Origin of the sequence: Formosa agariphila KMM 3901 (assembly GCF_000723205.1) — a bacterium.
GTDB lineage: Bacteria > Bacteroidota > Bacteroidia > Flavobacteriales > Flavobacteriaceae > Formosa > Formosa agariphila.
Genome location: NZ_HG315671.1, coordinates 1,360,393 through 1,418,063, shown reverse-complemented (window position 1 = coordinate 1,418,063; position 57,671 = coordinate 1,360,393). Strand labels below are relative to the sequence as shown.

The 57,671-nt window shown below is 33.1% G+C and carries 48 protein-coding genes and 1 tRNA gene (2 of these 49 only partly in view); 21 read left to right on the top strand and 28 right to left on the bottom strand.

The window, feature by feature from the left end:
* From BN863_RS05965 to BN863_RS05955, 3 genes are all read left to right on the top strand, one after another.
* A protein-coding gene (locus BN863_RS05965; protein ID WP_038528508.1) for a YoaK family protein crosses the window boundary here: on the top strand, positions 1-32 show its final stretch. 724 nt of this gene lie to the left of the window's left edge; the window shows 32 of its 756 coding nt (coding positions 725-756); its start codon lies off the left edge, out of view; its stop codon occupies positions 30-32.
* Positions 33-46: 14 nt separating this feature from the next.
* Positions 47-571: a GNAT family N-acetyltransferase gene (locus BN863_RS17945; protein ID WP_051774568.1), complete on the top strand. Its 525-nt coding sequence runs from the start codon at positions 47-49 to the stop codon at positions 569-571.
* Positions 572-711: 140 nt separating this feature from the next.
* Positions 712-2,175, top strand: a complete 1,464-nt coding sequence (locus BN863_RS05955; protein WP_038528506.1) for an FAD-dependent oxidoreductase — start codon at positions 712-714, stop codon at positions 2,173-2,175.
* Positions 2,176-2,186: 11 nt separating this feature from the next.
* On the opposite strand, the gene BN863_RS05950 is transcribed toward BN863_RS05955, so the two are convergent.
* Positions 2,187-2,462 carry a winged helix-turn-helix transcriptional regulator gene (locus BN863_RS05950; RefSeq protein WP_038528503.1) on the bottom strand — a complete coding sequence of 92 codons (276 nt, stop codon included), beginning with the start codon at positions 2,460-2,462 and terminating at the stop codon, positions 2,187-2,189.
* A gap of 156 nt (positions 2,463-2,618) precedes the next feature.
* Here BN863_RS05950 and BN863_RS05945 point away from each other — a divergent pair, with 156 nt between their 5' ends.
* Positions 2,619-3,131: a VOC family protein gene (locus BN863_RS05945; RefSeq protein WP_038528500.1), complete on the top strand. Its 513-nt coding sequence runs from the start codon at positions 2,619-2,621 to the stop codon at positions 3,129-3,131.
* 319 nt (positions 3,132-3,450) lie between these two features.
* On the top strand, positions 3,451-4,611 hold the full coding sequence (locus BN863_RS05940) for a DUF6051 family protein (RefSeq protein ID WP_051774566.1): 1,161 nt from the start codon (positions 3,451-3,453) through the stop codon (positions 4,609-4,611).
* Between the two features lie 55 nt (positions 4,612-4,666).
* Here the strand turns inward: BN863_RS05940 and BN863_RS05935 are convergent, their stop codons facing one another.
* The 4 genes from BN863_RS05935 to BN863_RS05920 all read right to left on the bottom strand — a co-directional run bounded on the left by BN863_RS05935 (position 4,667) and on the right by BN863_RS05920 (position 7,191).
* On the bottom strand, positions 4,667-5,269 hold the full coding sequence (locus tag BN863_RS05935) for a DUF6702 family protein (RefSeq protein ID WP_038528499.1): 603 nt from the start codon (positions 5,267-5,269) through the stop codon (positions 4,667-4,669).
* A gap of 7 nt (positions 5,270-5,276) precedes the next feature.
* Positions 5,277-5,627 carry a penta-EF hand family protein gene (locus BN863_RS05930; protein ID WP_038528497.1) on the bottom strand — a complete coding sequence of 117 codons (351 nt, stop codon included), beginning with the start codon at positions 5,625-5,627 and terminating at the stop codon, positions 5,277-5,279.
* Positions 5,628-5,759: 132 nt separating this feature from the next.
* Complete coding sequence (locus BN863_RS05925) at positions 5,760-6,767, bottom strand: YHYH protein (RefSeq protein ID WP_038528494.1); 1,008 nt, start codon at positions 6,765-6,767, stop codon at positions 5,760-5,762.
* Positions 6,768-6,909: 142 nt separating this feature from the next.
* Complete coding sequence (locus BN863_RS05920) at positions 6,910-7,191, bottom strand: EF-hand domain-containing protein (RefSeq protein ID WP_051774938.1); 282 nt, start codon at positions 7,189-7,191, stop codon at positions 6,910-6,912.
* Positions 7,192-7,467: 276 nt separating this feature from the next.
* Between BN863_RS05920 and BN863_RS05915 the strand changes: the two genes are divergently transcribed.
* From BN863_RS05915 to BN863_RS05905, 4 genes are all read left to right on the top strand, one after another.
* Positions 7,468-8,763 carry a PQQ-dependent sugar dehydrogenase gene (locus BN863_RS05915; RefSeq protein ID WP_038528492.1) on the top strand — a complete coding sequence of 432 codons (1,296 nt, stop codon included), beginning with the start codon at positions 7,468-7,470 and terminating at the stop codon, positions 8,761-8,763.
* A gap of 26 nt (positions 8,764-8,789) precedes the next feature.
* Positions 8,790-11,081 (top strand): TonB-dependent receptor family protein, encoded by a 2,292-nt coding sequence (locus tag BN863_RS05910; RefSeq protein ID WP_038528490.1) that lies wholly within the window; start codon positions 8,790-8,792, stop codon positions 11,079-11,081.
* Between the two features lie 317 nt (positions 11,082-11,398).
* On the top strand, positions 11,399-11,545 hold the full coding sequence (locus BN863_RS18445; RefSeq protein WP_158408969.1) for a hypothetical protein: 147 nt from the start codon (positions 11,399-11,401) through the stop codon (positions 11,543-11,545).
* A 354-nt stretch (positions 11,546-11,899) separates the two neighbouring features.
* The gene (locus BN863_RS05905; protein ID WP_038528489.1) at positions 11,900-12,904 is read left to right on the top strand and encodes a sugar kinase; all 1,005 of its coding nucleotides are present in this window, start codon (positions 11,900-11,902) and stop codon (positions 12,902-12,904) included.
* Positions 12,905-13,038: 134 nt separating this feature from the next.
* On the opposite strand, the gene BN863_RS05900 is transcribed toward BN863_RS05905, so the two are convergent.
* The 7 genes from BN863_RS05900 to BN863_RS05870 all read right to left on the bottom strand — a co-directional run bounded on the left by BN863_RS05900 (position 13,039) and on the right by BN863_RS05870 (position 22,815).
* Positions 13,039-14,886, bottom strand: a complete 1,848-nt coding sequence (locus BN863_RS05900; protein WP_038528487.1) for a tetratricopeptide repeat protein — start codon at positions 14,884-14,886, stop codon at positions 13,039-13,041.
* A gap of 182 nt (positions 14,887-15,068) precedes the next feature.
* Positions 15,069-16,103, bottom strand: a complete 1,035-nt coding sequence (locus BN863_RS05895; protein ID WP_038528484.1) for a bestrophin family protein — start codon at positions 16,101-16,103, stop codon at positions 15,069-15,071.
* An 83-nt stretch (positions 16,104-16,186) separates the two neighbouring features.
* Entirely contained in the window at positions 16,187-17,770 is a 1,584-nt protein-coding gene (locus tag BN863_RS05890; protein WP_084817479.1) for a DUF1254 domain-containing protein, read from the bottom strand.
* Between the two features lie 55 nt (positions 17,771-17,825).
* Positions 17,826-19,283: an arylsulfatase gene (locus BN863_RS05885; RefSeq protein WP_051774564.1), complete on the bottom strand. Its 1,458-nt coding sequence runs from the start codon at positions 19,281-19,283 to the stop codon at positions 17,826-17,828.
* 37 nt (positions 19,284-19,320) lie between these two features.
* Positions 19,321-20,391 (bottom strand): SphA family protein, encoded by a 1,071-nt coding sequence (locus BN863_RS05880; protein WP_051774562.1) that lies wholly within the window; start codon positions 20,389-20,391, stop codon positions 19,321-19,323.
* A gap of 231 nt (positions 20,392-20,622) precedes the next feature.
* Complete coding sequence (locus BN863_RS05875) at positions 20,623-20,862, bottom strand: hypothetical protein (protein ID WP_038528481.1); 240 nt, start codon at positions 20,860-20,862, stop codon at positions 20,623-20,625.
* A 333-nt stretch (positions 20,863-21,195) separates the two neighbouring features.
* A complete protein-coding gene (locus BN863_RS05870) occupies positions 21,196-22,815 on the bottom strand; it encodes a tetratricopeptide repeat protein (RefSeq protein WP_038528479.1) in 1,620 nt (539 codons plus the stop codon).
* Positions 22,816-23,027: 212 nt separating this feature from the next.
* On the opposite strand from BN863_RS05870, the gene BN863_RS05865 reads away from it, so the two are divergent.
* The gene (locus BN863_RS05865; RefSeq protein WP_038528476.1) at positions 23,028-25,406 is read left to right on the top strand and encodes an arylsulfatase; all 2,379 of its coding nucleotides are present in this window, start codon (positions 23,028-23,030) and stop codon (positions 25,404-25,406) included.
* A 260-nt stretch (positions 25,407-25,666) separates the two neighbouring features.
* On the opposite strand, the gene BN863_RS05860 is transcribed toward BN863_RS05865, so the two are convergent.
* The 3 genes from BN863_RS05860 to BN863_RS05850 all read right to left on the bottom strand — a co-directional run bounded on the left by BN863_RS05860 (position 25,667) and on the right by BN863_RS05850 (position 27,412).
* On the bottom strand, positions 25,667-26,242 hold the full coding sequence (locus tag BN863_RS05860; RefSeq protein ID WP_038528473.1) for a Crp/Fnr family transcriptional regulator: 576 nt from the start codon (positions 26,240-26,242) through the stop codon (positions 25,667-25,669).
* Positions 26,239-26,904: a 3,4-dihydroxy-2-butanone-4-phosphate synthase gene (gene ribB, locus BN863_RS05855; RefSeq protein ID WP_038528470.1), complete on the bottom strand. Its 666-nt coding sequence runs from the start codon at positions 26,902-26,904 to the stop codon at positions 26,239-26,241. The genes BN863_RS05860 and ribB overlap by 4 nt, the downstream gene beginning before the upstream one ends.
* 434 nt (positions 26,905-27,338) lie before the next feature.
* Positions 27,339-27,412 (bottom strand) — tRNA-Met (locus BN863_RS05850).
* A gap of 135 nt (positions 27,413-27,547) precedes the next feature.
* On the opposite strand from BN863_RS05850, the gene BN863_RS05845 reads away from it, so the two are divergent.
* Both BN863_RS05845 and BN863_RS05840 read left to right on the top strand, forming a co-directional pair.
* Positions 27,548-27,934: an START-like domain-containing protein gene (locus tag BN863_RS05845; protein WP_038528468.1), complete on the top strand. Its 387-nt coding sequence runs from the start codon at positions 27,548-27,550 to the stop codon at positions 27,932-27,934.
* Between the two features lie 56 nt (positions 27,935-27,990).
* Positions 27,991-28,833, top strand: coding sequence for an aminotransferase class IV (locus BN863_RS05840; RefSeq protein WP_038528465.1), 843 nt, complete (start codon positions 27,991-27,993; stop codon positions 28,831-28,833).
* On the opposite strand, the gene BN863_RS05835 is transcribed toward BN863_RS05840, so the two are convergent.
* The 5 genes from BN863_RS05835 to BN863_RS05815 all read right to left on the bottom strand — a co-directional run bounded on the left by BN863_RS05835 (position 28,830) and on the right by BN863_RS05815 (position 33,418).
* Positions 28,830-29,390 (bottom strand): YqgE/AlgH family protein, encoded by a 561-nt coding sequence (locus BN863_RS05835; protein ID WP_038528463.1) that lies wholly within the window; start codon positions 29,388-29,390, stop codon positions 28,830-28,832. The two genes, BN863_RS05840 and BN863_RS05835, sit on opposite strands and share 4 nt — an antisense overlap.
* Positions 29,391-29,513: 123 nt before the next feature.
* Positions 29,514-29,786 (bottom strand): HU family DNA-binding protein, encoded by a 273-nt coding sequence (locus tag BN863_RS05830; protein WP_038533243.1) that lies wholly within the window; start codon positions 29,784-29,786, stop codon positions 29,514-29,516.
* A 187-nt stretch (positions 29,787-29,973) separates the two neighbouring features.
* Complete coding sequence (fmt, locus tag BN863_RS05825) at positions 29,974-30,921, bottom strand: methionyl-tRNA formyltransferase (protein ID WP_038528460.1); 948 nt, start codon at positions 30,919-30,921, stop codon at positions 29,974-29,976.
* A gap of 40 nt (positions 30,922-30,961) precedes the next feature.
* On the bottom strand, positions 30,962-32,875 hold the full coding sequence (locus BN863_RS05820) for a RecQ family ATP-dependent DNA helicase (RefSeq protein WP_038528458.1): 1,914 nt from the start codon (positions 32,873-32,875) through the stop codon (positions 30,962-30,964).
* The gene (locus BN863_RS05815; protein WP_038528456.1) at positions 32,876-33,418 is read right to left on the bottom strand and encodes an AAA family ATPase; all 543 of its coding nucleotides are present in this window, start codon (positions 33,416-33,418) and stop codon (positions 32,876-32,878) included.
* Positions 33,419-33,508: 90 nt separating this feature from the next.
* Between BN863_RS05815 and BN863_RS05810 the strand changes: the two genes are divergently transcribed.
* The 3 genes from BN863_RS05810 to murA all read left to right on the top strand — a co-directional run bounded on the left by BN863_RS05810 (position 33,509) and on the right by murA (position 35,851).
* Positions 33,509-33,802, top strand: coding sequence for a DUF493 family protein (locus tag BN863_RS05810; RefSeq protein ID WP_038528454.1), 294 nt, complete (start codon positions 33,509-33,511; stop codon positions 33,800-33,802).
* Positions 33,803-33,866: 64 nt separating this feature from the next.
* Positions 33,867-34,529: a DUF4290 domain-containing protein gene (locus BN863_RS05805; RefSeq protein WP_038528452.1), complete on the top strand. Its 663-nt coding sequence runs from the start codon at positions 33,867-33,869 to the stop codon at positions 34,527-34,529.
* Positions 34,530-34,534: 5 nt separating this feature from the next.
* The gene (murA, locus tag BN863_RS05800; protein WP_038528450.1) at positions 34,535-35,851 is read left to right on the top strand and encodes a UDP-N-acetylglucosamine 1-carboxyvinyltransferase; all 1,317 of its coding nucleotides are present in this window, start codon (positions 34,535-34,537) and stop codon (positions 35,849-35,851) included.
* A gap of 79 nt (positions 35,852-35,930) precedes the next feature.
* Here murA and BN863_RS05795 read toward each other — a convergent pair whose 3' ends face one another.
* Entirely contained in the window at positions 35,931-36,446 is a 516-nt protein-coding gene (locus BN863_RS05795; RefSeq protein ID WP_038528448.1) for a hypothetical protein, read from the bottom strand.
* Between the two features lie 553 nt (positions 36,447-36,999).
* On the opposite strand from BN863_RS05795, the gene BN863_RS05790 reads away from it, so the two are divergent.
* From BN863_RS05790 to BN863_RS05775, 4 genes are all read left to right on the top strand, one after another.
* Positions 37,000-37,590 (top strand): YceI family protein, encoded by a 591-nt coding sequence (locus tag BN863_RS05790; protein WP_038528446.1) that lies wholly within the window; start codon positions 37,000-37,002, stop codon positions 37,588-37,590.
* 26 nt (positions 37,591-37,616) lie between these two features.
* Positions 37,617-38,897: a hypothetical protein gene (locus tag BN863_RS05785; RefSeq protein WP_038528444.1), complete on the top strand. Its 1,281-nt coding sequence runs from the start codon at positions 37,617-37,619 to the stop codon at positions 38,895-38,897.
* A gap of 331 nt (positions 38,898-39,228) precedes the next feature.
* Positions 39,229-39,816, top strand: a complete 588-nt coding sequence (locus BN863_RS05780) for a YceI family protein (protein WP_038528442.1) — start codon at positions 39,229-39,231, stop codon at positions 39,814-39,816.
* Between the two features lie 1,002 nt (positions 39,817-40,818).
* Entirely contained in the window at positions 40,819-49,080 is an 8,262-nt protein-coding gene (locus BN863_RS05775) for an Ig-like domain-containing protein (RefSeq protein WP_038528439.1), read from the top strand.
* Between the two features lie 83 nt (positions 49,081-49,163).
* Here the strand turns inward: BN863_RS05775 and hisS are convergent, their stop codons facing one another.
* Positions 49,164-50,534, bottom strand: coding sequence for a histidine--tRNA ligase (gene hisS / locus BN863_RS05770; protein ID WP_038528436.1), 1,371 nt, complete (start codon positions 50,532-50,534; stop codon positions 49,164-49,166).
* A gap of 129 nt (positions 50,535-50,663) precedes the next feature.
* On the opposite strand from hisS, the gene BN863_RS05765 reads away from it, so the two are divergent.
* Positions 50,664-51,902 carry an ABC transporter permease gene (locus BN863_RS05765; RefSeq protein ID WP_038528433.1) on the top strand — a complete coding sequence of 413 codons (1,239 nt, stop codon included), beginning with the start codon at positions 50,664-50,666 and terminating at the stop codon, positions 51,900-51,902.
* Between the two features lie 7 nt (positions 51,903-51,909).
* On the opposite strand, the gene BN863_RS05760 is transcribed toward BN863_RS05765, so the two are convergent.
* From BN863_RS05760 to rpsF, 4 genes are all read right to left on the bottom strand, one after another.
* Positions 51,910-52,383: a DUF6495 family protein gene (locus BN863_RS05760; protein WP_038528430.1), complete on the bottom strand. Its 474-nt coding sequence runs from the start codon at positions 52,381-52,383 to the stop codon at positions 51,910-51,912.
* 74 nt (positions 52,384-52,457) lie between these two features.
* Positions 52,458-52,910, bottom strand: a complete 453-nt coding sequence (gene rplI, locus BN863_RS05755) for a 50S ribosomal protein L9 (RefSeq protein ID WP_038528428.1) — start codon at positions 52,908-52,910, stop codon at positions 52,458-52,460.
* Between the two features lie 13 nt (positions 52,911-52,923).
* Positions 52,924-53,220 (bottom strand): 30S ribosomal protein S18, encoded by a 297-nt coding sequence (gene rpsR, locus BN863_RS05750; RefSeq protein ID WP_038528424.1) that lies wholly within the window; start codon positions 53,218-53,220, stop codon positions 52,924-52,926.
* Between the two features lie 2 nt (positions 53,221-53,222).
* The gene (gene rpsF / locus BN863_RS05745) at positions 53,223-53,561 is read right to left on the bottom strand and encodes a 30S ribosomal protein S6 (RefSeq protein WP_038528423.1); all 339 of its coding nucleotides are present in this window, start codon (positions 53,559-53,561) and stop codon (positions 53,223-53,225) included.
* A gap of 206 nt (positions 53,562-53,767) precedes the next feature.
* Here rpsF and BN863_RS05740 point away from each other — a divergent pair, with 206 nt between their 5' ends.
* Positions 53,768-54,463 (top strand): LytR/AlgR family response regulator transcription factor, encoded by a 696-nt coding sequence (locus BN863_RS05740; RefSeq protein ID WP_038528421.1) that lies wholly within the window; start codon positions 53,768-53,770, stop codon positions 54,461-54,463.
* Here the strand turns inward: BN863_RS05740 and priA are convergent.
* Both priA and BN863_RS05730 read right to left on the bottom strand, forming a co-directional pair.
* On the bottom strand, positions 54,460-56,913 hold the full coding sequence (priA, locus tag BN863_RS05735; protein ID WP_038528418.1) for a replication restart helicase PriA: 2,454 nt from the start codon (positions 56,911-56,913) through the stop codon (positions 54,460-54,462). The two genes, BN863_RS05740 and priA, sit on opposite strands and share 4 nt — an antisense overlap.
* Before the next feature lies 1 nt (position 56,914).
* Positions 56,915-57,671, bottom strand: partial view of a YihY/virulence factor BrkB family protein gene (locus tag BN863_RS05730; RefSeq protein WP_038528417.1) — the 3' portion only. 185 nt of this gene lie beyond the right edge of the window; 757 of the gene's 942 nt are visible here — the last part of the coding sequence; its start codon lies off the right edge, out of view — the gene reads right to left on this strand; the stop codon is at positions 56,915-56,917.

Below are 57,671 nucleotides of genomic sequence, written 5' to 3'. Positions count from 1 at the left end.
AAAGACAAATTACGTTACATAAAAACGTATAATTTAATCAGGACACATGATATTATTCGAAACCGAAAGATTAATTATTAAACGCTTAGAAGTTGTAGATAAAACATACTTTTCTGAACTTTTTACAGACCAAAATGTTCTAAGGTTAATTCCACAACAACCATTATCGGAACTTCAAATAACCGATATATTCAATAAAAACTTGAATTTAGAATTATCGCATTTAAACACACGCAAATGTATATGTGGAATTTACATTAAAGAAAACCCTGAATTAATTGGACTTTCATTATTTCTAATCAATGAAAATGATGACAAAGAATTAGGATATAGATTTAGAGAAGCATATTGGGGTAAAGGATTTGGAACTGAAACCACTAAAGGAATGTTGAAATATTATTTCGAAAATCTAAAAGTTAAAAAAGTGACCGCAGATGTAAACATAGACAATATTGCATCTGTAAAGGTTTTAGAAAAATTCATGAAACCAGTACACGAATTTTTTAATGAAAAAGACGATTGCACCGATAGAAGATATGAAGTAAAAATAAATGGCCTACAGATATCTTAATAAACCTGAATTACACTTTTTACGATCAACAGATATAATTAAAAAAACATAAAGTCGATATTGTCTCTTTACTACAATCTAATTAAAGGTTACATTTAATTATTAATACAGTTAATTGCCCAGGTATAGGAAATAAAAACATGCAAAACGAAAAATTGAATCTAGAAAAAACAAATTGGACAACATGTTTAGAATGCCAAGGTCAAGGAAAGAAAAATAGACGTATAAGAAAGCAAGAGCGATTACGCTATCAAAACGCATTGGCTGTCTTTAAAAAGGCTAACAGCCAAGGTAAACCGCCCTCACCTCCTAAATCTAGCCAATATTCTTGTACAACATGCAATGGTTCTGGATTAATTGCTACGGCCAACTCTCCTATTCCTGATACTGAAAACTATCCGCATGTTGCCATTATTGGCGCTGGTATTGGGGGTGTAGCTTTAGCCATTGCTTGCTTACATAGAAACATTCCGTTTACACTTTTTGAACGAGATGTTAGTTTCGATGCCCGTTCTCAAGGCTACGGACTCACTTTACAACAAGCTAGTAAAGCCATGTCTGGATTTGGTATAAAAACCTTAAAAGATGGTATTGTTTCTACACGCCATATTGTACATAACACAAACGGATCAGTAATTGGTGAATGGGGTTTTAGAAAATGGATGCATCCAGAAGCAAAACCTACAAAAAAACATACTAACATACATATAGCAAGACAGTCACTACGATTGGCTCTATTAGAACAATTAAACGGACATCAGCAGATACTGTGGAATCATCAATTCATTGATTATAAAAGAGATTATGATAAAAAATTGATTCTAAATTTTCTAGTTAACGGAGAATTAAAAACAAAAAAAGCAGACCTAATTGTTGGTGCAGATGGTATTAGAAGTGCTGTACGAAATCACATCTCAAATGCTTTACATAGTCCGCTACGTTACCTTAATTGTATTGTTATTTTAGGTATTTGTCCGTTAAAAAATCTTGAACACCTTGAAAACCCGCTACTCGACTCTGCGACGGTATTCCAAACTGCTAATGGAAATGAACGTATTTACATGATGCCCTTTTCTGCTAATGCGGTCATGTGGCAACTTAGTTTTCCAATGGCAGAAGATGAAGCAAAAGCTCTAAGTGCTCAAGGTCCTGAAGCACTTAAAACAGAAGCTTGTAAAAGAACACCGTGGCACACTCCTATTCCGCAGATTTTAAAAGCTACTGAATCACAGTTCATTTCTGGATATCCTGTTTATGATCGTGCTTTACTTCATCCCGAAGATTTAAAAGAACAAGCACAAATTACGTTATTAGGCGACGCTGCTCATCCTATGAGTCCGTTTAAAGGGCAAGGCGCCAATCAGGCATTGTTAGATGCATTATCATTGGCTCGTGAAATTTCAAAAGGTTGTAGACCTGGTTCTGAATGGAGAAAAACAGGAATACAAGAATGTGTATTGAATGCTTTTGAAACAGAAATGTTAGTGCGGAGTGCCAAAAAAGTAAAAGATTCTGCTGCAGCAGCAGAATTTTTACACTCAGACATTGTATTGCATGAAAGCAACAAACCTAGAGGTAGCATCAATAAAGAACAAAATAACTAAATGGCCATGTTCTAAAGCTGGCTATCTTGCATTCCCCAAGCATCTAAACCTCTTAAAACAGACTCTAACGACTTTCCACGTTCTGTTAATGTATATTCTACTTTAGGCGGCACTACAGGAAACACTTTTCTCTTAACCAATCCGTCTTTTTCGAGTTCACGAATAGTTTGTGTAAACATTTTATTCGAAATGCCAATAATTTGCTTTTGTAATACGCCAGAACGTAAACTCCCCTCTAATAAATGAAATAGTATTAAAGGTTTCCATTTTGTTCCTATTAAATTCATAGTATAGTTAAGCGGACAATTAATTTCTTTATTCAAAACTTAAATTTATTTTACTTAAAATCAGCAATTTACTCGTTTTGGTAACTATACCACATTATAGTAAGTACTTGTTTAATATGCAAATATAGAGTAATTTTACAATCTAAAACAAAAACTATGTCAGTAAATCAAGATTACCCAAAGTCATTTTCACATATTGGAATCACTGTTCCAGACATTAAAAAAGCTGTAAAATTCTATACAGAAGTTATGGGTTGGTATACGATTATGGAACCATCAACCATTAAAAAAGAAAAAGATACAGCTATTGGTATTATGTGTATAGATGTGTTTGGTGAAGATTGGGAAGAATTTGAAATTGCTCATTTATCAACTTCAGATGGTGTAGGTGTTGAGATTTTCTGTTTTCCTCATGGCGTTAAAGAAGCTCCAGAATTTAGTCCATTTAACACTGGATTATTTCATTTTAGCATTCAAGACCCAAATATTGAAGATTTAATAGATAAAATCGTGGCTTACGGTGGTAAACAACGTATGCCAATTCGAGAATATTATCCAGGTGAAAAACCGTTTAAAATGTGTTATGTTGAAGATCCTTTCGGAATTGTTTTTGAAATCTACACACACAGTTACGAGTTAACATATTCTTCTGGTGCCTATACCAAATAGAACTTTTAAAATTCATCTCATAGATAGAAAACGCAAGTCGTATTGGGCTTGCGTTTTTTTTATGCGTTTAAACGTGTAGAATGCTAATATTTGGATATAACCAAACAGCAAAAAAGTGAAACTTAACAGTCATAAATACTTAGATTTTACAAAGATTTACAACCTAAAAAAAGCTTCTTTTTAATTACGTTATCACCTCGAATTTCTTTAAATTTAGTTGGGCATAAAACGCCCTAATATCCGCTCTAAAAATCGACTTTTTATAATACGATTCTATCTGATAAAAATGTAACACTTAGTAGTTTTAAAGACCAATAGTATGAGTAACAAAACAGAAACGTTAGAATACCCTTTTGAATCTTTATCGTATAACATTCTACCTGGAGCATCAGACTATACTTGCCTAAAGCACAACATAAGCTTAACCAACACGTCACAATTTAGAACAGAAGTGGGTACGATACACGATAATGTTCATATTAAAGACATTTCTGTAGACGAAAATAGATTCTTTAATTATACCATTATAAAGCCAAAGAACAAAACTGTAGCTGAAAATGTTATATTTCTATTACATGGTTTTAACGAAAAAGATTGGACAAAATATTTGTCTTGGGCTCAAGCCATTTGCGAAGGTACCGGAAGTCATATTGTGTTATTTCCGCTAGCGTTTCATATGCAACGCGCTCCTAAATATTGGAGCAATAAACGACATATGTATAAATTGAGTGAAAACAGAAAAGAGAGATACCCAAACATTATAGATTCTACGTTGTCTAATGTTGCCATAAGTATGAGATTACACGCCATGCCTCAGCGTTTTATTTATTCTGGACTACAATCTTACTACGATATAATTCAGCTTATTGAAGAATTTAAGACAGGTAAAAACCCACATATTAGTAAAGATTTCTCTTTTAATATTTTTGCATATTCTATTGGCGGTTTTCTTGCACAAATTCTAAAATTAACGAACTACAACAATTACTTTTCAGATAGTAAAATGTGTTTGTTTTGTAGCGGAACCACTTTTAACAGATTCTCTTCGGTGTCTAAATTTATTTTAGATAGTGAAGCCAATGTAGCCTTGTATTCATTTTTAATTGAACATTTCGATAAATTTCTAAAGACAGATAACATCTTAAACCATTATATTTTAAACGATCATTTAGAAGGCGAAGTCTTTAATTGCATGCTAGATTATCAGAAAAAAAGAGTGTTTAGAGAAGACTTATTAAGAAAACACGAAGATCAAATTTACGCCATAACCTTAACTAAGGATAAAGTTATTCCCTCTTTTGAAATTATCAATACCTTAAAAGGCGCTTATAGAGATATTAATATTAAGGTGGATGAATTAGATTTTGACAGACCCTATACACATGTAAATCCATTTCCGGCTAATTTAAGCTCTGACCAGCAAGTTACAGACGATTTTAATCTGGTATTTAATAAAGTATGCGATTTTTTTAATGCTTAATTGTTTTAAGGTATAGATGAATAACTTTGCTTTACAGCGGAATTAAAACTCCTTATTATTTATATATTAAGAATCCGAATCCAGACACGACTAATACACCAAAAGCCATAACCCAAGTGTTGCTATACGATTTGCTTTCCTCCTGTTTAACTAATTCAAACTTTGAATCTGCTGTTCTTAATTTAACGGTGTGATTATTATCGTTATTTAAGATGAATTGTTCTCTATTAAAACCTTCTTTTAAAATATAAACGACGCCTTTATTTCTAGAGATATTACTAAAACTACCATTATACACACTTAATAATTGAATATCTTTTGGCATTTCTGAAAGTTGAAATGTTACACTCGTTTCATGACCTAACTTAATCATACCCTGAGTTAACACGGCAAGTTGATTGTCGTTAAGTGTAATAGCCACATGTGCTCTTACATAATCGACAACTAATTTCTGAAATTCTTTTGGAGTGCTATATGACGATTTTCCGTAATATTCTTCTATCTGATACTCGAATGCCGTTAACGACGCACTAACTTGTAACACCCATTTTTGATTTTCCTGTTCTACCAAAACAGTAGACGACAAATTGGTTTGATGTGCTTGTGCGCCCCAAGACATAAACAACAGACTGAAAATAAAAAAAGCTTTCGTTTTCATATTTTTATTATTTAGATTTTGGAGGTCTTTGCCCGCGTTCTGGTTTAGGTGCATGCTCTAATTCTGTTTTAGAAATAAAACCATCTTTATCGGTATCAAGTTTATAAAAATCAGTTTCTAAAGGGCCTTTCACTTCACTTTTAGAAAGTTTCCCGTCGCCATTACTATCCATTTCGGCTAATAATTTTTCGAAACTTGGCGGGCCTCCACCTTCTGGTTTTCGTCCTTCTCCACCTTGTGGCTTTCTTGAAAACGCACTGGTTTTGGTGGTCATTATCTCGTCTTGCTTTTTCTCTTTTTTTTGTTCGCATGCCATTATGCTGCAAACCAAAGCAACTAATACTATAATTTTTTTCATCTTTTAAATTTCATTTAAGCTTTTTCTAACCTTAATTAAATCTACATTACAGATTTGTAAACTGTAATGTTCAACCTTCGACCAAATACATTATTTATTTTAAAATGAGATTGCCTTCAAAATTCAGCTTAATTAATAAGCAACATAGGCCCCGCGTAATCCATTAATAAAGTTATTGTTACCAGCTTCATCTACATGATAATGATACCCACGTGTATTATCTACATGTCCGCGTAATTCATCTAAATCTGTTGGAACATTCCCCTCGACATCTTCTAATTCGTAAATACCATAACCATCCAGCGCATAACCAATTAAAGCCGCGTGTCCATCTTCTTGCTCTACTTTAGTACCGAAACCTGTAGCGGCATGATAATGATAACCTTGATGCACGTTTATATGTCCTCCGGCATCATCAAAAGGCGCCAATGTGTATGCACTTAATATATTACTAGTTGGTGCTGGTGCAGAAAATTCAATTCCGTTTAATGCTAATCCACGTGTAGAAGGGATATCTACCCCTGCTCCACCTGGTCCTGTAGCGAAAAGTGTTCCCGAGTTTTGATATTCTGGGGTAATCGGGATTAACCACGTTTGTGTAATATCAGAAATATAAGACGGAATACATTCTACGCAGAAATTTTTATATTCAGCACTTACATTCGGGTTTGCTGCATTAATACAGTCTTCTTTACTATCGGTAATAAAAACATCACCATTAGCATCGTACATAAGCCAATTAGAGTCGTTATAAAATGTAGCCATATTTTCTATAAACGCACCATCTACATCGTACACTTCGCCGTCTTCTAACCAAATTCCTCCTGCTTCGGCTCCATCGCTAATATTATGCGGACACCATGGTCCCATAGCATGGTCGGCAGGCATACTGTTGGTTACAATTTTATAACAATCTACACGTGATCCATTAGAAAGTATACACGGTTCTGTAGTTATAGTAACTCCGCCAGCTTCTGTATAAAAATAAGATGATTCTACATCTACCACAACACCATCGTAATCCGTTCCCGAATCATCGGTATTCGAACTGTTATCACTACTACAAGAATTACAGCTTAACAATGCTAAAGACATTACTGTTATACCTAAAATTGATACTTTAAAAAGGTTGAATTTCATTTTTAAAATCGATTTAATTATTGACTAATATTTTATTTTAACAACGAAGTAGTATACAAATTAATTCATTGATTAAAACAAAAGCTTCATACTGCCATATGAAGCTTTTACAACAACAAATTAACCGACTATAATAATCGTACTATTTTCTTTTACCTTTTGGTTTTGGAGCATTTTTAAACTCGTCCTCACTGATATATCCGTCTTCATCTGAATCTATCTTAGAAAAGTTGTTTTTTAAAGGTCCTTTCATTTCAGATTCTTCTAATTTTCCATCTTCGTTAGCATCTAAATCTTCTAATAATTTGGCATACGTTGGCGGCTCTTTCTGTTCGTTATTTCGTTCTTGTGCACTAACTGCAGTTACACTAGTTAAACAAAATAATAGCATTAATAATCCGATATTTGACTGTAATGATTTCATAATTTCTATATTTAAATGTCTAATTTTCATACAAAGTTGTATAAAATTCACATAGTAAAAATGAGTATTCAGCGAATAGTATAAACCTTTAAGTGAATACCGACTTTACTTCTATAAGCCCATTTCAATTTCAGTATTATTATTCATTGACAAGGATTTAGCCTTGATAATTGATTTACTTTTTTAAAAACAAATGTTAAAATTATTTTAAAAAACGGATTGAGTCAAAGCCTCTATACGGATTGCATTATTTTCAATGTTCAAAAAAAAATCGCTATGAAAAGAAATTACACAGTATTACTATGTATCCTATTAATATCTGTTGTAGGATGTAAAACAAAAGAAGAAAAAGAAATGAAAGTATCTGATGAGCAAAAAGAAATTATAGCTCAAAAACCAGCAGATACGGTACAAACAGCAATTGGTCCTCTTATTTTACCAAAACCTTATGCAACAGAATCTGTTAGAAAACAGAATAAACTAGTCGACTGGCCAGAAGGGCAAATGCCAACTGCTCCAGAAGGTTTTACAGTAACGAAATTGGCAGACGGATTTCAGAATCCACGATGGACTTATTTTGGACCTAACGGCGATATGTTTGTTTGCGAAGCCAATACTAAAAACAGTGCGGGAAAAATCACCTTATTACGAGATAAAAATAATGACGGAACGATTGAGTTAAGAGAAACTTTTCTTTCTGAACTTAAGCAACCTCTAGGAATGCTAATTATTGGAAATTATTTTTATGTTGCCAATACAGATGGTCTTTACAAATACCCATATAGTGCAGGACAAACTAAACTAAATCCTACTGAAGGTAAAAAAATAGTAAACCTTCCGGCTGGTGGTTACAATAATCACTGGACACGAAATATTATTACAAATAATACCGAAGACAAAATTTACATTTCTGTAGGTTCTGCTAGTAACGTTGGAGAATATGGAATGGATGAAGAAGTACGCCGAGCTAATATATTAGTGGTTGATTTAAATGGTGAAAATGAAAAAATTTATGCTAGCGGACTTAGAAATCCTGTAGGTATGGACTGGAATCCTGTTAACGGAGAGCTGTGGACTGCAGTAAACGAACGTGATAAAATTGGAGACAACTTGGTGCCAGATTATGTAACTAGCGTTAAAGAAGGTGGATTTTACGGTTGGCCTTACGCCTACTTTGGTTCTATTCCAGACCCACGACTTAAAGGTGAAGCTCCAGATTTAGTTGCAAAAACAATTGTACCAGATGTATCTGTAGGTCCACATACTGCATCGTTAGGTTTAACTTTTTACGATGGAGATAGTTTCCCGGAAAAATATAAAAACGGTGTATTTGTAGGTCAACACGGTTCATGGAATCGTTCGGTGCTTTCTGGATATCGTGTGGTTTTTATTCCTTTTGAAAATGGAAAACCTACAGCAGAACCAGAAGATTTCCTTACTGGATTTATAGCAGAAGACAGCGATACCGAAGTTTACGGTAGACCAGTTTGTGTTGCCGTTACTCCAACCGGGGATTTACTGGTAAACGACGATTCTGGTAACTGCATATGGAAAGTAAGCTACACTAAATAGGATATTAAGACCAAGTCTAAAACTACATGAAATTAACACCATTTATACTACTGGTGATTACGTTTGTAATCACCAGTACAAATCCGTTATATGCTCAAAATATTAGTGGTCAAATCCACGATAATGAAAATACACCAATTTCTAATGTAAGTGTTCTTCTAAACAATGAAGTAATTGCTAGTACAGATGTTACAGGTGTTTTTATAATACCTGATTCGTATCAGTTTCCTCTGAAATTAAAATTTAAACATGATGGCTATTACATTAAAACGGCTAAATTTTCTAAAACCAATAGCGTTTTTAAACTCATGCCGTTAGAAAAAACAGAACGTTTAGATGAAGTTATAATATCTTCAACTTATCAGAAAGAAAGTAAAGTTATAATTCCCACTACCAAAATAACTGCACAAAAATTTGATGAATATAGTCCTATCGATTTAACCTCTGCAATAAATGAAACTCCTGGTGTTTATATACAGAGTGGTGCATTAAATACTAACAGAATCGTAATTCGTGGGGTGGGTTCTAGAACACTATATGGTACAAATAAAATACGAGCCTATTTTAATGGTATTCCAATTACCAACGGAACGGGAACTACAGATATTGATGCTTATAATCCTGAAGACATAGAAAATCTAGAAATAGTTAAAGGTCCAAAAGCGACTCAATACGGTACAAATTTAGGAGGTACATTACTACTTAACTCAAAGCAAGCATTAGCTGGTGAAACTTATTTTAAAAGCAACCTGACAGTAGGAAGTTACGGATTATTAAAAAATAGTACTTCTGTGGCCACAGCAAATGATAAATTCACTTTGAATCTTAATTACGACCATTTAGAATCGGATGGTTATCGAGACAACAGCAATTATAACCGAAATACAGTCTTATTAACTTCTGGCTATAAGTTTAATGATAAAAATGAAATAGGTGTCTTAATAAATGTCACCGATTATTACGCTCAAATCCCGAGTTCTATAGGTAAAACGGCATTCGAAGAGGATTCCTCACAAGCTGCTTATACCTGGGGATCCGCTAAGGGATATGAAGATAATAAACAAGTATTAGCAGGTATACATTACACACATCGTTTTTCTGAAAAGTTCAGTAATACAACTGCCTTATTTTACAATTATTTGGACCATTATGAGCCTCGACCATTTAATATTCTCGATGAATATACCAATGGATATGGAGCAAGAACTCTTTTTGCGAAAGATTTTAATTTTATAAAAAATGAAGCTAACTTAAGTTTTGGAGCAGAACTTTATAAAGACCAATACAATTGGAAAACGATAGAGAATCTTTATGAAAGTAATAATGGAAATGGAAGCTTAGAAGGAGCTGTATTGAGTGATAATTTAGAAAAAAGAAACAATCTAAATGTGTTTGCAACGGTTACTTTACCAATTACAGCGAAACTAAAAGCTCAATTGGGAATAAACATCAATAAAACCAATTACGACTTTAACGACAATTTCAATTCGGGTGAATCTGATAAAAGTGCTGATCGCGATTTTGACCCAATATTTGCTCCCAATCTAAATCTAAACTATCAATTTAACCCAAATAGTAGTGCCTTTGTAAATGTTAGTCGTGGTTTTAATTATCCTTCTATTGAAGAAACACTAACACCAGAAGGTATTGTTAACCCAGAATTAGGTCCAGAAACAGGTTTTAATTATGAAATTGGTGGTGCGTTTTATTTGTTTAACAGTGCGTTACATATGCAAGTTTCTGCTTATCTATTAGATATAGAAAATTTACTTGTTGCAGACCGTGTTGGAGACGACCAATACATTGGACGAAATGCAGGAAAAACAGAGCACAAAGGGCTAGAATTAGCGTTGCAATACAGACATAACTTTACAACTTACATGTATATTTCTCCATATTTAAATGCTGAAATTTCAGCAAATAAATTTGTGAATTTTGTCGACGACACTAATGATTATTCAGGAAATGAACTTACTGGAGTCCCAGATAATAAGATAAATGCTGGTATTCATTTTGGATATAACAATTTTAAAATTAATGCTAATCTTCTCCATGTTGGTGATATGCCTATAAATGATGCTAACACATTATATTCTGAAGCTTACACCTTGTTAAATGCAAAAATATCATATAGTAAAAACATTACAAATCGTCTTTATATTGAAGCTAACGCTGGTATAAATAATATTACAGACAAAGACTATGCGTCTTCCATTCTTATAAATGCTGTTGGGTTTGGTAATTCGGAGCCGCGATATTATTATCCTGGTTTGCCTAGAAATTGGTATGGTGGAATAAAAGTTGGATATTCAATTTAAATCAAAAAATGAAATTAAGCATAATTTATTATTAGTTAAAGTATTTTTAAATCGCTCACTGAGTCTTATTTTTCTGAGTTAACTCTAAATGCTTTTAAGTTGATCTAAACGGAAGTATAGGTGTACCTTAATCGAATACATTCTAATTAGAAAAATAAGCTGTACTGTTATGAATATAATTAAAAAATGTAATGTAAAGGCATCAAGTATTTTGAACACCTTTCTAAAACAGTTACATAAACTAAGATTCTAAAATGTAATAAACTGAACTAAATTGTGCGTACCAATTAAATCTAATAACTAAAAAACATAATGCTATGAAACCTTCAATTTTAATAGGAGCTGCTTCCATTATAATGAAAAACAAAAAACTACGAATTGCATTTATTGCACTTCAATTAGGTTATTTAGCACACACTTACTTAGAACGAAAGTCTAAGAAAAAAGAACTGTTAACACATTAAAGAATAAGATTAATAGCAATATTAGAGGTCGTTTATAACATTAGTTTTAAACGACCTTATTATATATTAATAGTAATACTTAGTTACTTATTCACCTTTCTTATATATTTCAGACACTTTATAAAAATTTCAAAAATCATAAAAAAGACATGAGGTTTTACGATGTTTTTTCTGAATTAATAAAATGACAAGAGTTCGTTTTACTTAAAAAATTGTACTTTTATTTATAGAATATTTAAAAGACCTCTGTATTTGTAAAGGTGTTTATATCTAAACTTAAAAATTGACAAACTGTTAATTAATAACGACTTTACAAATTCTAATAACACTAAAAAAAATAAAATTTTAAAAAATATGTCAAAAAAACTGGTAACATTTGGAGAAGTCATGATGCGTTTATCTCCACCCGGATATCTAAAATTTTCGCAAGCAAACTCTTTCGAACTTGTATACGGAGGTGGCGAAGCAAACGTAGCCATATCGTGTGCCTATTTAGGAATGAAAGCAGCACATATGACACGATTTCCAGATAATGCCATAGGAAAAGCTGCCACTCAATTTTTAAGAAAAAACTGGTTAAGTACCGATCAAATTATATATGGCGACAATAAATTAGGAATGTACTTTCTTGAAAAAGGAGCTGTACACAGACCAAGTGTAGTTGTTTACGAAAGAGAAGGTTCTGCTTTTTCTTTAATACAACCAGGCATGATTGATTGGGAAGACGTATTAAAAGGTGCAGATTGGTTTCACTGGACTGGAATTACACCTGCAATTTCCGAAGGTGCTGCCATGTCTTGTTTAGAAGCCATAAGAACGGCTAACAAAATGGGAATTATGGTATCTGGAGATATAAATTCGAGAAAAAACATGTGGAAATATGGTAAAACCATGCAAGAAGTTATGCCAGAATTGGTAGAACATACCGATATAGTAATTACAAGTCCACGAGGAATTAATGAAATGTTTGGTCTTGGCGAATCAAAAGGAAAATTTAAAGATTCTGCAAAAGCACTAATGGATGCCTTCCCTAGAATAAAACGTGTTGTAGGTAAAAAAAGAAAATCTATAAGCGCTTCCGAACAGGAAATACAAGGACGAATTTGGACAGGAAAAGAATATATTAAAACTGAGATGTTCGAAATCTCTCACGTTATTGACCGTGTTGGGACTGGTGATGCTTTTGCTGCTGGATTAATTTATGGGTTATTACATTACGATGATGATTTAGATGCTCTAAATTTTGCTTCTGCAGCCTGCGCTTTAAAACATACTATTTTAGGAGATGTAAATATGGCGAGCTTAGATAATGTAACAAGTTTAATGGGCGGAGATACGTCTGGAGCCTTAAAAAGATAGTGATCTATAAATCCTCTCTTTAGAGAATTACACACATAAGAAAGTCTATTTCTTAGAAAAACGGTAAATATTTGAATCACTATAATTCAAATATTTACCGTTTTAACTTTTAATATCTAATTATAATAAAGCACCTATTTTTTAACACGAATATGCTTATTTTCAATTGCTAAAGCATCCGATTCTGTCAATCCAAACTTTATCATTTTTCTATTCAAAATTTTTCGTTCAGAAGGGTCTATTTTACCATCATCTTCTAACATAAATAACACTTCTTCTTCGTATCTCTCCAAATTTAATTGATGTTGATTATCATCTGTTATTGAAGATTCAAGAGAAGTTTGTTTTTTTACAGCATCTTGTAATTTATTTGTGTCTTCAAATTCCACTGTAATTAAATATTCAAGATTCTCAACAGCATTTTTAAGTCCACTTTTACCTTTATAATTCTCTCCTGTTTTTGGTAATAGGACTTTTAATTCGGTTTTAATCATTTTTAATTCTTCTTCAGAAATACTTTCACTTTGAGTGCTTGATAGAGTTTCTTTATAAGAATTAACACTCTCTTGCATCCGTTTATCTGCTAACTTTTGCCAGTTTAATTCTGAATGAAACCAAGCTAATCCATTAGGTATAAATGGTGTTTTAGTAGGCTTAAAATCTTGTTCTCGTATAAGCTTTTCACTAAAATCTGTTTCAATTTCTGTTTTAGCCGATTTATTCTTTTTTGGTAATTCAGTATTTAAATTTGTGACTTCCAAATGTGTAGCTCCCAAGCACTGTTGTAGATAAATAAACTCGTGAATACGCTCTAACAATAATGTTTCGTTATAAGCTTCTAGCGGAAGATAATAATCCTGTCGGATGGGATGACATACATAAACGCTATTAAGTTGCGGATGCTCTTCTGGAAATTTAATTTGATTAGGCAAACTAGTGTTTTTGAGTATCACAACTTCATCTGATACCGTTGCGTAAATATCTTGAGCTATAAATATAATTCGTCGCTCTAAATAAGGCACCTTTAAAAACTTCTTCTTTAGCTTGTAATACACCTCTTCCTTCTTAGAACGTGCACCTTTTTCATACCCTAGATTGTCGTAATTTTCTTCACTTATTGCAAAACAATTTATAGCCTGTACATATTTCCTTTGCTCAAATAAAAGTTCACCTTTAAGTTCGTAAGTATAAGATTCTATCTCGCCTTTTGCTTTAAATAAATTTATATAATCATCTAACGTCTGTATGGCTTCGTCAAAGCGTTTCATTCGTCTTAATCCAAACGTTTTATTAAAATAATAAAATGAAGAATCATCTAAAGTAATATCTGTGGTATTGTATTTTTCGGCAAAATCGTTTAATGCATCTATCCCTTCATTATAGTTTTCCTCATTAAATAATTTTTCAATATTAGATTGTAATTCGGCGTGTTCGCGTATAAATTTGTCCTTATAATCGACAATCTGACCTAATACCTTTAATAGGCTTTTAGCAGCCTTTACATCTTCTATTCCAAATCTATTTATATTTAAATCGTGAAAAAAGCCATTGTTTTTTTCATAAAACCGAAACACCTCTAATTGCTGATTGGTTGTATTTTCAACTAAATCGATATGGTCTATATTTTCCCAAATAATCTGAAAAAAATCCGTTGTATTAGAAACAGCACTTACTGCATATGGGTGACGCAAAGCTATTATTCCAGAATCTAAAATTAATGTCGTTATACGATGTGCTGGTAAGTCTGAAGCATGTTCTTCTTTTTCATTTGTAGAAAGCACCACTAAAATATCCTCAGAATGTAATAACGTTTTTCCTAAAGATTTGAGCTTTGTATTAAATAGTACTTGAAGTTTTTCAAAATCACTTTTATCTAGTTTTAACCCCTTTTTTTTTCGAAAGCAAACTTTACAATTTGGATTTTCTTTAATATATTTTTTTAAATCTTTTTGTTTATTTATGATTTGTAATACTTCACTCATGACTACTTTCTAAAATTCAATTAAAAGTAACTAAATTCAACCTTCATTTTATAAAATTTAGAAAGTAATTCGCAGATTTAACATCACATTTAATCCTATATACTAAACGTATTTATAAAATTAACTTGTAACTTATTGATTTTATAGACATATCCAGATTTTAGAACTTGTCTTACTTGTTTTTACATCAACACGTCTTTCTTAGCATTTATAGCTAGAGGAAGATCTGTTTCTCCTAACATCTCTCTAAGATCAATTTCAATAGTTCTACAAATAGACATCATTGGAATATCTGTTGCAATACTCTGAAATGGATTTTCTGAATAATCTCCAACCAATTCCATCATTCTATAAACCCAACCAATTAAAGCTGATAATGGAATGGATAGCCATATAGACCAATCTGCAGCTTTCATCAATTCGGGAGTCATACTAAAGGGAATTAGAAAAATAAATATAAACACAAAAACCCTACTCATATTTGCATATTGTCTAGGTAGAGGAAACTTCTTAATTCTTTCATTTTTGCCTTGTAACGTATAGAAATTCTGAAGAATTTTTGTCAGTTCCATATGCCTGAAATCTTCAATAATACTTGCTTCTCTTAATAGCGTTAAATCTTTAGACTGCTGATTGATAATCTGAGTAGCTGTATTGACAGTATTCACCAACTGAGAATATTCGTTCTCTGGTAAAAAATGATGCAACTCTGTTTTTGTTATTTCATCGTCTAACAATCCTATTCCAAACTTTTTTTGAAGGTATTTAGCTCTTTTTTTAAAAAAGCCTCGTTGATTACTTCCTTCCCACGGGGTACTTATTAATAATTGACTTCTATGTGCATATAGCCAAGCAATGTGCCTATATATTAATCGTTTCTTTATAGATTTTAATTCGTCTGCTGTCGCATCAGTAGTTGTAAACTGATTGGTTACAAAACCATCAACCATCATTCCCCAAGAGCGACTATCGTTTATTATGCCTCCCCACGTTTTGCGGGCTTCCCATAGTCTATCGTAAGCTTGATTATTTTTAAAACCAACATAAAAAGCAACTGCTGTACCAATAACTGAAATTGGTAACCAAGGTATTGTTACACTTATTATTTTATAATGATAGAGCAAAGTGATAGCCCCCATAAAAATGGAAATTAAAATATAGTGCGGCAGACTCCATACCATAAAATTCTTAAATTTTATCCCTTTGTTTATTAGCATAGTTTTGAGTTATTTATCTACTCATTTAAATAAAAAGGCGAACCCTAGCTGATGCTAGAATACGCCTAGTAAATTTTATAATGTTAATATAATTCTTCGAATTCTCCCGGTTGCCATGTTTTGTTAAACCATGGGTCCAACGGACCGTATAATCTAAATATTACAAAGAATCCTTTACCTGGAACTGATTGTAACCAATTTGCCTCTTTTCCTTTAGGCGCATTATTTGTTGCTCCAAAATATAGAGTTACAGAGCCATCTTCGTTCTCTACCAGCGGTGTTCTTTGACTACTTACACTTGGCAGTGCCTGACTTGTTTGTAATTCCGACCGCGTTTGGGGATCATACATAACTAGAGACCAAAATTCTTTTGCAGGAGCATCGGCAGGTATATTAAGTGAATAATTTTTATTCCCATCTAGGTAGTCGCCTTCAGAATCTAACATACAAATTGCATATTGCGATCCTTTACCAACCATTTTTAATACCATAGCAGGCGTGTTTACAGTAGCAAAATAAAAGAAGCGTGTTCTTGCATCTAAGTAACGACCTCCACGACCTTCATCCTTTAACCATTTATAGTCGCCACCAATAAACCCTGACTCCCAATGTCCTGTTTTAAATACAGATGCTAGACTATCTCTAGTTTTAAAAGCAATGGCTCGAGCTGTTGCATTACCAACTTTTACAGCATCTTCTAAAATGTTTTTCATCCGTGCATCTGGATTAAATGGCAATCCTTTTTGGATACCTATACTAGAAAACAAACCTCGTAATTCAGGGTCTAAAAAAGATACAGGTTCTCGCTCTATAACTTCTCCTAATTCTTTATAAAAATCATAATTATTAGCATGTATCGTATTAAATATTTTTTTAGATGCATTTATAAACTCCATTGCAGGCTGATTATCTTTATCCTTAAGCGGATAAATTCTTAATCCATCACGATACATTTTAGATGACACATCTGTTTTTCCATTGACTAAAAAACCTCTTAAAATTAACCAATTAACATAACTAGTTGATTTTGAAACAAAGTATCCTTCCGGAATTTCTCCGTCGTAATCGGGTGGTAAAATTAGATATTTACCGCCTTTACCTCTATCTGGTCCTGGCGCTCCCATATCTACTACAAATCTGAAATAGGCATCATTTACAGTACCTGGTCCACAGCCAGCAGGAACCTCAACCACCGTGGGCCCATTTTCTTTTAAATTTAGAAATGTAGTGGCATAAACTGTGCTCGTATTACCAGTTAAGAATAACGGATTAGAATCCATAAGGTCATCAAAAATTACGACTTTATTAGATTCATTAGCACCCAATTCCTCCAATCCTAAACGAATTCCTTCTATAGAAGTTGCTGGAATTCCATTTAAAAAGGTTTCGACTCCCCTCATAAAATCTAAATTATCGAACATTTTCTTGGTGGTTTCCTCTGATGGTAATCCATCAAAGAAATTTAAAGTTCCTAGTCTTGTATCGACAACATCTGGTGTTAGTATTTTTTCTGGAACATCTGTATTAAACTTTGCTTTTATAGACTGTATAGAACTTGTAACGTCCTCTTTAATTTCTATTTTCTTGCCCTCCTTAGACTTTTCGCAACCGCTAATTAATAGCGAGATAAAGCAAAGCGCAATTGGTAATTTAAATTTTAAATTCATGGTTGTGTAGTTTTATGTTTTTAGTTCTTATTTAAAAAAATATTTGCTTTAGAAATTAGTACCCCTTAAAATCTTGACCTACCTTAATATTAGGAAATTCTTTTAGACTGTGTTCGTATGCACCAATAATCTTAACATTTGGAGCAAAAATCCAACCAACAGTCAAATCTGAAGTCATAAGGTTATTGTCTTCATGTGGATCACTACTCAAATCATAAATCATAGGAAATGAAGGTTTTATATAAGATTTCTCTGCAGATACAGGTCCTTCAGTATATCTAAATATTGTTTTATAAACCTTCCATTTCACGGATAGTAATCCACCGTCTGTACCAAAGAACATATAATTATCACGACCAGTTATATTACTTTTACCTAACATCATTGCAGAGGCATCAATACCGTCAATAGGTCTATCTGTGGGTATATGTTTCTGCTCCCCTATCATTCCTGCTATCGTAGGCAACCAGTCTACAGCGGCAAAAATCTCTTGTGTAACAATACCTGCAGGTACTTTTCCTGGCCAACTTATTATTGCAGGAACTCGCATGCTTCCTTCAAAAGGAACGTTTGCAAAATCACCTCTAAATGGTCCATTAGATCCCGGACCATCCTGTGGTACAAATCCCCCATTCGCATTATCACTGCAGAATATGAAAATGGTGTTATTCTCAATACCAGTGTCTTTCACTGCATCAATAATTTCTCCAACATGAAAATCCATCTCAGCAATCATATCTGCCCATTTTCCTCCTCGTTTGGTAGATTTTCCTGAAAAATCTTCGTTAATTATTATCGGAGGATGTGCTTCAGAATACCCTACATAAACGAAGAACGGTGTCTTCTTTTTTGCATTATTCTTAATGTAATTCACAGTTTTAGGTATGATATAATCTCTATCTACGATTGGTCTAATTTTTAGATTTAAAGGCATGACTGCTTTAGATTTCTGCCCTTTCTTACCTTCCCATATCATAGGCGTTTCCATACCACTTTCTTTAAATAGTGGCCAAGTAGTATAACCAGCTTCATCCCAACTATTTTTTATTCCCCACCATTCATCAAAACCTTGATTGTTTGGTAATCTACCTTCCTGATCTCCTAAATGCCATTTACCAAACAGCGCCGTAGCATAACCAACATCAGAAAGTAGTTCTGGTAAAGTATATTCCCAAGGAGACATTCCGCCTAGTCCCGTTCCCGGTAAGGGCACTGAGGTTGTACCTGAACGAACAGGATGCCTTCCTGTCATAATAGCTGATCTAGTTGGTGTACATTGTGCCTCAACATTATAGTTATTAAACTGTATACCACTTTTGGCTAACTTATCAATATTAGGCGTATCCACCGTACCTCCGTAAGTTCCAAAATTGCCATAGCCAACGTTATCTACTAAAATATATACAATGTTCGGTTTATCTTGCGCAGATACAAATGATGAAATTAGTACTAATAGCACTGAAGTAATCAAACTTGAGTTATCTTTAAAATATTTACAGATTAGTGTTTTCATAATAATTATTATCAGAATGTTAGGTAACGAGGGTCATTTAATTGCTATTGCTTAAAGCTCCCGTGATAAATACTAGATTTATTTGTACTGAATTTTGCTGATAACGTTCTATAGCTCCGTAACTAAATCCCCATTTTCCAACAGCTTGAAGTCTATTAGGTAATAGCCAATAGGCTAACTGTATACCTACAATACCTAATCTATCTTTTACAGTATTATCCCAATAAACCTGACTTCCCTTGTCTTTTGAGACTTGCCAATTGTTACCTCCATAAATCCCTACCGAAAATTTTTCATTTAAATATTGTTCAATACCATAATCTAAAGAGAAACGATCACCAATATTTACGTCTGAATCTTTAATTTTTCCAGTTAATTCATAGCTTGCCCCCAACATAACAGCTAAAGCTTTAGAAGGTTTATCTTCTATTTTTTGAGGATACCAATATCCAAATGTTTGAAAAATATTACTCCAGTATCCAAGCCCCGTATTATCATCACCACCTAACTCAAATTTACCAGTTGGTGCATAAAACATATAGCCTGCTGTAATATTATAAGAAGATTTAGACCAACTCAAGTAAAGAGGTAAAACATTTAAATCTGAAAAACCAGAAACTTTACCACTTACATTTCCATTTTTTTCGTCTCCTGTTATAGTTCCAATTCGAGAATATGCCAAATTAGTATTGACCGTAACGTATGGTACTGAAACACCTCCAAAATAAGTTGCACCTAATATTTTCTTTTTAGAAGCATACAAAAGAAAAGGGTTATTAATATAACCTTTCAGATTAGAGTCTAATTTCACATTACCAATCTGATTTAATTGATCTCCGGTTGAGTTATAAAATTTATCTCCATATTGATATATATTATAATCTAATACAATTATCCCACTAGCTGGGGCTGGATCAGCGAAATCTCTAATACTTAAAAAACCTGGTGTATAATGTCCAGTTTGAAGTGGAGACACGAATTTCTTAGAGTTTTGACTATGAACAATATTATTGAAAGTCATGATAAAGACTAATAAACATAATTGTTTAAAAAAACTTAAACCATTTTGCTTTTTATATTTTGTAAATTTATATTTTGAATAGGTCATATCTTTAAGTCTTAAAATTATTTATAAAAACGTGTCAAGAGTTTTCTAATTCATTAACCATTTGTATGGTTAATGAATTTATTCAGGTTTTGGTCAAAGTAAAAAACAAGAGGCGATTTAAAATATCTAATATTCATAAAGCTATTATCTTAAATAATTGAAACTAAAACCGCACTCAATATTCAACTGAATTTAAACGATTTATTAAAAAATAATTCTAAGAGTTTTAAACTAATCTGCCTTTGAAATAATTTGAAAAATTTCTCGTTCTAAATCGTTTTGTATATCTTGATATTCTTGAATATGAATACTATGATGACTGTTATCCTTCTTTAGTTCTAATATCTTGTTTATGCATAGCAAGTAATCCTCACACAAATCATGAAAGTTTTCATTGTGGTGAAACATGAATTCAATTTTCTCCTTAAAATTTGGAAAGGCTTGAAAGATGTATTTTAAATGATTAGGCATTAATATCTAGTTTCTATACCTGTAAATTTAAGATACACTTTGCTTCAGTATAAGTGTTACACGGTTACTTAACGGTTAAATGGAAAAGTAAAATTGCAAATAGAAGCCACAAGATTAAATATTACATGTAACAGATACAAGACATATTTTACTATAGAATACACCTTTATTACATTATATATTCATGGAAACTGTGGTGACTTTGATGGGACAATACAGTGAAGGTCTACATAATAAACAACAACACAATGAATGCCGTTTACATTTTGATTAATCCCTGATTTTGGTTATAAATCGTAAATAATTGATAACGGATAATAATACTATATAAGTTTATTTTGAGACTATTTCTAATCCTGCCTTTCTAACTCCTGTTAAAATTTTATCGACTAGATTATGATCTAACACAATAAATTCTAAGTGCATTCTAAGATTTTCAAGAATTGGCTGAAATTTTTGTTGTAATAGGTTCACTTCTGTTTGCGCTTCTAAGACCAGTCCCATTTGCCCTTTAGCAGCAGCAGTTAATAACGGATTTAGAAATACATCTTCGGAAGCATTCATATTATTAGCAGATTGTAATGCTTCTTCATAGTTTTCATTATTAAAATGTATAAAGAAAAATCCCATAAAATACCACCACGGGCAATATGGATTAAGTTCCAGTGCCTGTAAAAGTAAACTATAAGATTGTTTATACTCTCCGGCACAAATTAATGAAAACCCGATATCGCCGCGTGTCGATGCTGATAAAGGGCCTAATTTCAAACTGTATTTTAAAGACTGTATAGCTTTCTCTTTTTCACCTAAACAAATATTTACCCAACCAAACGCCAAATGAGCGCGCTGAGAACGTGGAGCAAACTTAATAGCCTTTTTAATAAGGCGGTAGGCTTCATTTACAGGATCATCAATATTAGGATAGCCAAGTAAATGTAAATTAAGATATAAATCGGCAAGCATTACCATACACATAACGTTATTGATATCGTTAGCTAATGCATCTTCAAGCGCTTTTCTACTCGTTTTACAAGCTTCAATACTATGCGACATTTGTGCGTGGTAATTCCAAAACACGGCATCAAAACTGTTTAAATTTTGATCCATCTTATCATGTTTATCTGCTATTGAATCTCTAATTATGAAACCATAATGACCACTTAAAATCGAAAAAACTTCATTATTAATTTGATCTTGAATATCGAAAATTTTCTCTTTTTCAAGTACATGAGAGTAATCTTTAGACCAAATTAGCATGCCGTTTAAGGTTTCAACGAGCCCTACACTTACGCGAATTTCTGTATTAGAACGTTTTACAGAACCATTTATTAAATAATGAGCACCTAAGTCTGCGCCAATTATACGAATATCTTCTTCTATAGATGCATATTTACGGGCAGAATGATGTGCTACAACAGCAATATTAGATTCTGAGCTAAAGATACGCGTTAGCTCTTCTCCAAATCCTTCTACAAAAAATTGATACTCTTTATCTGGACATAAATTCCGGAAAGGGAGTACGGCAAGGGTAAGTTTTGATCGCGAAAACTCAATAGGTTTACTCTTTTTTTGTAAAACCTCATCAGGCTTATTAATAACATTAGACCTAAAAACGGGAATATACGTACCTTTAATTACTTCTATTTTAATTCGATCATTTTTACCTGACCCAACATAATATTCGTTTAAAGAACGTCTTAACCTTCCCGCATGAATTCTAATAATCGCATCTATTTGTGGATTAAAATCTAAAGACTTTCCCAATCCATTTACGGCTATAGTATACTCTTTTAAACCATTGGTACGTCCAGCTAGAGTTTCTTCAACTATAAATTTTAAAAATTTTGAAAGTACTGAAGAACGAGCAAACAAATCACTAGATAAAATAAGATTCAATTCATCTAAAATCTCGGGTTCCGAGTCTACTAAAGTTGTATTTAAAATTGGTAACATTAAGGGAGCTTTATGGACAAAAAAACATTTAATTTCTGTCCTTATTCCAAATATAACAAAAACTTCACTTATTAATTCATAGATATGCCTACTTTTTAAATGATATTTTTCCCTCGTCGTTTAACCGTTAAGTAACGGTATTACACTTATATATTATAGTGTTCTTGACTAAGTTTGGTATATTCTATACTAATTACAAACTTTTAAACTCAATGAAAACTAAGCAAACCATTCTAAAATGTCTAAGCTGTTTTATTTTGATTGGAACTGTTGGTTTTGTTCAGGCGCAAGATGTATTGCCCTTTCCTCCAACACCATCGGCAAGTGAAGCAGGTCTTACCATGCAAACCTCTACTTATAAAAAACGAGTAGACAAACAGCGTCTTGACAAAGACGCACCTAACATATTAATAATATTAATTGATGACGCTGGACCAGCTACACCATCTACTTATGGAGGAGAAATAAACACTTCAAATTTAAGTAGAGTTGCAAATCAAGGGATATCTTATAACCGATTTCACTCAACCGCTATGTGTTCTCCAACTCGTGCGTCACTACTTACTGGAAGAAATCATACCATGATTGGAAACGGCCAAATTGCTGAAATAGCCAACGATTGGGATGGATTTAGTGGGACCATTCCTAAAAATGCAGCCACCGTTGCCGAAGTCTTAAAAAATTACGGTTATAATACAAGTGCATTCGGAAAATGGCATAATACACCTGCAGAACTTACAACCTCTAAAGGTCCTTTTGATTATTGGCCTACAGGCTATGGTTTCGAATATTTTTACGGATTTTTAGCTGGTGAAGCCTCACAGTACGAGCCGCATATGGTGCGTAACACTACAGTTGTAGAACATCCAAAAACAACTCAAGGCCATGATTATTATCATCTTACCGAAGATATTACAGAAGATGCTATTCGTTGGTTAAGAGAACAACAAGCATTTGCTCCAGACAAGCCATTTTTAATGTATTGGGCACCAGGTGCAGTGCATGGTCCACACCATGTGGCTAAAGAATGGGCCGATAAATACAAAGGTAAATTTGATGACGGTTGGGATGAATATCGCAAACGTGCCTTTAAGAAACAAAAAGAATTGGGATGGATTCCTCAAGACGCGAAATTGACAGAAAGAAATGAAACAATGGCAGGTTGGAACGACATACCTAAAGATGAAAGAGCGTTTCAAAGTAGGTTAATGGAAGTTTTTGCTGGTTTTGCAGAACATACCGATTACAATGTTGGTTTGCTTATTGATGAAATTGAAAGACAAGGGAAACTAGATAATACACTTATATTTTATATCTGGGGAGATAATGGATCTTCGGCAGAAGGACAGAATGGAACAATTAGCGAATTACTAGCACAAAACAGCATCCCGAGTACCATTAAACAACATATTGATGCTTTAGAAGAGCTTGGAGGTTTAGATGTTTTGGGCTCGCCTAAAACGGATAACATGTATAACGCAGGTTGGGCATGGGCTGGTTCTACGCCATACAAATCTACAAAACTAGTTGCTGCCCACTTTGGTGGTACACGTCAGCCGTTGGCTGTCTCATGGCCTAAAAACATTAAGCACGATAAGACTCCTAGACCACAATTTCATCATGTTATCGATATTGTGCCAACAATTTATGAAGCTGTAAATATTGAAGCTCCGCTTGTTGTGAATGGTTTTCCTCAAGACCCAATTAACGGTGTGAGCATGGACTACACGTTTGCTAATGCTAAAGCAGAAGGCACACGTAAAATTCAATTCTTTGATATTATGGGAAGTCGTGGACTTTACTACGACGGATGGTTTGCTTCGGCCTTTGGTCTAAGAAATCCGTGGGTACCAGGTTTACCTGCAGGAGCTGCGACTTGGAATCCAGAAGAAGATACTTGGGAACTTTACAATATAAATGAAGACTGGAGTCAAGCTAACGATTTAGCCAAAAAAAATCCCGAGAAGCTAGCCGAAATGAAAAACATGTTCTTAGTTGAATCTGCAAAGAATAAAAACTTACCTATTGGAGGCGGCTTATGGTCTATTATTTATCATCCCGAAGATGCTCCGGCAACACCATATACAGACTGGACGTTTAGTGGAAGAATTGAACGTATGCCAGAATTTACAGCGCCTAAACTAGGAAAATTTAATAACAATGTAAGTATGGAGATTACTGTTCCAGACAATGCTAATGGGGTTTTATATGCACTTGGAGGTTTTTCTGGTGGACTATCTTGCTATATAAAAGATGGTTATTTATGTTATGAATACAATATGTTCGAAATAAAAAGAACGCATATTAAGTCTAAAACAAAATTACCTACTGGCGATGTTAAAATAGAGGTTGTATCAAGATTAACAGCAGAGAAATCAGGTTCTCCAATGAATATTAGTCTTATGGTAAATGGTAAAGAGGTTGCAAAGGGACAAATACCTATTACTGTGCCTTTTGCTTTTACAGCAAATGATTGTCTTGATTTTGGTAGTGATTTAGGTTCGCCTGTTTCAATAGATTATTACGATGAAGCGCCATTCGATTTTAATGGAACGATGGGGACTTCAAAAATTTGGTATCCTAATAAATAAATTTTAGTCATTATCTTTAATACGCATTTTTAAAATAGTCTATGTTTTCTGTTTAGGGAACATAGACTATTCTTTTTTAGCATTTGTATGAAGTTAAAATAACCGTTATCGTATAGTAGATCTAAGTGAGATAAAACACATTAAAACCATCCTAAATATCAGACTGTTTTTTGATATGACAAAACATGTGTCTTTATAATAAACATGTTACAATATTAAGTATAGGCAGCAGTTCGAAAAAAATTAGTCCCATTTTTAAGTCAGATTTTAGATTTTATCCGACTCAAAGTTTCTTGTGAAATATTGATATAAGAAGCAACTATTTTGTTAGGAAGACGTTTAACAATGTTTGGGTTAATTTTAAACAATTGCTTGTATCGCTCTGATGCATCTAACGTGGTATAAGAGTTTAGTCTTTTCGAATTATTAACATATGCCTTTTCTAAATAAATACTATAAAAATCTTTCCATTTGGGAATAATCGTCATGAGATGTCTAAAATCGTCGTGGGTAATATATAACAATTCACTATTTTCGATTACTTGTATGGATTCTAGTGCAGGATTATTCGTTATAAAACTAACAAGTTCTGTAGCAAACTGATTTTCAAATGCAATATAACGTGTTATATCTTTCCCATTTTCATCAATATAAAAAAGTCTTAAACACCCTTTTTTCACAAAATAACTAGCCTGACTATTTTTTCCATTAGAAAGTAAAATGTCATTTTTACTTTTTTTTATGGTTTTAAAATAAGGTAATACGATTTTTAAATCTGCATCATCAATATCGATATTCTTTTTTATAAAATTGGTGAGCTCTATATAGTTTGTCATGAGATATAATCTCTTACAAATTTACGATAATGAATAATATCTTGTATGGTGAGGATCATCAAATCGTGTTCATTTGCAAAATCTGTAATCGTTTCATTTTTCGCCATTGTGCCGTCGTCGTTCATCAATTCACACAATACTGCTTCGGGTTTTAGGCCAGCTAATTTCATTAAATCTACGCTACCCTCCGTATGTCCTTTTCTGTCAAGCACTCCATTATTTTTAGCACGTAACGGGAATATATGTCCTGGTTTTGCTAAATCTTTGCTTGTTGCATTCTCATGCGATGCCACTTGAATTGTTGTTAATCTATCTTTAGCCGAAACACCTGTAGTTACACCTTCTTTAGCTTCTATAGAAATGGTGAAAGGTGTTTGAAAACTACTTGTGTTTTCCGTTACCATATAAGGCAACTCAAGTAAGTCTGCTTTTTCATTCGTTAAACAAAGACATACAATACCACTGCATGCTCTAATCATTAGCGCCATTTCTGCGTTTGTCATACTGTGTGCAGAGAATACTAAATCGCCTTCATTTTCTCGGTCCTCATCATCCATTAAGATAATTCCATGTCCATTTTGAAGATGTATTAATGCCTGTTCTATTCGTTCCTGACTATCGTTTTCAACCGTATGTACTGTATCTAATTCTGTGAGTAGCATTTTAAAATATTATTTAATTAACTGCAAAACTAGTGTTGTCTCAGGTTAAACTATTTGATTTATGTCAATAAATAAAAAACAACTTTTGTTTTATACCCTAGTACTGAATTTAATTTGAATACCATAAAATCTCAATTTTTATTTTATTCATTGCATAGTACTGAAATCAATTTCTTGTAAAATCTAGAATTCCTCAATTATATCTATAAAGAAATTCCGAATAAAAAAATATCCAGGAAAAAGTAAACCTTGATATAGTGTTCAAGACTTTTGTACAGCACAAATTTTCTCTAAATGAAGTTTTTATCAGATTGTGAAGTGAGTAGCGGTTATTAGTACATTCGTTATTTAAACCAACATCAAAAAAGGTCGTATTCTGTAATATATAAAAAAAAGAAAGGCTTCACATTTCTGTGAAGCCTTATAAAATCTAGTAGCGAGAACGAGATTTGAACTCGTGACCTCTGGGTTATGAATCCAACGCTCTAACCAACTGAGCTACCTCGCCATATTTTGAGGGTGCAAATATAACAACTATTTCAAAGTACACAAACATTTTTACTAAAAATTATTTTTTATTTAATTTATCTAGAAAGTATGTAATTAATGTATATATTGAGCCAATAATTTTTTGATTGAACACATGGAAGATAAAATAAAATTCGAACTTGAATTTCCGATAAAAGCATCACCAGCCCTATTATACACTTATATTTCTACCCCTTCAGGATTATCTGAATGGTTTGCCGATAACGTAAACTCTAGAGGTGAGCTTTTCAAATTTATTTGGGATGGCGCAGAAGAGCAAGCTAAAGTATTAAGTAAAAAAAGTGGTGAACGCATAAAATTCAGATGGTTACACGACGAAGACGATCCTTATTTCTTCGAACTTCGTATTCAAGTCGATGAAATTACTAAAGATGTTTCTCTAATCGTTGTCGATTTTTCTGAAGAAGATGAAATAGATGAAACCAAAATGCTTTGGGAAAACCAAATTTCAGATTTAAAACAGGTCTTAGGCTCAGCATAATCGATTTTTACATATTTTAAAGTATATTTGCCCGAAATCTATTTCGGGCATTTTTTATGATTAATTTTAACGGTACAATTCAAGATAGTAAATCAATATTAAGTTCAAACAATAGAGGGTTCGCCTACGGTGATGCGCTTTTTGAAACCATAAAAACTTCTTATGGAAAAATCTTGTTTTGGGAAGACCATTACTTTAGACTAATGGCTTCTATGCGTATTTTACGTATGGAAATTCCAATGCATTTTAATATGGAATTTCTTGAAAGCGAAATTAAAAACACACTAGCAGCAAATGGGTTAACCGATGCTTCTGCTCGCGTTAAACTTACTGTATTTAGAAATGAAGGTGGATTATATTTACCTGACACAAATGACAATAGTTTTATAATTGATGTAAAACCTTTAAATAGCGATTTTTATTTAGTTTCTGAAGATCATTATGAAGTAGATTTATTTAAAGATTATTACATCTCTCCTAGCCTACTATCTACATTAAAGACCAATAATAAAGTATTAAACGTTGTTGGAAGCATCTATGCTAAAGAAAATAATTTACACAACTGTTTAACTCTTAATACAAATAAAAACGTTGTAGAGGCTTTAAATGGAAATGTATTTGTGGTTAAAGGCAATGTTATTAAAACTGCCCCACTAAGCGATGGATGCTTAAAAGGAATTATGCGCAAGCAACTTATTGAAATCATTACTGAGATTCCAGAATACGAATTGATTGAAGAATCGATTTCTGCATTTGAGCTTCAAAAGGCTGATGAAATCTTTATTAGTAACGCAATTGTGGGAATTCAACCCGTTTCGAAATACCGCAAGAAGACATTTACAAGTACGGTTTCAAAACTACTTATACAGAAATTAAATGTAAAAATAAGATTGAGTTAATTATAACTCGGATTTTCGGGTGCATTAGACCAAATACTATATTCGCCACCAAATTCTAGCATTTTTTCTTTCCAAAACGATTCATAATCCTTTTCGATTATATCTTTTTGGTATACATTTTCTGTAACGACCCAAGAATTAACATTTAATTCTTCGTCTAATTGGTTACTATCCCATCCAGAATAGCCTAAAAAGAATCTAATATCTTTTTCTTCTATTTCTTTATTTGCAATAAGATCTGCAACCACATTAAAATCGCCACCCCAGTAAATACCTAAGGAAATCTCAATGCTGTCTGGAATTAATTCTGGTACTTTATGAATAAAATACAGATTATCATGCTCTACTGGTCCGCCATTATACACTTTAAAATGGGCGTCTAGTTCTGGAATTAGGTCTTTAATTGTGTAATCTAAAGGCTTATTTAAAATAAAACCTATAGAGCCATCTGTTGTATAATCTGCCAACAAAACTATTGATCGATTAAAGGACACATCTCCTATAATAGATGGTTCTGCGATTAACAAATTACCCTTTTTTGGTTTAATTGTAATCATATTTCATAGGAATTTATAACTAAATCTAATATTATTTTTGTTAAAATCCAATATTTGATTAAAATATAATAAAAAAGCCTTCTATAAATAGAAGGCTTTAGATATGATGTATGGAGTAACTAATTAGTTTACAGCACCTGATAATTCAGAACCTGCTTTAAACTTTACAACATTTTTTGCTGCAATTTGAATTGTTTTTCCTGTTTGTGGGTTTCTTCCTTCTCTTGCTGCTCTTTCAGAAACTGAAAAAGAACCAAATCCTACTAAAGAAACTCTTTTACCGTCTTTTAAAGCGCTTCCTATTTCTGTAAGTGCTCCTTCTAATGCTTTTTTAGCTGCTGCTTTTGAAATGCCAGCTTGTTCTGCCATTGCATCGATTAAATCTGTTTTGTTCATAATTTTAATTTTAATTATTAATAAATCGTTGGTTAAACTTTTAAATCCTATTACAAATTTATACGGATTAGTCAACTACGCAAGTTATAGCAAGGGAAACACGCCTATTTGTTAATAACTTCGTCCATTTGTTGATAACGCATATGCATTTCATCGTTTTTTTGCTAAAACGAGCTATAATAAGGGTTTACAGCATTTTTGCCCCTGTTTTAAATTCATACCCATTTAAGAGGTCTTTTGCTGCCATGTTTCGTTTTCCAGGAAGTTTCATAAAACCAATATTTATAAATCCGTTTTCTACAGCAACCTTAATCTCTTTTTTAGTATTCTGAATAGAACCAATTTCAAAATCATGTGCTTCATCTTCCATAGTCGCTTCATAAATTTTAACATCTAAAGCTTCTTCTCCATTTTCTAATACACACCACGCCGCTGGATACGGACTCAAGCCTCGAATTTTATTATGAATATCTGTAATTGAAGCCGACCAATCTATTTTGCAATTGTCTCTGTTAAGTTTATATGCAGTTTTTAAATTTGAATTTTCTATTTGCGGCGTCGTTTTAACGGGACCTTTTTCTAACTCTTTTACGGTCTTTAAAACTAACTCGCTTCCTAAATGCATTAATTTATCATGTAATTGTCCTGCATTTTCGTTTGCTCCAATTTCTATTTCTTCTTGCTGAATCATTTCACCAGTGTCAATTTCTTCATCGATAAAGAATGTAGACACTCCAGTTTTTGTTTCACCATTAATAATCGCCCAATTAATTGGCGCGGCACCTCTATAGTTTGGAAGTAGTGACGCATGTAAATTAAAAGTACCTAATTCTGGCATATCCCAAACCACTTTCGGTAACATTCTAAACGCAACAACAACATTTAAATTCGCGTTTAGTGCTTTTAACTCATCTAAAAAAGCTTCATCTTTTAAATTTGTTGGCTGTAATATCTTTAAATCTTGAGATACGGCATATTGTTTTACAGCACTTTCGTTTAATTTTCGTCCGCGACCTGCTGGTTTATCTGGAGCTGTAATTACTCCTACTATATTACAGTTATTTTCTACTAATATTTTTAAAGTGGAAACCGCAAAATCTGGCGTTCCCATGAATACAATATTTAATGGTTTCATTTTTTATATATTTTGAAATGACATCGTCTTAAAACTATGTTTAAGTATGATATAATTTATACGTATTTGTTTTGGTGATGGAAATAATTTGATGCTCTAATAATAATTTTAACACACTTAATACATCGGCTTCTGTACAATTTACAGCAGAAGCTAATGCTCTCGATGTTAAATCACCGTGTTCTAAGTGCATAATAATTTGTTTTCTTAAAACTGTAAAATCTATGGGGTTCGGCTTTTTTAAAGTCTTTACTGCTCCAATACAAACCGAACATACACCACAAGGTTTTACATCTTTCTCTCCAAAATAATTTAATAATTGAATTGTTTTACAAACGCTATCATTATCTACATAATCTAAGACACTTTGTACTTGTTTGCGTTTTAAACTATTTTGCTGTTCAATAACATTTGCAATTCTATTTATTGTTTTATCGTCTTCTCTTGGCTCTATAAACGTTACTTGCGCATCGGTTTTTGTTTGTTGTAAGACAATAATTTCATCTTTCTCTAAAGTATTTAACGCTCGCATTAATACCTGTTCTTGAATGGATGCTTTTTCTGAAACTAAGGTTGTATTTATTTTGGTTGCATGTTCAAAAATTCCTCCATAAGTCCTTAATAACGACTTTACAATAAGTTGCAACTCGGTGTGCGTATCTAAATAATGAAACAACGCTGCGTTAGAAATAACAAATTGCACCAATGTCTTATTCTGAAATTGTTTTGTTAAAGTAATTATACTTGTTCGGTCTAAAATTTGAAGTGCATTATATGCCAAAACGCCATTAAATTTATAAGCTTTACAAAACTGATTAAAATTAAAATCGTGAGTTGTTAATGCACCTTCTCCGTAAGAAATCTGACAAAAATTTGAAAGTTTCCTATAAACTTGCTTAATAAAATCTATACTCGGTAAAACATCTAAAAACTGATTTTTAACGAGTTCGTCATCGCTTTTATTTTTCAATATTACAGCAAATGCTTTTTCCCCATTTCGGCCAGCACGACCTGCTTCTTGAAAATAACTTTCTAAACTTTCTGGTAAGTTAAGATGAATTACCGTTTTAACATCAGGCTTGTCAATACCCATTCCAAACGCGTTGGTAGCCACCATAACTTGCATTTTATTAGCTAGCCAATCGTTTAAACGTTCATCTTTTTCAGCATTACTTAATCCGCCATGAAAAGATGATGCTTTTATACCTTTTTTTTCTAAAAAATTAGCAATCTCTAAGGTTAGTTTTCGGCTTCTTACATATATAATAGACGAATTGGAATACTTTCTTAAAATGGTTTCAATCCGATAATATTTATCATCTTCATGAAATACCATATAGGCTAAATTTGGTCTAAAAAAAGATTGTTTAAAAATTTTAGGCTTAAGAAAATCGAGTTCTGTAACAATATCTTCGACCACCAAAGGTGTTGCCGATGCTGTTAATGCCATACAATTTACCATAGGGTGCAATTCGCGTAAAATGGTAATATTTTTATAAGCCGGTCTAAAATCATTTCCCCATTGCGAAATACAATGCGCTTCGTCTATAGCAATTAAATTTACATTCATTTGCCTAATGCGTTCTTGTACCAATTCCTGTTGTAAACGTTCTGGAGAAATGTACAAGAATTTATACTTCCCGTAAATGCAATTATCTAGCATAGTGTCTAGCTGACTGTATGAAAGCCCGCTAGTTAATGCCATTGCCTTGATGCCTTTATCCTGTAATACTTGCACTTGATTTTTCATAAGTGCAACAAGCGGAGATATTACAATACAAATCCCCTCTTTAGCTAATGCTGGAATTTGAAAACACATCGATTTTCCGCCTCCAGTAGGCATTAAAACAAAAACATCTTCCCCATCAAGAGCTGCTTGAATAGCATCTTCTTGAAACGGTCGAAATTCTGTAAAATTCCAATACTGCTCTAATATCTTTACAGGATGCTGCATTTACAGCGTTTTTATTTCATTTAAAATATAATCGGCTCTATTTTCAACGGTATCAAAAGGTACATCAATTAAAGTATAATTAAACCCTTCGTAAGTATTTACTAGACATTCATGAATTTGTAACGCTTGTTCAAAATTTTCGTAACGCACAGCATCACTTTTATAAATTTCTTTCCACGGTTTTAAAATAAAAATATGGTCGTATGCTAAAGAATCGCATACGTTTTTAAACGTTTCGGGATATTTATCACCAATAAAATCCATGTATGCCAAAACGTCGTGTACGCCTCTATCTAAAAAAACACAAGGTTGAATGCTAGTATTTGCTTCGTAAAACTGAGCTTTTCTTCCTTTTAAAAGGCGTTCGCTAAATAATAAGGGTTCGGTTAAAAACATCTGTTCTATCCCTTCTTCTCTGGCCTGCAGCGTGACTTGCCTAGATATTTCTTCTAAACATGAGTACCCTTTTTTCTGTAATTCATTAATAATAGATGACTTTCCTGTTCCGGGACCTCCTGTTATTACAATTTTCTTCGTCTTCAATTTGGCAAGGTTTTGGTTGTAAAATTCGTGATTTTAATCAGAAATAAAAAATGCTAGCGAAATACTATCTTAGCAACTTAAAAAATAAATATGAGCGAAACACAAAATCCAAACGAATTTTACGATAAATTAAAAACGCAATTATACGATACTACAGTATGGCCTGCTGAATATTTATACAAATTTATAGTAAAATCTGACCCTAAGAAAATAGCAGAAATTGAAGGGATATTTAATAATCTTGGGGCTGTAATTAAAACACAACCTTCTAAAAATGGTAAATACACAAGTATATCTATTAGCGTTAAATTGAAGGATCCTGAAACTGTTATCGAAAAATATAAAGAAGTTACAGAAAATGTAGAAGGTGTTATCAGTCTTTAATTATTTTTTGTATTTTGCGAAGGCATAAATTACTTCGTGCACATTTTAATACTACACTTACATTTTGATAGATAACATAGAATACAACACCGAGCGTGAACATTTGATTATTCCTGAATATGGAAGACATCTTCAAAAAATGGTAAATCATGCCAAAACTATAGAAAACAGAGACGACAGAAATAAAGAAGCGAATGCTATTATTGCCGTTATGGGTAATTTACAACCGCATCTTAGAGACGTCCCTGATTTTCAGCATAAACTTTGGGATCAACTTTTTATAATTGCTAATTTTGAATTAGATGTAGATTCTCCTTACGGAAATCCAGATAAGGAAATATTAGAACGCAAACCTGATTCTTTAGCTTATCCTCAAAATTTTCCTAAATATCGTTTTTACGGAAACAATATAAAAACCATGATAGATGTTGCAAATACCTGGGAAGAAGGCGAACTTAAAGAGGCCTTGATTTACACCATTGCAAACCACATGAAAAAATGTTTTTTAAATTGGAATAAAGATACTGTAGACGATAACGTGATTTTTAATCATTTATATGAATTGTCTGATGGTAAAATCAATTTAAAAAATACAGACGAAGACCTTTCTGACGCAACAAGTTTATTGCGAAATAAAAAGAAATATAGCACGTCTTCGAATACAAAAAAGACTTACAAAAAGAATACAAACACAAATTCTAACCGTAATAATAGAAAACGCTACTAATAGCTATGGCAACATTTAGTATAGAAGGACAACACCAATTAAAAGGCAGTATCCAACCACAAGGCGCAAAAAACGAAGCATTACAAATTTTATGCGCAGTGCTTTTAACTGCAGAAGAAATTACCATTAATAATATTCCAGATATTGTTGATGTTAATAAACTGATAGACCTTTTACGCAACCTAGGCGTAAAAGTGAACAAAATAAGTAAAGGCTCGTATACGTTTAAAGCAGACGACGTAAATTTAAAATACTTAGAATCTGAAGCTTTTAAAGAAGACGGAAAAGGTTTGCGTGGCTCTATCATGATTGTAGGTCCACTTTTGGCTCGTTTTGGAAAAGGATATATTCCTAAACCTGGAGGCGATAAAATTGGTCGTCGTAGATTAGATACGCATTTTGAAGGCTTTATTAATTTAGGAGCCGACTTTAGATACAATAAAGAAGATCACTTTTACGGGGTTGAAGCAAAAAAATTAAAAGGTACTTATATGCTTCTTGATGAAGCTTCGGTAACTGGAACAGCAAATATTGTAATGGCAGCCGTTTTAGCTGAAGGACGAACTACTATATATAATGCAGCTTGCGAACCTTATTTACAACAACTTTGTAAGATGTTAAACCGTATGGGCGCTAAAATTAGCGGCGTAGGTTCTAACATGTTAATTATAGATGGTGTAGATGAATTAGGCGGAACAGAACACCGTATGCTTCCTGATATGATTGAAATAGGAAGTTGGATTGGTTTAGCCGCTATGACAAAAAGTGAACTAACCATAAAAAATGTGAGTTGGAACGACTTAGGTCAAATACCAAATGTATTTAGAAAATTAGGAATTACTGTTGAGCAACAAGGTGACAATATTCATATTCCAGCACATACAGATGGTTACGAAATTCAGAGTTTTATTGATGGTTCTATTTTAACTATTTCAGATGCGCCATGGCCTGGATTTACTCCAGATTTATTAAGTATCGTTTTAGTTGTGGCAACACAAGCACGAGGAAGTGTACTTATACATCAGAAAATGTTTGAAAGCCGTTTATTCTTCGTCGATAAATTAATCGATATGGGTGCAAAAATTATTCTTTGCGATCCGCATCGTGCAACAGTTATTGGTCACGATTTTAAATCGAGCTTAAAAGCTACAACCATGACTTCGCCAGATATTAGAGCTGGTGTTTCGTTATTAATTGCAGCCTTATCTGCAAAAGGTACGTCTACCATACATAATATAGAACAAATAGATCGTGGTTACGAAAACATAGACGAAAGATTACGCGCTATAGGTGCAAAAATTACGCGTTTACCTTCTAACTAAACTTATAAAATTACACATAAAAAAGCGGATTAAAATTGAATTTTAATCCGCTTTTACTTTTTATAAAAGTCTAAAGAAATTAACCTAAAGTTTCTTTAAGTGTATTAAATACAGCTTTTTCTTTATCGCTAAATTGTACACCTCCAAATCCTAAGAAATCCCCTTCTGTTCCTGCATTGGCAACATTTTCTGCAATGTTTAATAACCAGGTTTTATATTCGGTAACAGTTTCTTCGCTTTCTTTTTCTTTTAAAAGATGCATTGTAGCACTACAATCTGCTAAGACTTTAACAGCCAACTCTTCTTTAGATTTTACACCATACCCTTTAATATGATCTAAAATACGCTTACGTTGTCCTTTAACATCGTCTATAGCAGCTTTAGGATCTGTCGTATTAGGTACAATAGCTTGAATTAATGTATTGTTAGGAAATTGCTCACGACCGCCAATATAGCTTTTAGCAGTTTCGAACATTTCTTTAGTCGACCCTACTAATCCGCTACTATCTGCACCAGCAATTATTCCACCTACTAATTGTGGTAATGCTGATATTTTATTCCATTCTTCGTCAGTATACTGATCTAATTTACTCATTGGTCTTTTTTATTTGATTAATAACATTGAAGATACCTATTAAATATCTAACGGACATTATCAAGATATTAAATTTAAAAACTTTTTAAAACTAAGTAATTTATAAAGCATAATACCATTTGCCACTTACATTATGATTTATTACACCTCTACTTTTCACTTTCTAATTATAGCTATTCATGCATCGCTGTGCTGTTTCAAAATTTTAACATTTAAAAAGTTTAAACACTCATAAATGTTAAAAAAACTATTTGTTTTAAAAGATTTTCAGTTTTAACGGCAAACATGATTTATATCATGTTTTATTCAATCCTTTAATCCGAAATTCGCAGTATAATTAAAATAATTACTCCTAAGTAATTTATGAGTAATTGGATATTGAAGTTTTACAGGTTTTAATTAATCAAGAATTAACATCTTTTTATGTTAAAATTTTAAAACAAAATATCCTTAGAAATGTTAAAATTAATTTATAAAAACAAAACGAATTTCTATATGAAAACATAAAAAAATATCTACATATCGACTTAATTAATAATCAAATTTTTAAATTATGAAAACTGAAAATCATCCCTTAAAAATTTCTCAATCATTAATTATTCTAGTCACATTTTTAGGTTCGTTAACAGCGTTTGCACAAACGTATTCGCTAAATAACGATAGCTCTAAATTAAGTGTACTTGGAACATCAAGCATCCATGATTGGGAAGTTACAGCAGAACAACAAAGTGGCTCTATAGTCTTAGAGAACGCAAACGAAACTCTTTCTATAAGTGCATTAGACATTAAAGTTATTGCAGAAAGCTTAAAAAGTGGAAAGTCTGGAATGGACAAAAACACCTATAAAGCTTTAAATACTAAAAAGTTTAATAGCATCGATTTTAAATTAACTAAAGTAAATTCTATTACTCCAAATGGTAGTGGTGTTTACAAGGTAAAATCGACGGGAGACTTAAGCATTGCGGGAACCACAAACCCAATACAATTAGACTTCACATTAACACTTACCGATAATTCAGCAAAATTAACAGGGTCTTACACTTTTAAAATGACACAATTTAAAATTGATCCTCCAACGGCTATGTTTGGTACCATAACAACTGGTGACGAATTAAAAATTGAATTCAATACAGTATTACAATAGTTTCTAAATACATAAAAAGAAGAATTATGAAAAAATATATACACATTTTAGTAGTTGCCCTTATAGTATTCACTGCAAGTACAAGTATTTACGCGCAAAACAACAGGCAAATTGACAATTATAGACAACCAGATCAACGCGGAATTAATGTATTCGAAGATCCTAAGGATACCATTTCTTCATTTGAAAATCTTCGTGTAAAAATTGGAGGTGCATTCGCATTACAATTTCAAGGTTTAGATCATAGCAACTCAGGTGTTGTCCCTTTAGCTGGAATTACACCAAACTTTAATTTACCTACTGCAAACTTAGATTTAGATGTTGCATTAGCTCCTGGGGTAAGAATGCACTTAAGAACCTATTTATCTTCTCGTCACCACCACGAACCTTATGTAAAAGGAGGTTTCTTTCAAGTTGATGGTTTAGACTTTATTAAAGAAGGGTTTTTAGACGATGTAATGAAATACACGACTATTAGAATTGGACAAATGGAAAATAACTATGGTGACGCTCACTTTAGAAGAACAGATAACGCACAAGCTATTTACAACCCATTTGTAGGAAACTTAATCATGGATTCATTCACAACAGAAATTGGAGCGGAAGTATACTACCAACGTTCAGGGTTTATTGCAATGGTAGGATTCACTAACGGAAAATTAAACCAGTCTGTAGTAGAAAACGATAATGGAAAATCTGGTGGTGCATCTTTTTTAGCTAAATTAGGATACGACAAACAACTTAACGACGACCTTAGAGTACGTTTAACAGGATCTTTATACAATACAGGTTTTGTACCAAATTTATACTTATATAATGCAGATCGAGCAGGATCTCGTTACTACAATGTTTTAGAAGCTGAATCTGCAACATCAGACAACTTTAGATCTGGACGTTTTGCTCCAAGTTTTAAAAACAGTATAACTGCATTTATGTTTAATCCTTTTGTAAAATATAGAGGCTTAGAATTCTTTGGAACATTAGAATTCAATTCAGGTTCTACAAATTCTACAGAAACTAGTGTGGCTTTAGATGGTAAAACACAACAATATGCAGGAGAATTGATCTACAGATTTGGTCAGAATGAAAACTTCTATGTAGGTGGACGCTATAACGTAGTTAACGCTGAATACGACGGAACAGATGATACTTCTATCTCAAGATTTCAAGCTAGTGCAGGTTGGTTTATGACTAAAAACATCTTAGCTAAACTAGAATATGTAACGCAATCTTACGATGACTTTACAGGACTTTACGAAGATGCACAATTTGATGGTGTAATGTTTGAAGCTGTAATTAGTTTCTAAAATTAAAACTAAATAGTAAAGGCTATACAACGTTTTAAGGGTGTCATTTACAAGTTATTTACTTATAAATCTTAAAGCATACATACATAAACTTTACAAAAAAATAAACAAACTATTAAAATCCTTACCGACACCAGCGGTAAGGATTTTTTTTATTTATCAATAAATATGACTCACACAACAGTACATGTATAACACATTTATTAAATTTAGATATTCTGTGACTTACCAAAGCAAGCGCTAATATTGTTTTAAAACGCGTAATTTTAATAAAACGAATTTTCAATACCTTTTAAGACAACTCAAAATAAAAATGTAACACCATTAATTTATGATAATAAAAAAGCTAGCCCTCGTTATATTTATTCTTCTAGCGGTATCGTTTAAAGATCGCCCACCTAAAAGCCATACAGAAATTATTATAAAACCTAGTAGTAAACTTACCATTCATGGCGTAACAAATATTACAAATTTTGCATGCGAATTTAATACCGTAACATTAAAAGATAAAATTTCAATATCTTATAAAGGCACAAATAAGCATGCTGTTTTTGAAAATGCTATTTTAGTTCTAGATAATAAAGAGTTCGATTGCGGAAGAAAAATAATTAATAAAGATTTCAACGGACTTCTAAAAACAGAAGATTACCCTCAAATTGCTATTCACTTAAAAGAAATCACTCGATCTGAAACACAACCACAAAAAACAGTAGCCCATGTAGATTTTGTAATCGCTGGTGTTACAAAACCCTATCAAATCCCTATTAAAATTAGTCGGGATCATTCTCTTAAAATTAATGGACGTATTCGATTAAATATTAGAGATTTTGGATTAGAAAATCCGAAAAAAGTTCTTGGTTTAATAAAAATTGAAGATGTGGTAACTGTGAACTTTAATTTAGATCTAGATGTGTTATAAATACAATTCTAAAATAAATTGATATATTCCTTTTACAGGATGTTTTATATAATTCACTAAAGACAATAAAATTACTTTTTTAAAAGTAAAGAGGCCGCCCTCCCAAACGACCTCTTCTTAATTAAGTAGTTAATACTACTTCAACTAATAGCTAAAGCAAAGATACTGTGAGTAAATATTTATATTTTACTGAAACCCGTAATTGGGTAATATTTTTTATAAATAAAAGTTTAAAAGCTCACTATATATCATGAAATTAACTTAAACCCCTTATTATTACTACAACTCTTGCAAACTTAATCAATATCAATTTTATTATTTTAAATATTAAATTTCTGATATTCAAGTAAGTTTGTCTACAAAAAAAAGCTAATAGTTTCACAAACAGGCATTTCATTTTTGTAAAAAACCAATGATTCATTAAATTATATATTCAAGATTGAGAGTCTGTTTATGTGTATTTTTATACGATGTGTTTAGCTTCTTTATTATTCACATCAACTAAATTATTTAATTTTTTAAACGTGCTAAGAATTAAACAGTTCCTTAAAAAACCAATTAACCTATAACATTTTAAGTAAAATTTAACTATAAAAATACAATTCATCGATAATATTTGAAACTTATCGATAAAATTATTATTTTTACATAACTAACAGCTTTTAAATGTGCCAATTAAAAATATGACCATTTAAAATTGACCACTAACTCATAGAAATTTACATTTTATGATACTTATTTTACGTTCTTATATTTTTAAGCTTTATCTAAGTGTAAAGCTTAATACAAGTTTTTCTGTACATAAGTATTATAGACTTATAATAATAAGAAAAACACTAACCATTTTTGAAAATTATGGTGTATACCGTTTCATAATTAACACTTGTAGAAACAAACCAAACATACTTTCATAAAGACCTTAATTAAGTATATATGGTAAATCCATAACTTAAGTTACAACCACATTATAACCCTCTCAACCAACTAATTACACTACCACCTATGCATAACTCTACTTCAATATTTTCTATTTTAAATAAAGCTTTCTATATAAAATTAAATTACCAATCTTTTCATAAAACTTGTAAACAAGTCTTATTATTAGGAGTTTTAGTTCTATCTAGTATTCAATACCTCTATGCTCAAGAAGTTTACGATACCTTCGACACCACAGGATCTGAAGCATGGTCTGTACCAAACGGTGCTACAAGTGTTAAAGTAGAAATATGGGGAGCAGGAGGCGCAGGTGGAGGTTCAAGGAAAGATAACGTCTCTGGCGGAGGTGGTGGTGGTGGCGCATATATCTCTCAAACCTATAATAATGTTACCCCAGGACAAACATTTAGCTTTACAGTTGGTATTGGAGGTACTATCGCCAACAATACTGGTGATGGCAATAATGGTGGGGACACAACCCTTACGCCTCCAAATGGTACGACTTTAAGTGCCGGTGGTGGAAACGGAGGAAAAGCAGGAAGTGGTAACAGTAACGGACAAGCAGGAACTGGAGGAAGTGCTACTGGTAACAACAGTGAGAACGGACAGCAAGGACAAGGTGGTTCTGGACAAACTGGTGGTAATGGAGGTAATGCTGCAAGAGCTTCTAACACGGGTGGTGCTGGTAGTAGTAATGCAGATGGTCAGTCAGGTAGTAGTCCTGGAGGCGGCGGAGGCGGCGGCAATGGTACGGGCAACGGTAACAGTAACTTCAGAAATGGTGGTGCTGGTGCAAATGGCCGAGTAAAATTCACCTATACTCTAAACCTTACCCCTACAATTACTAATATAAGCCCTTTAACTGTATGCGTGGGCGAACAAGTTATAATAACAGGAACAAATTTAAACAATGCATCTCAAGTGCGCATTGGAAATGCAAACGCTAGTAGCTTCTCTATAAACTCTAATACTCAAATTACAGCCACTATAAGTAGTGGTTCTGTAGGAAACGGCAACATTCAAATAACTACGCCTGAGGGTACTACTACATCTAATAACAGTTTAGTTGTAAATGGATTAAATGTTGCACCTACTCAAATATCTGTAGCTCGTCCCAATTGTGCAAATGAAAATATTACCCTAACTGTAAGTGGTGGTACACTGGCTAGTAATGATACTCAGGATGTAAAATGGTCGAAAGGAAGTTGTGATGGACCAGTAATTCATAGCGGCCTAAATTTAGGTATAACTAAACTTGACGAAACCACTACTTATTTTGTAAAATATGTAGGAGCGTGCGCCCCAAGCGATTGTATATCTGTAACATTAGAATATGCAAATCCTGTAGGTAATTCAATAGGCGCTATCTCCGGACAGCAAGATGTTTGCAAAAATTCTAGCAATATAACTTACACCGTTCCAGCAGTTACTAATGCCGAAAATTATACATGGACACTTCCTTCTGGTGGTTCGCCCACAACAGGGTCGCTTATAACTACCACAAATAGTATCACGGTAGATTATGTAAATGCTAGCTCTGGAAATGTAACTGTGGTTGCTAATGGTGTTGGTGACTGTGGTGGTAACACGAACCAGTCTAGTCTTGCAATTACTGTTGAAGACGTACCAAGCGCTCCTAGTTTCGTTAATCCAGTTTCTAATATTTGTTATGGAGGTACTAAAACTTATACCGTAACAGCAATTCCTGGCGCTACGTCGTACAATTGGACGCTACCAACTGATGCTATAATAACCTCTGGAGATGGAACAAATACTATAACTGTAGATTTTAACACTGCTATTAACGGCGCTATAACTGTTGCTGCAGAAAATGGATGTGGTACTGGAGATACGACTACCCTACCACTGTCATTTAATACAGTTCCAGATAACCCAGAACCTATTACAGGACCAACACTGTTATGTCCTGGAGAGACTATGGTCGAATACACAATTCCTAGTTTACCAAATACAACATCTTATAACTGGACAATTTCTAATAGCTCTGCAAGTTTTAATGGAACAAGCAATACCAATGCTATTGCCCTAGACATAGCCAATGCAGCTCTTAACGATTTTACTATTTCTGTAGTTGGTGTAAACAATTGTGGAGAAAGTGTTTTGGCTTCAGAATTATTGGTTAACGTTAATGAAAAATCAACTGCTCCAACAACAATAACATCTTCTAACAGCAACACCATTTGCGAAGGTATTCCTACAACGCTTGGTATTACAGGAGGTTCGCAAGGCACAGGAGCTTCTTTAGAATGGTATACAGATACGGCTCTAACTAATTCTGCTGGTTCAGGTGAAACTATTACTGTTACGCCTTCCGCAACTACAACATATTATGTAAGATATGAAGGTACGTGTAATAATACATCGGTAATTTCTCAAATTATAACTGTAAATGAAGAATCTACCCAACCAACAACTATAACGTCTACAAGTGGTGATACTTTCTGCGAAGGAACACAAACAACACTTGGTATTACAGGAGGTTCGCAGGGTACTGGAGCTTCTTTAGAATGGTATACAGATGCAGCTCTAACTAATTCTGCTGGTTCAGGTGAAACTATTACAGTCACGCTTTCCGAAACTACAACATATTATGTAAGATATGAAGGTACATGTAATGATACATCGGTAATTTCTCAAATTATAACTGTAAATGAAGAATCGACCCAACCAACAACTATAACGTCTACAAGTGGTGATACTTTCTGCGAAGGAACACAAACAACACTTGGTATTACAGGAGGTTCGCAGGGTACTGGAGCTACTTTAGAATGGTATACAGATGCAGCTCTAACTAATTCTGCTGGTTCAGGTGAAACTATTACTGTCACGCCTTCTGAAACTACAACATATTATGTAAGATATGAAGGTACATGTAATGATACATCGGTAATTTCTCAAGTAATAACTGTAAATAAAGAATCTACACAACCAACAACAATTTCGTCTAGTAATGGTGATACTTTCTGCGAGGGGACAACATCTTCTACTCTTACAGTAACAGGAGGTTCTCTAGGTACTGAAGCATCTATAGAATGGTATACAGATACAAGCTTTAACACTAACGTGGGATCTGGTACAACTATTAATATTGCTCCTACAGAATCAACAACTTATTACGTGAGACATGAAGGGCTATGTAATACTACAGGAGCAATTTCTCAAACTATTACAGTAAATCCTCTCCCTATAATTTCTGTAAATCAACCAAGTCAGACGATTTGTAGCGATGGTTCTATTGCGCCTATAACTATTTTGAATGAAAATAGTGTAACTGGAATTTCATATGCTTGGACTCGTACTAACACATCAAATCTTACTGGAATAGCTACTAGTGGCAGTGGTTCTCCTATTTCTGGAACATTAAAAAATACGACTGGAACACCACAGATAACAACGTTCACCATTACTGCAACTGCTAATGGATGTACAAGTGAAACTACAGCTACGGTGACTGTTAATCCGAAACCAGAACTAAGTGCCACTTTTACTCCTGAAATATGTTCGGGAGAAACTACAGACATTACAATATCAGACGATCAAGGTGTAGACAAACCGCTTACATATGTATGGACTAGAAATAACACGTCTGATGTTACTGGACCTGCAACTGGAGACAGTAATACTATAAATGTAGCTTTAACAAACTCAACCAATTCTCCGCAAACAACAACATTTACCGTTCGAGCAAATTCAGAATATGGTTGTTTATCAGAGTCATTTACTGTGGATGTTATTGTTAACCCTGCGCCCACTGTTGCTGCAACCAATACCCTTCAAGAGATTTGTTTTGGAGAAGCCATCACGCCTATTGTTATTAGCAACCCGAATGGCATCGCTGGAGTGAGTTACAGTTGGACACGTAATAATACTACGGGCATAACAGGCTTAGAAAGCGGTACTAGTGCTCCAAATGCTATAGATCCTACAATCTCTGGAACTTTAGTGAATACAACTAATTCTCCACAAACTACTACTTTTACAATAATAGCTTCCGCTAACGGTTGCGACAGCGAACTAACTACAGCTACAATTACAGTAAACCCAGAATTAGTAATTTCAATAAACCCAGATCTTAGACCCAACCTAAATCAAACGGTTTGTAGTGGTACAAAAATGACTCCAATAGAAATTTTAAACGATAATAACCTAGAAAATGTTGAATATTATTGGGAGCGTACAGATAATTTTTCTACCGTTACAGGCTTAGAAAGCGGTAATGGAGCTTCTATTTCAGGACAATTTGAAAGTACAGATTTTAGAAATAGAGTGTTAACCTTTAAAGTTTGGGCTGTAGCAAACGGTTGCGAAAGTAATGTTATAGAAGATATACGCGTTAGAGTTACACCTACACCTATAGTAGAAGTATCACCAAGCACACAAGCCATTTGTGATGGGGGAACTTTCTCTATGGCTTTTAGTAACACCTATAATACCAATAACACAAACTATTCTTGGGAAATTACAAACCTGCCTGCTGGAGTAACATCAAGTAACTCTTCTGGTACAGGACCAACAGCTTCAGGAACATTAACAAACACCACTACTGAAACCCAAACTGTAACATTTACCATAACAGCTACACGACAAGGTTGTAGCACAACTACTACTGCAACAGTTGATGTTTATGCACCTTTGACTAATCCTGTAATTGGAAACAGTCAAGATGTATGTTACGGAGAAGATCCTACTCCGCTTTATTTAGAAACTGCAATTTCTGGTGGTTCAGGAAACTACAGTTACGAATGGCAAGTAAGTCAGAATCAGGATAGTGGTTTTACAACTGTAGGAACAGGAACAACATATGCTCCTCCTAGACAAGAAAGATATTATAGATTACGTGTATATGACAATGCTTGTAGTTCAACAATTAAAATTAGTAATATAATTATAATCAATTATTCAGGATTAGGAGGTGTATTTGATAGTCCTGAAGTTACTAATAAACCAAGTACTACAATTCCTTATTGCCCTGGAGATGAAATTAATCCTAAAGTTACTATTGGTCACACATGGCTTTCGGACGTTGATTACTCATGGTCTTCTAATGCATCTTATTTCACTCCTGCAACAGGAACTGACAATGGTAAAAGAGTAAATACAAGTCTTTTAGGAAGAGAGACATCTGCCACAATCAATGCAACTTTAAAAAATGACGGAAATAGCACTGTAAGTACTATATTCTATATAACACCAATATTTTCAAATTATACTACGTGTAACTCAGACCTCATTGAACTTCCTTTAATGATTTATCCAACCCCAAAAATAGAATCCGTAACTGCAGCAGAAACTGAAATTTGTAGTGGTTCTACCGCAGAAATAATTGTAGATGGAAATATCACCGACAATCCAATGGAATTTAGTTGGGAATGGGAAACCAAAAATAGTGCTGATAATGGTCTTATTGAAGGTATTGAGAGTAGTACTTCGGGTGAGATTTCAGAAAATGATGTATTTGAATTAATTAATGAATTAACGAACACATCAGATAGACCGATTACAGTCGTTTACACATTTACACCAATATCTACTACATGTGATAATCTTACAGGTTTAGAAAAACATATAGAAATTACTGTTTTACCATTTATAGAAGCAGAAGCTAATTTAATTACTACTATAGATGAAAACACCCCTTGTGACGTTACAACAGTTACATTAGAAGCCAACACAAACATTTCTGGAGAATGGACAGCCATACCTTTAGGTGGTGTATTCTCAGATATTACAGATCCTAATGCAACTTTCACAGGAGAAAGTGGTACAGATTACACCTTAACCTGGACAGTATCTAATGGTGAAGATTGTGGAGAAAGCAGTGCAGAAGTTGCTGTAAATATCCCGGCTTGTTCAGGAAATAATTTCGACTTTAATGGAACAAACACCAGTGTAAACTTTGGAAATACCTATAATTTAAATGGTCCATTTAGTATAGAAATTTGGGTAAAACCAAATAGTACAAATGGCTCACAAACGTTGTTCTCTAAACGTAGTATTACCAATTCAACATCAGGTTACGACCTAACAATAAATAACGGTACTAGTATAGCCTTCAATTGGGGGAATAACAATAATATCTCTGCAACGGGATTATCAACAAGCCGTTGGTATCATATTGCTGTAACCTACAATGGATCTGGTTATAAACTTTATATTGATGGTATTCTAAAAGCTTCTAAAACGGGAGATGGACCACAATCTAATACGAGTTTAGCCCTTTTAGGAGCTATTCAGGATTCTGTATTACCTTCTAATTATTTTAATGGTTGGTTAGATGAATTACGTATTTGGAATACGGCTTTATCAGCTGACCAAATTCGAGAAATGATGAACCAAGAAATTGAAAATAATGGAGGCACGGTTAGAGGTTCTGTTATTCCTTTAGATATTAATGGAGGTTTAAATTGGAACACTAACCTTGTTGGGTATTACCAAATGGGATCTAAGATTATAGATGGAATCCTTACCTCTACTAAAGGAACTGCAACGGGTGTTTTAAGAAACATGACTACAATGCAACAGGAAACAGCTCCGCTTCCTTATGTAAGTGGTGGAAACAGTGATTGGAATACAGCCGCTGCTTGGAACAATGCAGATGTTAACCTATTACCTAACTCTAATGATATAACATGGAATATTGTTAAAATTAAAAACAATGTTTCAATAGACAAATCGACTACCGTATTAGGTTTAATCGTAGAGGACAATACGCTAACCGTATCAGACAACATGCCTTTAAATGTTACTAAATATCTTAAATTGGATGGCACATTAAAATTGGAAAACGAAGCTCAATTATTACAACCAAAAGGAAGCATAGTAGATTATAATGGAACAGGTGGCTTGCTACGCGACCAAGAAGGAACCACTAATGTGTATAATTATAACTATTGGGCGTCGCCTGTAAGTACGGCTGGTACAGAAAATAACAGAACTTATAAACTTAGCGAAGTTCTTCACGTGGGTACTACTCCGGTAGGCTGGACCGCTAACCATAATGGTGCAGCAGGAAATCCACCTTCTATAAGTACACGTTGGTTATACTTATTTGAAAATTATAACACAGATACTTTTAACTGGCATCGTATAGATGAAGATTACATTATTAACGTTGGTTTAGGCTATATTATGAAAGGAGCTACTAAGGCCGATTACACCTTTATTGGCCAACCAAATAACGGTGACTACAAAGTAAATGTTTCTAGTGGAAATGATGCACTTGTAGGTAATCCTTATCCATCTGCTATAGATGCTAATACGTTTATAAACGATAACCGAAATATGCTTGATGATGGTGGAAACAACGGTGAAATACGTTTTTGGAGACAATCTACAACTAATAATTCTCATGTTACTAAAGAATATTTAGGAGGTTATGCATCACTAAACTTAACTGGAGGAACTGCAGCTGTTGCCCCAGCAGACATTAGCGGAACTGGAGATGCTACTAATTATATTCCAAAACGTTACATTCCTGTAGCACAAGGATTCTTTATTACTGCTGGACAAACTGGACAAATAGAATTTAATAATAGTCAGCGTATTTTTAAAACAGAAGCAAGTGGAGACTCTGCATTTTTAAGAGCTAATGGAACAATAGAAGAAAGCACGAACGATGTTCAACGTGTACGCTTAGCATTTAAAAATCCAGATAATGCAATTAGACAATTATTATTAGGATTTACACCTGATAATGCTGCGACAGACGATGTTGATTTTGGTTATGATGCCACTAACTTTGAAGAACTTTCTAGCGATATGTTATTCTTAATTAATGAGAAAACATATGTTATACAAGGTGTTGGTGAATTTGATGAAACCAAACAATATCCTTTAGCCATGTTTATTGGTAAAGATGGTAATGTTGAAATCAGTTTAAAAGGTTTAGAAAACTTCGACAATGCTATAGATGTATTTATCTATGATAGTTTCACCGATACTTACACAAAAATTAATGACAGTAAGTTCTCTGCTCAATTATCGAAAGGCGAGTATTTAGACCGTTATTTTGTAGCATTTAATGATGAAAACAAATTAGATATTATCGAAAAAGAATTAGATAGTATTGAGATTAGTTACTTGAACCAAACAGATGAGATCAGCATTAAGACACCTGCTTATACAACTATTAAACAAGTGTATTTAATAAATGTTTTAGGTCAGACTGTTAAGATGTGGAATACCACTAATGCACCACTATCTAACGATTGTAAAATACCTGTTAGAAACATTTCTGAAGGAAACTACATTATCAAAGTAGAAACACAAAATGGAAGTAAAATCAAAAAAGTCAGTATTAAATATTAACATATAAACATTTTTCAATAAAAAAGTCCCGAATTAATCGGGACTTTTTGTTTTAATATAATAAGGTTTTTTATCTGTCTAAGTTATTTTACTAGACTTATAAGTTCATCTAAATTTACTTTAGATTGTTCACCGCTAATCATGTTCTTTAAAGTATATACGCTAGAAGCCATTTCTGATTCACCTACTAAAACCACAAAAGGAATAGTGCGTTTATTGGCATGATTCATCTGTTTTTTCATTTTAGCTGCATCTGGGTATAATTCAGCATTAATACCAGAAGCTCTTAATTTCTGAATTGCTTGTAAACTATATAACGCTTCAGTATCTCCAAAGTTAATAAAAAGCACTTTTACACTCTTATTCACAGTTTCTGGAAACAATTGTAATTCTTCTAACACTAAATAGATACGATCTAAACCAAAACTGATACCTACACCACTTACATCTTTAAGACCAAATATTCCAGTTAAATCGTCGTATCGACCACCGCCACCTATTGATCCCATTTGCACAGATTCTGGTGCAGATACTTCAAAAATTGCTCCGGTATAGTAATTTAATCCACGAGCTAAAGTCACATCTAATTGTAAAGTTGCTGTTTTTAATCCGAGTGTATCAATTCCTGTATTTATGAATTCCAATTCTTCAACACCCTTTAATCCTTCTTCAGACGTACTTAAAATATCTTTTAAACTATTAATTTGCGCTTCAAAAGATCCAGACAATGTAAAAAGTGGCTGTAATTTATCAATACCCGTTTGCAGAATACCCTTCCCAAGCATTTCTTCTTTTACTTTCTCCTCTCCTATTTTGTCTAATTTATCTAGAGCCACCGTAAAATCGATAAGCTTATCTTGAGCTCCAATAACTTCTGCTATTCCGGCTAATATTTTACGATTATTAATCTTAATGGTTACACCGTCTAAATTTAATGCGGTAAACACCGCATCGTACAATTGCACAAACTCCACCTCTTGCCAAAGGGATTTAGAACCTACAACATCTGCATCGCACTGGTTAAACTCTCTAAAACGTCCCTTTTGCGGACGATCTGCTCTCCAAACGGGTTGCATTTGGTAACGCTTAAACGGAAATTCGATTTCGTTTTGGTGTTGTACTACATATCTCGCAAACGGCACAGTTAAATCGTAACGCAATGCTTTTTCAGAAATACTAGACGTTATTTTAGTAGAATTCTTTTCGGCATACAACGCATCATCAACTTTGTTAAGATAATCACCAGAATTCAAAATTTTAAAAATTAATCGATCACCTTCATCTCCGTATTTCCCCATTAATGTTTCCGAATTTTCAAAACTCGGCGTTTCTATAGGTTGAAAACCATACGTTTCAAATACATTTTGAATGGTTTTAAATATATATTGACGTTTTGCAACTTGTTCCGGATTAAAATCGCGTGTTCCTTTTGGAATGCTTGGTTTCTGTGCCATTGATATTTTTAATTTGAGCACAAATATCTAAATTTTTGATGTGACTTAATAAGATAATTCAATTTTATAGTAACTTTATTCCGATTTAATAGTCTTATATTAAAACACCCAACCTATAACACCATATTCATGTTTTCACTTGTTTTAGAAAATATCAGAATTGCATTCGATTCTATTAAAGGGCAGCTGCTGCGTACCATTTTAACTATACTAATTATTGCAATTGGAATTACAGCCTTAGTTGGAATTTTAAGCGCCGTTTCTGCTTTAGAAAACACCATTTCTAGCGACTTTTCTTCAATGGGTGCTAACACCTTTAATATTCAACGTTATGAGTTTACGGCGCGTAGACAAGCTGGCGAACGTCAAAAAATAAATCCAATTATAAGTTATCAAAATATTCGCGATTTCCAAGATCAATACAATTATCCGTTTACTAAAACCTCTGTTTCTTTTACGGGAACCTCTATGGCAGAAGTAAAATTTGAAAATGAAAAAACAGACCCTGAAGTTACTGTTATTGGTGCAAACGAAAATTTTATTCAAAACTCTGGACTAAAAGTTAGCGAAGGACGAGAATTTAATGCTTTAGAAGTCGATAACAATTCTAACGTATGTATAATAGGAAGTGATTTAGTAAAAGCTATTTTTAAAGACGAAAATCCAATTGATCAAACCATATCTGTTAGAGGCTTTAAATTTAAAGTTATTGGAGCGTTAGAATCTAAAGGATCCACTTTTGGAAATAATCAAGATTTAAGAGTAATTATGCCGCTTCAAAAAGCACGTTCCATTTTTACCAATGCCAATATAAACTATGCCCTGAGTGTTATGGTTGAAAAAAAGGAATTGTTAGAACAAGCTCAAGACGACGCTATAGTATCTTTTAGAAATATACGTGGATTAAATCCTGTTGAAGAAAACAATTTTGGTTTAGAACGTAGCGATGATCTTATTAATCGAATTGGAGCAATTACAGGAGTGTTATCTACGGCTGCGTGGATTATAAGCATTATTACCATTCTAGGCTCATCTATAGCTTTAATGAATATTATGTTGGTCTCTGTTAGCGAACGTACACGAGAAATTGGTGTACGTAAAGCACTTGGTGCCAAACAAGGAACCATAGCGTTTCAGTTTTTTATAGAAACTATTATTATCGGGCAGTTAGGTGGAATTCTTGGAATGATAATAGGTGTCTTACTTGGTGTAGGCGTTTCAGCGGCATTCGATTTTCAGTTTAGTATGCCATGGTCAGCCATGATATGGGCAAGCGTTATCACATTTTTAGTGGCCATTGTTTCAGGCTCTTACCCAGCATCAAAAGCTTCAAAATTAGACCCTATAGAATCTTTACGTTACGAGTAAACAACTACTAATCGTTATTAACCAAATTATTAAAGAACGTATATAACTCACCTTTTGTAATGTTCGCTCCTTGTTGAATTAATTTAAAGATATCTAAGTGTTTATCTTCAGAATAGGTTTTATTAGCCTGAAGAAACTCTACATTATCATGCATTAAATTATTACGTAACCACTCGAAACCTTCTTTAGTAGCTAAGTCTTTATCGTTAGTTAACTTAATAGCTACCAGATGCATATTGGTTTCACCAAGCGAAAACAAATGCATGTGTTGTCCGTTAATATGTTCTAGGTATTTTACTTTACTTAAAACACCTTCCCATACTAGGTCACTAAACACATCTAATTCTTGTTCGGCTACTTCTGGTTTAGTTTCTTTAATTGTTTTCCACTCGCTTGCATCAATAGATTGTGTAGCTAAAAAATTAATAAATTCTTTATGTAATTCCTCAAATTGCTCTTTTGTAAGACGTGTGTATTTCATTTTGAATATATTTTGAATTAAAAAAACCGTCTAGAACAAGTCTAAACGGTTTTAATATTATAATTACCTTTTAATTAGTTAGCTTCTGCTACTACTTCAAAAGGAAAATCTACTGTTACTTCACGGTGTAAACGAATAACGGCATCGTATTTACCTAAACGCTTAACACTACCACCAATTACAGTGATGTATTTTTTGTCGATAGACTGACCTGCTTTAGCGATAGCTTCTGCAAGATCAATATTATTTACAGATCCAAATAATTTATCTCCAGATCCTACTTTAGAAGTAATTTTAATGTCTAAAGCTTTTAATGCTTCAGCAACTACATTTGCTTCATCAACAATTTTTTGTTCTTTAAAAGCTCTTTGCTTTAAGTTTTCAGCTAACACTTTCTTAGAAGAAGGTGTTGCTAAAATAGCACTTCCTTGAGGAATTAAAAAGTTTCTACCATAACCGTTCTTAACTGTTACAACATCGTCTTTAAATCCTAAATTTTCAACGTCTTGTTTTAATATAAGTTCCATTGTTATCGGTATTTTATTTTAATAAATCAGCTACATAAGGCATTAAAGCTAAGTGACGTGCTCTTTTTACAGCTACAGACACTTTTCTTTGATACTTTAAAGAAGTTCCAGTTAAACGACGAGGTAAAATTTTACCTTGCTCGTTTACAAATCTTAATAACCAATCTGCATCTTTATAATCTACATATTTGATTCCAGATTTCTTGAAACGACAATATTTCTTTTGCTTATTAGTTTCAATATTTAAAGGCGTTAAGTATCTAATCTCTCCGTCTTTTTTTCCTTTTGCTTGTTGTTCTATAGATGACATAATTACGCTTTTTGTTTTAGTTTAGCTCTTCTTCTCTCAGCCCAAGCCACAGCGTGCTTGTCTAATTTTACAGTTAAGTAACGCATAAAACGTTCGTCACGTCTAAATTCTAATTCTAATGGAGTGATAACTTCTCCTGCTACTTGGAATTCAAATAAATGGTAAAAACCACTTTTTTTGTTTTGAATTGGGTAAGCTAATTTTTTTAGTCCCCAATCTTCTTTTGATATCATCTTAGCACCGTTAGAAACAAGAAAGTCTTCGTATTTCTGTACTGTCTCCTTTATCTGAGTCTCAGATAAAACGGGATTTAAGATGAAAACAGCTTCATAATGATTCATATTCAAATCTATTTTATTGTTAAAAATGGCTGCAAAAGTACATATAATTATTAGATATAACAAACACTATATTAATTAGTTTTACTTACTTACCTTGTTAATGATATGTTAACACATACCCAATATTACACTTTATCGGTATTTCTTTTGTTTTTAACCGATTAATTTGTACTATTGTCGATAACTTAACCGAAACATTTAATGTTATGACTTTAAACTGTGTAGTAGTAGACGATTCTGCAATTCAGCGCTTGTCCATAGTAAAGTTGATAGAAAACCACGCTGCTCTTAATTTAATTGCAGAGTACAGTAGTGCGCTTGAAACCAAAAATGGTTTAAACTCACACAAAGTTGATCTTATCTTTTTAGATATAGAAATGCCTGTACTTAACGGTTTTGAACTTCTTGACGTTTTAAACAACAAGCCCCAAATTATTTTTGTTACTGGTAAAACGGAATATGCTTTTAAAGCATTTAATTACGATGCTACCGATTACTTAAAGAAGCCAATTACCCGTGAACGTTTTATGACTGCTGTTGAAAAAGCAGTAGAACAACATAAACTAAAATTAGATTTCACAGAAGCTGAAGGCGAACACATTTTCGTTAAAAGTAATCTGAAGAAACGTAAGGTTTATATTAACGACATTAAATGGATTGAAGCACTTGGTGACTATGTAAAACTAGTTACTGCAGAAGGTAGTTTAGTGGTATTGTCTACTATGAAAGCTTTTGAAATGGAACTTCCTGAAGGAAAATTTTTAAGAATTCATAAGTCATATATCGTTAACCTAGACAAAATTGACAGATTTAATAGTAAAAATGTTGAAGTTGGATCGTTTGAAATTCCGTTAAGCCGAAATAAGAAATCTCAACTTATTGAAGCTTTAAACAGTATTTAATACGCATCGACATTCAAGATTAATCTTACAGATCTAAAATCCTTCACATTCATAAAGCTATTGTTTATTTTAACGATAGCTTTTTTTGTACCTCCTAACGATTGCTTTGATGGAATTTTAATTAAAATATTTTTGTGAAACTGATTTCTAATTCTTGCCACTGGCGGATCTACCGGACCCAGAACATAATCTCCAAACACTTGCCTTAAAGCAGTTCCTAACCAAACAGATGCCGTATTTACTCGGTTAAAATCCTTATGCTTTAATGTAACACGAATTAAACGGTATACTGGCGGATACTTAAAATTATAACGTTCGTCCATTTGTTCTTTATACATGGCAACATAATTATTAGTTGAAACCTGCTGCAATATATTGTGAAACGGATTATACGTTTGAATTAAAACCTTCCCTTGTTTTTCTGTTCGTCCAGCTCGACCAGAAACTTGAGATAATAATTGATAGCTACGTTCGTGCGCTCTAAAATCTGGGAAATTCAATAAATTATCGGCATTCATAATACCAACTAAAGCAACGTTTCTAAAATCGAGACCTTTAGTTAGCATTTGGGTCCCCACCAAAATATCCATTTCCTGTTGCTCGAAAGCTGTTATTATTTTTTCATAACCATATTTACCGCGTGTCGTATCTAAATCCATACGGCCTGCTTTATGATTTGGAAACAATTGCTTAACCTCCTCCTCTATTTGTTCGGTACCAAAACCTTTAGTATCTAAAGCAGTATCTCCACAAGCCTGACATTTTAAAGGTTTAGCAATATTATAACCACAATAATGACAACGTAACTGATTGCGATAGCTGTGAAACGTTAAACTGACATCGCAATTCGGACATTGCGGCGAATGTCCGCAAGTGTTACATTCTACAATTGGCGAAAATCCACGACGGTTTTGGAATAAAATAATTTGATGTCCTTCTTCTAAGGTTTCAGCCATTACTTGAATCATTCTATCGCTAAAATGACCTTTCATTAATTTACGTTTATGCTTGTCTTTAATATCTATTAATTCTATATCCGGCATCAACACATTATTATAACGCTTAGTAATTTCTACCAAACCATATTTTCGTTGTTGCACATTAAAGTAGCTTTCTAAACTTGGTGTCGCAGAACCTAATAATGTTTTCGCACCGTGAAAATGAGCCAAAACCACTGCCGAATCTCTAGCATGATATCGTGGTGCAGGATCAAATTGCTTAAAAGATTGTTCATGCTCCTCGTCTACTATTATTAGTCCGAGCGATTTAAAAGGTAAAAATATAGAAGATCGCGCACCCAAAACCACTTGAGCTTTCGGAGCATTAGATAATACATTATTCCAAACCTCAACACGTTCGTGCGCAGAATATTTAGAATGAAATACAGCTACTTGTTCTCCAAAATAGATTTGTAATCTATTTACTAACTGTGTAGTTAGTGCAATTTCTGGCAATAAGTACAAAACCTGTTTCCCGGTTTTTAAAACGGCCTCAATTAACTTAACATACACTTCTGTTTTCCCAGAAGAAGTTACACCATGAAGCAATGTAACTTGATGCGTTTCAAAAGACGTTTTTATTTGATGTAAAGCTTCTGTTTGCTCTGTATTTAAAGCTTTCGAAGCTTCTGAAGCCTTACCGTCAAATTCGACGCGATCGGTTTGAATAAAATATTCTTCTAATACCGATTTATCAATTAACGATTTTATAATACTATTAGATGCTCCGCTGGCTTCAGTTAATTCAGAAACCTTTATTGCTTTTTTTGTTTTGGCAGATAACTGAAATAAACTCATTACAACATCTCGTTGTTTAGGTGCTCTACTTAAGTCTTCTAACAACTGTTGTAAACCAGATTGGGTAGTATGCTGATTTTGAAGCTTAACATATTTAACCAGTTTTGGTTTATATTTTTCAAACACTTCTTCTTCTACTACAATAGCTTCTTTTTCTAAAAGGCGTTTAATAATAGGAAAGACTTGTTTTCGATCTACAATATCTACTATATCTTGAATGCGTAACGAAGACTGATGCTGTAATGCTTCATAAATTAAAAATTCATCATCTTTTAAATCTGTGTCACATATAACCTTGTCTTTATTCTTACTTATTAACGTTTCACTTTCTAAAATAAAAGCATTTGGTAAAGCCGCTCGCATTACATCTCCAACAGCACATAAATAATAGTTTGCCATCCAATCCCATAACCTTAATTGAGTTTCGGTTACAATTGGTGTTTCATCTAATATTTGATGAATTTGTTTTGCTTCATATTTTAATGGCGCATTAGTATGAATTGTTTTTACAACTGCTGTATATACTTTCGTTTTTCCGAAAGGTACAGCTACTCGCATTCCTGCTTTTAAAAACCCAGCTTCTGCTTCTGTAATAACATAAGTAAACAGGTTTTCTACAGGAATAGGAAGTATAACATCTATATAATGAGACATATTAGTTGCTTTTATGTAGTTGACGTAAAGACACGTTTAATTCGTAACCCAACAAAATAATATTAGAATTCAACCACAAATAAAACATTAAAATTAGCAATGCCCCGATAGATCCATACAATTCATTATACTGAGAAAACTCTTCGATATACACTCCAAACAGATATGAAAAACATACAATTAACATGGTAGTAAATAAGGCGCCAGCCGAAAAAAACCGACTGTGCTTTCCTTCTCGCGTTCCGAAATAATACAGCGTTGCTGTTGACAAATACACCATAATTATTCCGAATACATACTTTGCTATATTTATAAAGATAATACTGCTATCTCCTACTTCCACACCTCGATGTTGTAAAGTATCGAATAAACTTCCAAGAACATAAATCTCTACAAACCCAAATACTGCCACAGAAATCACCACTAAAAAAGCAAGAATTAAGGCCACACCTAAAGCATATAAATATTGTCTTATTACACTTCGAGATGTTTCAAAATGATACGAGCTTTCAAATGCCGAAAACACGGCATTTACTCCATTAGCCATTAAAAATATTGATAATAGAAATACGGTTGATAGTAATCCGCCACGTTCTGAACTTTCAATGTTTTCAAATATATTTTTGAAAAAGAAATCGGATGTTGTTGGTGGTAAAAATGATTCTAAAAAATCTAAAAACTCTGCTTTAAACCCTTCAATAGGAATATGAGGAATAAGTATTAAGATGAATAATAGAAACGGAAAAATAGCCATAAAA

Bases quoted from the DNA above. Each gene is read 5' to 3' on its own strand.
- rpsF (WP_038528423.1), bottom strand. From the start codon at position 53,561: ATGAATCATTATGAAGCTGTTTTCATCTTAAATCCCGTTTTATCTGAG.
- BN863_RS05840 (WP_038528465.1), top strand. From the start codon at position 27,991: ATGATTAATTTTAACGGTACAATTCAAGATAGTAAATCAATATTAAGT.
- rplI (WP_038528428.1), bottom strand. From the start codon at position 52,910: ATGGAACTTATATTAAAACAAGACGTTGAAAATTTAGGATTTAAAGAC.
- BN863_RS05945 (WP_038528500.1), top strand. From the start codon at position 2,619: ATGTCAGTAAATCAAGATTACCCAAAGTCATTTTCACATATTGGAATC.
- BN863_RS05795 (WP_038528448.1), bottom strand. From the start codon at position 36,446: ATGAGTAAATTAGATCAGTATACTGACGAAGAATGGAATAAAATATCA.
- BN863_RS05935 (WP_038528499.1), bottom strand. From the start codon at position 5,269: ATGAAAACGAAAGCTTTTTTTATTTTCAGTCTGTTGTTTATGTCTTGG.
- BN863_RS05820 (WP_038528458.1), bottom strand. From the start codon at position 32,875: ATGCAGCATCCTGTAAAGATATTAGAGCAGTATTGGAATTTTACAGAA.
- rpsR (WP_038528424.1), bottom strand. From the start codon at position 53,220: ATGTCATCTATAGAACAACAAGCAAAAGGAAAAAAAGACGGAGAGATT.
- BN863_RS05865 (WP_038528476.1), top strand. From the start codon at position 23,028: ATGAAAACTAAGCAAACCATTCTAAAATGTCTAAGCTGTTTTATTTTG.
- BN863_RS18445 (WP_158408969.1), top strand. From the start codon at position 11,399: ATGAAACCTTCAATTTTAATAGGAGCTGCTTCCATTATAATGAAAAAC.
- BN863_RS05810 (WP_038528454.1), top strand. From the start codon at position 33,509: ATGAGCGAAACACAAAATCCAAACGAATTTTACGATAAATTAAAAACG.
- BN863_RS05870 (WP_038528479.1), bottom strand. From the start codon at position 22,815: ATGTTACCAATTTTAAATACAACTTTAGTAGACTCGGAACCCGAGATT.
- BN863_RS05830 (WP_038533243.1), bottom strand. From the start codon at position 29,786: ATGAACAAAACAGATTTAATCGATGCAATGGCAGAACAAGCTGGCATT.
- BN863_RS05915 (WP_038528492.1), top strand. From the start codon at position 7,468: ATGAAAAGAAATTACACAGTATTACTATGTATCCTATTAATATCTGTT.
- BN863_RS05785 (WP_038528444.1), top strand. From the start codon at position 37,617: ATGAAAAAATATATACACATTTTAGTAGTTGCCCTTATAGTATTCACT.
- BN863_RS05925 (WP_038528494.1), bottom strand. From the start codon at position 6,767: ATGAAATTCAACCTTTTTAAAGTATCAATTTTAGGTATAACAGTAATG.
- BN863_RS05905 (WP_038528489.1), top strand. From the start codon at position 11,900: ATGTCAAAAAAACTGGTAACATTTGGAGAAGTCATGATGCGTTTATCT.
- BN863_RS05875 (WP_038528481.1), bottom strand. From the start codon at position 20,862: ATGCCTAATCATTTAAAATACATCTTTCAAGCCTTTCCAAATTTTAAG.
- BN863_RS05885 (WP_051774564.1), bottom strand. From the start codon at position 19,283: ATGAAAACACTAATCTGTAAATATTTTAAAGATAACTCAAGTTTGATT.
- fmt (WP_038528460.1), bottom strand. From the start codon at position 30,921: ATGAAACCATTAAATATTGTATTCATGGGAACGCCAGATTTTGCGGTT.
- BN863_RS05940 (WP_051774566.1), top strand. From the start codon at position 3,451: ATGAGTAACAAAACAGAAACGTTAGAATACCCTTTTGAATCTTTATCG.
- hisS (WP_038528436.1), bottom strand. From the start codon at position 50,534: ATGGCACAGAAACCAAGCATTCCAAAAGGAACACGCGATTTTAATCCG.
- BN863_RS05740 (WP_038528421.1), top strand. From the start codon at position 53,768: ATGACTTTAAACTGTGTAGTAGTAGACGATTCTGCAATTCAGCGCTTG.
- BN863_RS05835 (WP_038528463.1), bottom strand. From the start codon at position 29,390: ATGATTACAATTAAACCAAAAAAGGGTAATTTGTTAATCGCAGAACCA.
- BN863_RS05930 (WP_038528497.1), bottom strand. From the start codon at position 5,627: ATGAAAAAAATTATAGTATTAGTTGCTTTGGTTTGCAGCATAATGGCA.
- BN863_RS05900 (WP_038528487.1), bottom strand. From the start codon at position 14,886: ATGAGTGAAGTATTACAAATCATAAATAAACAAAAAGATTTAAAAAAA.
- BN863_RS05910 (WP_038528490.1), top strand. From the start codon at position 8,790: ATGAAATTAACACCATTTATACTACTGGTGATTACGTTTGTAATCACC.
- BN863_RS17945 (WP_051774568.1), top strand. From the start codon at position 47: ATGATATTATTCGAAACCGAAAGATTAATTATTAAACGCTTAGAAGTT.
- BN863_RS05760 (WP_038528430.1), bottom strand. From the start codon at position 52,383: ATGAAATACACACGTCTTACAAAAGAGCAATTTGAGGAATTACATAAA.
- BN863_RS05955 (WP_038528506.1), top strand. From the start codon at position 712: ATGCAAAACGAAAAATTGAATCTAGAAAAAACAAATTGGACAACATGT.
- murA (WP_038528450.1), top strand. From the start codon at position 34,535: ATGGCAACATTTAGTATAGAAGGACAACACCAATTAAAAGGCAGTATC.
- BN863_RS05950 (WP_038528503.1), bottom strand. From the start codon at position 2,462: ATGAATTTAATAGGAACAAAATGGAAACCTTTAATACTATTTCATTTA.
- BN863_RS05895 (WP_038528484.1), bottom strand. From the start codon at position 16,103: ATGCTAATAAACAAAGGGATAAAATTTAAGAATTTTATGGTATGGAGT.
- BN863_RS05765 (WP_038528433.1), top strand. From the start codon at position 50,664: ATGTTTTCACTTGTTTTAGAAAATATCAGAATTGCATTCGATTCTATT.
- BN863_RS05845 (WP_038528468.1), top strand. From the start codon at position 27,548: ATGGAAGATAAAATAAAATTCGAACTTGAATTTCCGATAAAAGCATCA.
- BN863_RS05790 (WP_038528446.1), top strand. From the start codon at position 37,000: ATGAAAACTGAAAATCATCCCTTAAAAATTTCTCAATCATTAATTATT.
- BN863_RS05780 (WP_038528442.1), top strand. From the start codon at position 39,229: ATGATAATAAAAAAGCTAGCCCTCGTTATATTTATTCTTCTAGCGGTA.
- BN863_RS05890 (WP_084817479.1), bottom strand. From the start codon at position 17,770: ATGAATTTAAAATTTAAATTACCAATTGCGCTTTGCTTTATCTCGCTA.
- BN863_RS05860 (WP_038528473.1), bottom strand. From the start codon at position 26,242: ATGACAAACTATATAGAGCTCACCAATTTTATAAAAAAGAATATCGAT.
- priA (WP_038528418.1), bottom strand. From the start codon at position 56,913: ATGTCTCATTATATAGATGTTATACTTCCTATTCCTGTAGAAAACCTG.
- BN863_RS05775 (WP_038528439.1), top strand. From the start codon at position 40,819: ATGCATAACTCTACTTCAATATTTTCTATTTTAAATAAAGCTTTCTAT.
- BN863_RS05880 (WP_051774562.1), bottom strand. From the start codon at position 20,391: ATGACCTATTCAAAATATAAATTTACAAAATATAAAAAGCAAAATGGT.
- BN863_RS05920 (WP_051774938.1), bottom strand. From the start codon at position 7,191: ATGAAATCATTACAGTCAAATATCGGATTATTAATGCTATTATTTTGT.
- ribB (WP_038528470.1), bottom strand. From the start codon at position 26,904: ATGCTACTCACAGAATTAGATACAGTACATACGGTTGAAAACGATAGT.